This window comes from Rheinheimera sp., assembly GCF_037442345.1.
GTDB lineage: Bacteria > Pseudomonadota > Gammaproteobacteria > Enterobacterales > Alteromonadaceae > Pararheinheimera.
The window spans coordinates 1-56889 of the sequence record NZ_JBBIQL010000026.1 but is presented as its reverse complement, the minus strand read 5'-3'; the positions used below and the strand labels follow the sequence as shown (position 1 = coordinate 56889).

Here is a 56889-nt window from a genome sequence, read left to right as displayed (position 1 = left end):
AATCATGAATGTATTGTGGTCCGCCCGTTCGATGGAACGTATTGGCGATCGCTGCAAAAATATTGCTGAGTACATAGTGTTTCTGGTCAAAGGCAAAGACGTCCGTCATGCCGACGAGGACAAACTGGAACAGGATGCCCGCAGCTGACATTTTTCCGTTAAAAAAGCGCCTTGATTTCAAGGCGTTTTTTTTATGATTTCACGTCAATTTGTCATATAAAACCACTATAAAAGGCGCAAAAGCATTGACTTAGGCTAAATTGATCCAGGCATGCTTTTTAGCGTTTTTATTGCGGTTTGATTGCAGTACAATGCGCGCCGACATTGGTCCACCTAACAACATGAGGCACTTTTTTATGCCAAATCATTTTTTGGCGGTTTTTGCGAAGTCCCCAATAAAACCTATTGAGGAGCATATTCGTAAAGTCCATGAAGCCAGCAAATTATTGGTTCCGTTTTTTGATGCAGCTTATGCCAAAGACTGGGATCAGGCGGCTGAAGTACGTAAAGCTATTGTTGCTATGGAAAAAGACGCTGACAAATTAAAACGGGACATTCGTGTGCATTTGCCACGTGGCCTGTTTTTACCTGTCGACAGAACGGATATTCTGGAATTGGTGTCCCAGCAGGACAAAATTGCCAACAAAGCAAAAGATATCACCGGCCGGGTGCTGGGTCGCGAGCTGGAAATTCCTGCCCCTATTCAAACCGAATTTAAAACTTACCTGGAGCGCTGCCTGGATGCTGTGGCATTGGCGAGTGAAGCCATCAACGAGCTGGACGAGTTACTGGAAACCGGTTTCCGTGGCCGTGAAGTGGATTTGGTGATCAAGATGGTCGAGCGCATCGATGAAATTGAACACGACACGGACCAGATGCAAATCAGTCTGCGCAAATTTGTGCGCAAAGCCGAAGCAGAGCTGAACCCCATTGACGTGATGTTCCTGTACCGAACCCTGGAATGGGTGGGGGATCTGGCAGATACGGCTCTGAAAGTAGGGTCGCGCCTTGAAATCATGTTAGCGCGTTAACTCCGGGAACTTTTTAGCAATGGAAATTTTATCTCAGTGCGGTTTTATCCTGATCCTGGTGGCCGCCCTTTTTGGTTTTATTATGGCTTACGGTGTGGGCGCCAACGATGTGGCCAACGCCATGGGCACCTCTGTGGGGTCGAAAGCGCTGACGCTGAAACAAGCGCTGATCGTGGCAGCCATTTTTGAAGCCTCTGGTGCCTGGTTAGCGGGCGGTGAAGTCACCTCCACCATCCGCAGTGGCATTGTGGATGCTGAAGCCTTTAACGCTGTGCCTGAACTGCTGGTCTACGGTATGATTGGTTCGTTATTAGCAGCCGGTACCTGGTTGTTAGTTGCCTCCCATTTTGGCTGGCCTGTGTCGACGACGCACTCTATTGTTGGCGCCATTATTGGTTTCGCCTCTGTGGGTGTGGGCACTGAATATGTGCACTGGGAAGAAGTCAGCAGCATAGTGGGCAGTTGGGTGGTGACCCCAGTGTTGTCCGGTATTCTGGCGTACCTGATTTTTATGAGCGCACAGCGGCTGATTTTTGACACCGAGCATCCGCTGGAAGCGGCGAAAAAATACGTGCCGTTTTATATGGTGTTTGCCGCCTTTATTATGGCTTTTGTCACTGTCAGTAAAGGTCTGAAACACGTCGGTCTGAAACTCACTACGGGCGAAGGTCTGGCCCTGTGTGTCGCCATAGCGCTGGTCATTGGTCTGATTGGTAAAATTGCCATCAGTCGCCTGAAAATTGATCCGGAAGCCGATAAAGAAATGCACTTCACCAACGTGGAGCGGATCTTCGGTATTCTGATGATTTTCACCGCCTGCTGTATGGCTTTTGCTCACGGTTCAAACGATGTGGCCAATGCCATTGGTCCTTTGGCGGCTGTGGTCGGTATTATTCAGTCTGGTGGACAAATTCTGGATAAAGTGGCGCTGGACTGGTGGATTTTACCTTTGGGCGCTGTTGGCATCGTGCTGGGTCTGGCGACTTTAGGGGCCAGAGTGATTCGGACCATAGGTGAGAACATTACGCACCTGACGCCAAGCCGTGGTTTTGCCGCTGAAATTGCTGCCGCCAGTACAGTGGTGATCGCCTCTGGTTTAGGTTTGCCTATTTCCACCACTCAGACGCTGGTCGGTGCTGTGTTGGGCGTAGGCCTTGCCCGTGGTATTGCCGCGCTGAACCTGAGTGTGATCCGCAATATCTTTGTGTCCTGGGTGGTGACGCTGCCTGTGGGCGCAGCCCTGGCGATTCTGTTCTTCTACCTGATCCAGGCCATTGTGGGCGCTTAACCGCCTCCGCAATAAAAAACCCGGTTTCGACCGGGTTTTTTATTGCCCGCTTTTGGCTATCCCCCCGCTTCAGCGACGAAAGACAGAGGGCTGGCTATTTGGTTTGTATTCGATTAAATTGGAGAAAAGCCAGTTTCTGATTGGAATTAAAGATGAAACGAGTTCCCAGTATCAAGCAGCTGCAATACCTGTTGGCGTTGCACGAACATCAACACTTTGGCAAAGCCGCTGAAGCCTGTTACATAGGTCAGTCGACTTTAAGTGCCGCTATTGCCAATCTGGAAGAAACCCTGGATGCGCAGTTGCTGGAGCGGGATCACAAAACCTTTATTTTTACCCCTCTGGGTGAAGATGTGGTGCGTCAGGCACGTTACATCGTAGAACAATGCGAAGAACTGGCCGAGTTCGCCAAATGTCAGGGCAAGCCAATGGCCGGGCCACTCCGTCTGGGCTGTATTCCGACCATAGCACCTTTTGTTTTGAGTGAAGTGATGGCGTTGGCCAAGGAGCGTTTCCCGGAATTGCAATTGTTGCTGCGGGAAGACACCACGGAAAACTCCTTACGCTCTCTGATTGAAGGCCGGCTGGATTTGGTGTTGCTGGCGTTGCCTTACGACACCGGTACTTTACATACCCAGGTGCTGGCGCAGGACCCTTTTAAGCTGGTGTTGCATCAGGACTGGCTGGACCGTGGTTTTGAGCAGGATATCAGCCAGTGGCCCGATGAAAGCATCTTTTTGCTGGAGCGCGAGCACTGCATGACAGGCCATGCGGTCAAGGCCTGTGAGCTGGAAGACAACCGCAAAGTGAACCCCTTTTTCGCCACCAGTCTGCACACCTTAACCCAAATGGTGAACAACAAACTGGGGGTGACTTTTATGCCGCAAATGGCGATTAACAGTGGCTTGCTGGCTGGCACTGAGCTGGTGGCACAAAACCCGGGAGCCAGCCAGGCGCATCGCGATATTGGCATTGCCTGGCGTCCTACTTCCAGCAAACTGCGCAGCTACCGGCAAATGGCCCAATTGATTGCTGAAGTGCTGCAGCATAAATGCACGGGTTAACCGCCAAAAGCCTTGTTGTTCCAGTCTGAGCTTTGTACACTGCGCCGGCCTGTGCATCCGGTGCAGGCCTTAGTTTGTCGGTAAAGCGGACTGAACCTTATGCATATCAAAGAATTCTCTTTTGAGCTGCCCGAGCAGCTGATTGCCCGTTTCCCTAAAACAGAACGTTCCAGCAGTCGTTTGCTGAAAATGGACCGCCATAGCGGTGAATTGCAGCATCTGGTGTTTACCCAACTGCTTGATCAGGTCCGGCCCGGGGATTTGCTGGTATTTAATAATACCCGCGTGATCCCGGCCCGTTTATTTGGTCAGAAAGCCTCAGGCGGTAAAGTCGAGATTTTGCTGGAGCGTATGCTGGATGAGCGGCGTTTTCTGGCACATTGCCGCGCCAGTAAAGCGCCCAAACCTGGCACTGACATTCTGCTGGATGAAAACACCCGACTGACCATGCGTGAGCGGCATGACACCTTGTTTGAGCTGGAGCTGCAGGGGGACGAGCCGTTGCTCAGTATGCTGGAACGCATAGGCCATATGCCGTTACCTCCTTACATCGACAGGCCGGACAGCGAAGAAGACAAAGAGCGTTACCAGACTGTCTATAACGAAAAGCCCGGAGCTGTGGCGGCGCCAACCGCTGGTTTGCACTTCGATGAGCCCTTGCTGGCGGCGCTGAAAGCCAAAGGCGTAGAAACGGCCTTTGTTACTTTGCATGTTGGGGCAGGCACTTTTCAGCCAGTACGGGTCGACAATGTGCTTGAGCATAAAATGCATGCTGAATACATTGAGGTGGGGCAACAGGTGGTCGATGCCATTGCCGCCTGCAAAGCACGTGGCAATAAGGTGATTGCTGTGGGGACCACCTCTGTACGTTCGCTGGAATCGGCGGCGCAAATCGCCAAAGCGCAGGGCTTGCCACTGCAGCCTTACAGTGGCGACACCCAGATCTTTATTTACCCTGGTTACGAGTTTCAGCTGATTGATGGCCTGGTGACCAATTTCCATTTACCGGAGTCCACCCTGATTATGCTGGTCAGCGCTTTCAGTCAGAAAGACTATGTGATGCAGGCCTATCAGGTGGCGATTGAACAGCAGTACCGCTTTTATTCCTATGGCGACGCCATGCTGATTATTTAGCCCTTTGCAAGCAGGGTAGGGATCCGTCCTGCCTTCTGCTACAATCGGGCGCGACGAGCCGGACTGTTTTTCTGGCCTTATGAGGTAACAACGTGAAATTTGAATTATTGACCACAGACGGCAAAGCCCGTCGTGGCCGTCTGACCTTTGACCGCGGTGTGGTCGAAACGCCTGCCTTTATGCCAGTCGGTACCTACGGCACCGTCAAAGGCATGACTCCTGAAGAGCTGGACGCCACAGGCGCTCAGATTTGCCTGGGCAACACCTTCCACCTGATGCTGCGTCCTGGCACCGAGATCATTAAGAAACACGGTGACTTGCACGACTTTATGCACTGGCACAAGCCAATTCTGACCGACTCCGGTGGCTTTCAGGTGTTCAGCCTGGGTGAACTGCGCAAGATCAAAGAAGAAGGGGTGCATTTCCGCTCACCGCTGAACGGCGAAAAAATTCTGCTGACACCAGAAAAGTCCATTCAGGTGCAACGTGACCTGGGCTCTGACATTGTGATGATTTTTGACGAATGCACACCCTACCCGGCGACAGAAGTGCAGGCGAAGAAGTCGATGGAGCTGTCATTGCGCTGGGCCAAACGCAGCAAAGATGAACACGGTGACAGCAAATCTGCTTTATTTGGCATTATTCAGGGCGGTATGTACCCGCACCTGCGTGACATTTCGCTGGACGGTCTGGAACAGATTGGCTTTGACGGTTATGCCATTGGTGGCTTGTCGGTGGGGGAACCGAAAGAGGAGATGATTAAAATCCTCGACCATACCACGGATAAAATGCCGGCGAACAAACCCCGTTACCTGATGGGGGTTGGCAAACCTGAAGACATAGTCGAAGCGGTGCGCCGTGGTGTGGATATGTTCGACTGCGTGATGCCAACCCGTAATGCCCGTAACGGCCATCTGTTTGTCAGTACGGGGGTAATTAAGATCCGCAATGCCAAACACAAAGACGATACCTCGCCTTTGGATAAAGAATGCGATTGCTACACTTGTAAAAATTATTCCCGTGCATATTTACATCACTTAGACAGATGCAATGAGATACAAGGTGCCAGGCTGAATACCATTCATAACCTGCACCATTATCAAAAACTGATGCAAGGCTTACGTGCGGCCATTGCTGATGGCAAACTTGAGGCTTTCGTCGAAGAGTTTTATCAGAAACGCGGTATGCAGGTTCCTGCGCTGAACACTGCAGTCACAGAATAAATTTTTAAATTTAACTTTAGGGGACATGTAATGAGTTTGTTTATTTCCAATGCCTATGCCAATACACCAGCCACAGCACCACAAGGTGGCGGCTGGGACCTGCTGATTATGCTGGTGGCTTTTGGTCTGATCTTTTATTTCCTGATCTACCGTCCACAAGCCAAACGGGTGAAAGAACACAAAAACCTGATGTCTGCGTTGGGCAAAGGTGATGAAGTGCTGACCCAGGGGGGTCTGGTGGGCCGTATTGCCAAAATTGCCGATGATAAAGACTTTGTGGTGGTGGCGCTGAATGACACCACGGAAGTGACAGTACAAAAAGCCTCTATTGCCGCCGTGTTGCCGAAAGGCACCATGAAGTCACTGTAATAAGGACAAACCCGTGTTAAACCAGAATTCAATCTGGCGGTATCTGCTGGTCATAGGTGTGTTGGTGGTGAGTCTGTTGTACGCACTGCCAAACATCTACCCCAATGATCCGTCCTTACAAATTAACGCGACCCGGGGCGGCGAAGTCAGCCAGGAAAATGTTGAGCAGTTGACCAAAGCCTTGGCCGAACATGGCCTGACGGCCAAGTCGGCACAGCTGGAGAAAGGTCAGTTACTGGTGCGTTTCCTCAGCACAGAAGACCAGTTAAAGGCCCGTGAAGTAGCGACCGCTGCGTTGGGGGATAACTTCGTGACCGCGCTGAACCTGGCGCCGGCTACACCAGCCTGGTTGGATGCTATTGGTGCTCAGCCAATGAAACTGGGCCTGGACTTACGGGGTGGTGTGCACTTCCTGATGGAAGTGGATATGAAAACCGCGATGGAAAAAAACGTCAACGATCTGGTGGCCGTATACCGCACTGATCTGCGTGAAGCCAAAGTGCGTTACCGCGCTATTACCGCCGACCTGGCCAATCAACGGGTGCTGCTGAGTTTCCGCAATGCAGAGGATTTAGCGGCAGCCGAAAAAACCTTATCCGCCAAAGACCGCGATATGCTGTTTACCCAAGCGGACGAACTGACCCTCATTGCGGCCTTCAGCGAATTGAAACTGAAAGCCCTGCGTGAAGATGCGGTCGCACAAAACATCACTATTATCCGTAACAGGGTCAATGCGATTGGCGTGGCTGAACCACTGGTGCAGCGTCAGGGGGCGGAGCGTATTGTGGTGCAGTTGCCTGGTATTCAGGATACAGCCCGTGCCAAAGAAATTCTGGGGGCCACAGCCACGCTGGAATTCCGGATGGTCGATGAAAACGCTGATCTGGCCAGTGCTCTGGAAGGCCGTATTCCGCCCAATGCGGAGCTGTACCATGATCGTCAGGGCCGCCCTGTACTGCTGCAAAAACGTGTGATGCTGACGGGTAACCATATTATCGGTGCCAACAGCAGCTTCGACGAATACAGCCGTCCTCAGGTGAATATCGACCTGGATGCCAAAGGGGGGAACACCTTCTCTCAAGCCACCAAAGAAGCTATTGGGAAGTCCATGGCGACCGTATTCATTGAATACAAGCCAACCGATAAAAAGGACGAAAACGGCCGCACCATTCTGGAGAAAAAAGAAGAAGTCATTAACGTGGCCACTATTCAGGCCCGTTTAGGCCGTTCTTTCCGGATCACTGGTGTAGACAGCCCGGCGGAAGCTCAGAACCTGGCGCTGCTGCTGCGTGCTGGTGCCCTGATTGCGCCTATCCAGATTGTGGAAGAGCGTACTGTAGGCCCGAGCCTGGGTCAGGAAAATATTGAACTGGGCACCAATGCCATTCTGTGGGGCATGATTGTCACCGTGATCTTTATGGGGATTTACTACAAAGCTGTGGGTCTGGTCGCAAACCTGGCACTGGCCTGTAACGTGGTGGTGCTGATTGGGGTGCTGTCGATGGTGCCTGGTGCCACTCTGACGCTGCCTGGCATGGCTGGTATTCTGCTGACCATAGGGATGGCGATTGACGCCAACGTACTGATTAACGAGCGGATCCGCGAAGAACTGGCCTCAGGCCGTTCAGTGCAGCAGGCCATTCATGAAGGTTACAACAGAGCTTTTGCCACTATTACTGACTCCAACCTGACCACCTTCCTGGTGGCGCTGATCCTGTTTGGTCTGGGTTCAGGTCCGGTCAAAGGCTTTGCGGTGACTCTGGCTTTGGGGATTGTCACCTCTATTTTCACCGCTGTGACTGTATCGCGGTTGTTTGTGAATCTGATTTGGGGTGGTCGCAAGGTTGACCGCTTACCTATTTAAGGACTGCTCATGCAAATTTTAAATTTTAAAGAGCCGTTAAATTTTATGAAGCTGAAGTGGCCAGCCATGACGCTGTCCATTCTGCTGATCCTGGGCTCGCTGTTCAGTGTCTTTACCAAAGGCATTAACTTCGGCCTGGATTTTACCGGCGGTATAGTAGTGGAACTGGGGTTTGAGCAGCAGGCGGATCTGAATAAAATCCGCAGTGCTTTATCTCAGAATGGCTTCCCTGATGCAGTGGTGCAGTACTTTGGCACCAGTACGGATGTGATGATCCGTATTACGCCTCGTGAGGATCAGGCTCAGGTTGGCGCGCAAATTCTGCAGGCGGTGCAAACCGTCGAGCAGGGCACTGTCACTCAACGTCGGGTGGATGTGGTAGGGTCTGCGGTCGGTGACGAACTGAAAGAAGACGGTATGCTGGCGCTGCTCGCCGCTTTTATCGGCATTATGATGTATGTGGCTTTTCGTTTTGAATGGCGCTACTCAGTCGGTGCGGTCATGGCCTTGGTGCATGATGTGATCATCACTTTGGGGATGTTCTCCATCACAGGTATGGAATTCGACCTGACGGTGCTGGCTGCTTTGTTGGCGTTGGTGGGGTACTCCATTAACGACACCATAGTGGTATTTGACCGCATTCGCGAAATGTTCCGTAAGTTACGGGATTCCACAGTGGAAGAAACAGTCAATGAAGCTATCACTTCCACCTTAGGCCGCACCGTCATTACCTCAGGTACCACAGCCTTGTCGCTGGTCGCGTTGTTTTTCCTCGGTGGTCCGCTGTTGACCGGTTTCTCTGCGGCCTTGCTGTTTGGTATTGCCATTGGTACTTACTCATCCATTTTTGTCGCAAGCTCTATTGCGGTGATACTGGGAGCCAGCCGTGAAGACTTGCTGCCGGAAGTGATTGAGAAAGAGGGTGAAAATACACCGTCTCTGTAAATTTATCTGAGAAGAAACCGGGCTTATGCCCGGTTTCTTTTTTTTGGGGCCCCGCTGGCTTTCGGAATTTCCATTATTTTCTGGCTGTGCAGTTCGACTTCTTTCTGACTGCTCCGACCTGCTGCTTGGCGTTAGTTGCAAAACTTGTTATAACCAATAGTGGCTCTGTGATCGTTCTGTTTTGTCCGCGTCGGGTGGATCACTGGTACGATCTGAAAATTTCCGATACTAAAGTTGCATGGCGCTCTTTAGAATGAGGCACCTTTTCGGCCGGCACCACAAGCCGTAACTACCAATAAAAAAATCTATAGCCCACAGGGCAACCCTATAAAAAAGCAGGAACCTCTTACCATGTCAGACCTACGCGAACAGGCGCTGAAGTATCACGCCGAGCCCAGACCGGGCAAAATATCTATTGAGATCAGCAAACCGGCTGAAACCGTGAAAGACCTGGCGCTGGCGTACAGCCCTGGTGTGGCTGAGCCGGTGCGGGAAATTGCCGACAACATCGACAATGTGTACAAGTACACCGCCAAAGGCAATCTGGTGGCGGTTATTTCCAACGGCACCGCCATTCTGGGGCTGGGCAATCTGGGGCCTATGGCGTCTAAACCGGTGATGGAAGGCAAAGCCTTGTTGTTTAAACGTTTTGCCGGGTTGGACTCCATCGACATTGAAGTCAGCCATAAAACCACAGAAGACTTTATTACCACAGTGGCCAATATTGCCGACACCTTTGGTGGCATTAATCTGGAAGATATTAAGTCACCAGAATGCTTTGAAATTGAAAAAGAGCTGATTAAACGCTGCAACATTCCGGTGTTTCATGATGACCAGCACGGCACCGCTATTGTGACTGCCGCAGGTTTACTCAATGCACTGGAAATTCAGGGCAAAGACATCCGCAAAGTGGTGATTGTCTGTATGGGGGCTGGTGCTGCGGCTATTGCCTGCATGGAGCTGTTGGTTAAATGTGGGGCACGGCGTGAGCATATTTACATGCTTGACACCAAAGGGGTGATCCACAGCCGCCGCGATGATCTGAATCAGTACAAAAAGTTGTTTGCCAACAACACCGACAAACGCACTCTGGAAGAGGCGATGGAGGGGGCTGATGTCTTTGTTGGGGTGTCTGGACCAGACGCTTTACCGCCTGAAGCGGTGAAGCTGATGGCGGATAAGCCGGTGATTTTTGCCTGTTCCAACCCGGACCCGGAAATTAAACCTGAGCTGGCCCAGGCCCAGCGTTCAGACCTGATTATGGCGACAGGCCGCTCGGACTACCCGAACCAGGTGAATAACGTCTTGTGTTTCCCCTTTATTTTCCGCGGGGCTTTGGATGTGCGGGCCAGGGTGATTAACGATGAAATGAAAATAGCTGCTGTGCATGCCATCCGTGCTATTGCCAAAGAGCCAGTGCCTCAGGCGGTGCTGGAGGCAGCGCAGGTCAGTCATCTGGAATTTGGCCCCGGTTATATTATTCCGAAGCCAATGGACCCGCGTTTATTGCAGCGGGTGGCCAGAGCAGTGGCCGAAGCTGCAGTCGCTTCTGGAGTGGCGCGTTTGCCATTACCGGATAACTATCTGCAGGTTTAACCCTCTGTCAGAAACCAAAAACCCGCTGTAAGGCGGGTTTTTGCTGTGTAATCTGTAGTACGTGGTTCAGACTGAATCTTGTTGGATTATTCTTCGTCTGTTTCGGCTTCCTGAATTTCAGGAATAGGTTTGCCCATACTGACCAGGATATCACGGACTTCCTGTGGGATCTGATGGGGGTTGTCTTTGCGTAAATCTTCATCTGCCGGCAGTGGCTGTCCGGTAAAGGCGTGTAAAAACGCTTCACAGAGCAATTCACTGTTGGTGGCATGCCGCAGGTTATTCACCTGACGACGGGTGCGCTCGTCAGTGAGCACCTTCAGTACATTCAGCGGTATTGATACGGTAATCTTTTTCACCTGCTCAGATTTTTTACCGTGCTCCGCATAAGGGTGAATGTATTCACCATTCCACTTTGCCATAGGGTTACCTTGAAATTATCAATTGAGGAGTCGCCGGGCTGTTGCCTGGCGCAAGGCCGCAAATTTTACTTCTTATTGCTGCACACTACAAACCTTGTACAGTAATTCATCATACAGACGTCTAAATGTTTTGACATCTTATTTTTGGGATGTATACTTTTAGACGTCTAAACATCTAAAGGTCTTGTTATGAGCCAGCGTCATTCAGCCACTATTGCAGCACGAGCCGGTATAGCGCAGGACCCGGCTTTTGGCGCTGTGACCCCACCTTTGTACCTGACTTCCACTTATGAGTTAAAGGCCTTTAAGCAGCCTGGTCAGTACGATTATTCCCGCTCCAACAACCCAACCCGGGATTTACTGGGGGAAACCCTGGCGGAGCTGGAAGGCGGTGCCAAAGGCCTGGTCACCAATACAGGCATGTCGGCCTGTTTACTGGCGCTGCAACTGATAGGCCCGGACGATACGCTGGTGATCCCCCACGATTGTTACGGTGGCAGTTACCGCTTGTTTTTTAATCTGGCCAGCCGCAAGCGCGCATTCAAACTGAAAGTGGTGAACTTTCAGCTGGATAGCTGGCAGCAGGAGATCCGCGCTGTGAGGCCAGCCATGATTTGGCTGGAAACGCCAAGCAATCCGTTACTGCAAATCACGGATATTAAAGCTGTCGTAGCGCTTGCCAACGAATTCAAAGCCAAAGTGGTGGTAGACAACACCTTTTTGTCGCCTGTATTGCAAAAGCCGCTGGATTTGGGCGCCGATATTGTGGTGCACAGCACCACCAAATTTATCAATGGCCACAGTGACATAGTGGGCGGCGCACTGATTGCTAAAGAGCAAAGCATCGGCGATGAGTTGAAGTGGTGGGCTAATTGCCTGGGCGTGACCGCAGGTGCATTTGATTCTTACCAAACCTTACGTGGCCTGCGTACTCTATTACCGCGCATTAAACAGCATCAGCACAACGCAGCCTTAGTTGCAGAGTTTCTGCAGCAGCAGCCGCTGGTCAGCAAAGTGTATTACCCAGGTTTGCCAGAGCACCCGGGCCATGCCATTGCCAAAGCCCAGCAATTTGGTTTTGGCTCCATGCTGAGTTTTGACTTGGCGGCAGACGAGGCCTTATTGCCGGTATTTTTCAGTGCGCTGAAGTACTTTACGCTGGCGCAGTCACTGGGGGGAATTGAGAGCCTGATTTGCCACCCGGGCAGCATGACCCATGCGTCTTTGGATGCGGCCACCCAAAAAGCGGCGGGTATAGGGCCGACCTTAATCCGCTTGTCGGTCGGCATTGAAGATGCCGCTGAGCTGATTGCCGATTTGGCACAAGGTTTTGCCGCAGTGCAGCAGCAGTTAACTGCGCAGACGCCCTCGAATGTAGCTCAACAGTCTGTGCAGGCGCAGGGCCCTGACGCCCAGTTTCGATTAAACCCGGCTTTGACGGCATTATGGTGAGTTTATGAGTTTGGTAGTCCATAAATTTGGTGGCAGCAGTCTGGCAAGCGCAGAACGTTTTGCTGCTGTGGCCGATATTTTACAGAAGGAACTTGAGGCCTGGGTGGTGGTGTCGGCCCCCGGTGATACCACGGACGAATTGCTGGCGCTGATTGACAGCCGCGAGCAGCCGGAAGTGTTTTTGCAGTTGCAAACCGGGTTGCAGCACAAACTGCAGTTGCTGGCTCGCCGTACTCTGGCTGAACCTGAAGAGATAATGGCCCTGGTGAGCAGCTGGGTTGCTGAAATCCCCGGTTTTCTGGCGGCGCAGCAACTGAATGATGTGCTTGCCATTGGTGAGCGCTTTTCCAGCCAGCTGTTGGCTGCATTACTGAACGAACGTGGGCTTCGCAGTCAGGCGCTGGATGCCCGTGATTTTCTGCGGCTGGATGGTTCGGCAGTGGACTGGCATTTGTCTGCGCAGTTGCTGGAACCCTTGAAGCAAACCGGCCTGAATGTGGTGACGGGTTACATTGCCCGTACTATCGAGGGGCAAAGCGTTACGTTGGGGCGCAATGGCAGCGATTATTCCGCCACTATTCTGGGGCGTCTGCTGCACGCCAGTGCTATCCATATCTGGACAGATGTCGATGCGATTTACAGCGCAGACCCGCGTAAAGTGCCGTCAGCCCGCGCCTATAAACAAGTGCCCTGGCAGCAGGCGTTAACGCTGGCGGCTTTAGGCAACCCGGTGTTGCATGCGAAAACCTTAAGCCCGCTGCTGGATGCGCCAGCAGATTTAGTGGTGCGCAGCAGCTTTAACCCAGAGCATCCGGGTTGTAAGGTCAGCCAGCAAAGCGCCATTGAAGTGCAGTTTTTAACCGACATTCAGCAGGCGGCTGTGGTCAGCTTGCCCGCCCATTGTGCGCTGAATGCCGCAGATTTAGCCGCACAGTTGCAACAACCTGTGATTGCCGCACCAGGCAAGGCTCAGCAATGGCTGGTGCCTGCAGCTGTGGTCGACCCCTTGTTAAGCATTCTGGCCAGCCAGAATGTATTCGCCCGGGTCAGTCCACAGCTCTATCATCTGGTCGCCTGGGTAAAACCAGCCGCCCGCCGGCAAAAGCAGGTCAGTACCCAGGCGCAGCAGTGGTTGCAACGTCAGGCGCCTGCCGCGGTATTTAATGATGAACAACTGGCGGTCTGGTTATTTGAGCAACCGCTGACGTCGCTGGAACTGACCGAGCTGCATCAGGCCCTGTTGCCGTCAGTGGTGCAACTGAACCTGGTGGTGGCCGGTACCGGCAATGTCGGCTCCGAGTTTTTGCAGCTGCTGCAGCGTCAGCAGCAGGCGCTTGCGGGACAGATTGAACTGAACCTGGCGGGTTTACTGAATTCGCGGCAGGCCTTGTTTGCAGAGAGTCTGAGTCTGGATGACTGGGCCGCTCAGCTGCAGCAGGCTCCGCTTTATACGGAGCACAGCCTGCAGTTGGCCCTGCAGGAACTGGCCGAACCAAAAGTTCTGATAGACCTGACGCCGAGCCGCGCTTTTGCCGAGCGTTATCCGCAATTTATTCAGGCGGGTTTTGACCTGATCAGTGCCAACAAACAAGGTGTGACTCTGCCGCTTGCGCAGTTCCAGTACATTAAGCAACTGGCGGCGCAGCAGCAGGTGCAGTGGCTGAGTAACACCACTGTGGGTGCGGGGTTGCCGGTGCAGCGTTTGTTGCAGGAACTGCGCAGCAGTGGGGACACAGTGCATGCCGTCAGTGGTATTTTTTCCGGCACTTTGTCCTGGTTGTTGGCCAAATTTGATGGTTCAGTGCCGTTCTCAGCCTTGCTGAAACAAGCACAGCAACTGGGGTTTACCGAGCCGGACCCGCGGGATGATTTGTCCGGCAAAGACGTCCAGCGCAAATTACTGGTACTGGCACGGGAGCTGGATTTACCGCTGGAGCTGGAACAGATTGCACTGGAACCTTTATTACCTGCTGTGCTGGCTGAAGGTTCTGTGGAACAGTTCTGGCAGCAGGCTGAAGTGCTGGACCATGCCTTTGCGCCTGTACTGACCGAAGCACAACAACAAGGCAAAGTGCTGCGTTATGTCGCGGAGCTGAAAATAGAGCAGGGCAAGGCAAAGGCGCAGGTACGGCTGGTGTCTGTGGCGCCTGATCATCCTCTGGCCGCTATTATTCCTTGTGATAATGTGTTTGTAATTGAAAGCCACTGGTACCAGCAGAATCCCTTGGTGCTCAAAGGCCCGGGCGCGGGGCGTCAGGTGACGGCCGGCGGTGTGCATGCCGATTTAGCCTTGTTGGCCAAACAAAAAATAGCCGCGGCCAAAGCCGCTCAACACAGTCAGGCGCAGGCTGCAGCCTGGGTAAAGTGAGAATTTTATGTCTTTTGTCAGCGCACAGTATTTAGAGTCCATCAACCGTAACCTGCAGGATGTGCAGGGTAAGGTGAATGTCAGTTTTGAGTTTTTTCCGCCGAAGACCGAACAGCTGGAACAAACGCTGTGGAAGTCGATTGAGCGGCTGGCGCCGCTGGCTCCCTCTTTTGTTTCCGTGACTTATGGGGCGAATTCCGGCGAACGTGACCGCACCCATGAAATTATTAAGTCCATTAAACAGCGTACCGGGCTGATTGCGGCGCCGCACTTAACCTGTGTCGACGCCAGCCGCGCTGAGCTTGAAGCCATTGCGCGTGACTACTGGAACAATGGTATTCGGCATCTGGTTGCACTGCGAGGCGATTTGCCGCCTGGCACCACGGAAAAGCCAGCCTTGTACGCGGCTGATCTGGTGGAAATTCTGCGCTCAGTGGCGGACTTTGACATCTCGGTTGCGGCTTATCCGGAAGTGCATCCGGAATCCCCCAATGCCCAATTTGATTTGTTAAATTTAAAACGCAAAGTGGACGCCGGGGCGTCGCGCGCTATTACTCAGTTTTTCTTTGAACCGGAAAAATACCTGCGTTACCGTGATCGCTGTGCCGCCGTCGGCATTGATGTGGAAATTGTGCCGGGTATTCTGCCAGTCACCAACTTCAAGCAATTGCAGAAGTTTGCCGCCATGACCAATGTGGCTATTCCATCCTGGATGCATAAAGCTTATGAAGGGCTGGACAAAGACGAAACCACCCGCAATCTGGTGGCTGCTAACATTGCGATGGACATGGTGAAGGTATTAAGCCGTGAAGGTGTGAACTGCTTCCATTTCTACACCTTAAACCGCAGCGAACTGACCTACGCCATTTGCCATTTGCTGGGGGTGCGGCCTGAGGTTGCTGTAGAGTAAACTGCGCTCTGCGTGCATACTAAGCCCACTGAACAGGAGCAAAATCCGAATCTTGGTGTTTTGGTATGCAGCGTTGTTTTTTCAGTCTGAGTTTTAGTCCGGCCCAGCAACAGCAACTGGCGGCCTGCCAGCCGGTGGCACAATACCCGGATGCCTTGTGGCACCCGCCTGCCAATTTGCACCTGACTCTGGTGTTTCTGGGGCAACAGAGTGAAGAAACCCAACAGCAGCTATGGCAGGACGCCTTGCCGCTGCTACAGCGCACACCGGCTTTTGAGCTCTGCTTTGATCATCTGGCGCAATTTCATCAGGCCAGAGTGTTGTTTTTAGGATTGCAGTCCGGGGTTCCTGCCTTAATGGACCTGCAGGCGGGGCTGTCTGCGCTTTGCCAGCCGGTGCTGACCGGTCCTCAACCGGAACAGTTTTTGCCTCACGTCACCCTGGCCCGCAAAATCCGGCCAGAATTCAGTTATCGCCAGAGCGCCGGCCCTGTGACAGTGCAGTGCACTGACGTGGGCTTTTACCATTCGGTCAGCACTTTGTCTGGGGTGCGTTACCTGTGTAAACAACGTCAGACTTTGGTCTAACACCTTGCTCTGAAACAAAAAATTTATTGGCCCTCTCTGTTACACTCAAGCTATTGATTCAGGGAGGGCACATGTCACATCGTTCTTATCTGTTTTCGCTGCGTATGGGGCATGCCTTAAGAGAAAGCCTGTCCGATGGCTATCGGCTGTGGCACCTGAAGCAAGACCTGCTGGCAGGGGTCACGGTCGGTATTATTGCAATCCCGCTGGCGATGGCATTGGCGATCGCATCCGGAGTGCCTCCGCAATACGGCCTCTACACTGCGGTCGTGGCAGGTTTTTTCATTGCCCTCTGTGGCGGTTCACGTTACAGCATCAGCGGCCCTACAGCGGCTTTTGTGGTTGTGCTGTATCCTGTGGCTCAACACTATGGGCTGGCCGGGTTATTGTTGGCCACCCTATTGTCCGGGTTTATTCTCATACTGATGGCTGTGGTGCGTTTAGGCCGTTTTATCGAATATATTCCGGAGGCGGTGACGCTGGGCTTTACCTGCGGCATTGCGATTGTGATTGCCACTTTGCAGCTTAATGATGTGTTGGGCCTGGGGCTGGCCTCGATGCCAGAACACTACCTGGAAAAAATTCAGCTGCTGTCCACGGCCTTACCTGAATTGCAGTGGCCGTCGTTACTGGTCGCGCTGACCACACTGGCGGTGATGCTGTGGTGGCCAAAGTTGGGTTGGCCTGTTCCGCCGCATTTGCCTGCATTGGCTGTGGCGACCTTTCTCGGCATTGCGTTGCAGCAGTTTGGTTTTAGTCTGGACAGCATTGGCTCGCGTTTCAGTTATGTGCTGCCAGATGGTTCGAGCGGTTTTGGTATCCCCTCACAATTACCTCAATTGCAGTGGCCCTGGCTGCAGTCCGGGCCGGACGGGCAGCCGTTAAAGTGGAGCACACAAATGGCCAAAGACTTGCTGGCAGCCGCCTTTGCGATGGCGATGCTTGGGGCCATTGAATCTCTGCTGTGCGCTGTGGTTTTGGATGGTATGACGGGCAAACGTCACAGTGCCAACAGCGAATTGTTAGGGCAGGGCATTGGGAATCTGGTCACGCCTTTTTTTGGTGGTTTTACGGCGACTGCAGCCATTGCCCGCTCGGCAGCCAATGTGCGCTCTGGTGCTCAGTCGCCGGTAGCGGCCATGGTTCATGCGATGACAGTATTGCTGGCCTTGGTGCTGCTGGCCCCCGTACTGGCATACTTGCCGATGGCCGCTATGGCGGCCTTGCTGCTGGTGGTCGCCTGGAATATGAGTGAAGCGCCTAAAGCTGTCCATCTGTTAAAAACGGCGCCAACGGAGGACATCTGGATCTTCAGCATTTGCTGTGGCTGCACCGTGCTCTTTGATATGGTGGTGGCCATTAGTCTGGGTATGGTGATAGCCGCTTTTTTATTCATCAAACAAGTGGCCGATATGACCCGGGTTGCCGATATCAGTCATCACCGCAAACTCATCAGTCACACAGTGCCTGCAGGCTGGAAAGTGTTCCGCATCAGTGGCCCGTTATTTTTTGCCGCCGCTGACCGGGTCTTTGGTGAGTTGTCACAAAAACTGAAAGGTCAGCAGGGCGCCATTCTGATGATGGATGCAGTCACGCTGATGGATGCAGGTGGGTTGTCTGCCTTTGAAAAATTAATCAGTCTGGCGGAAAAACAAAAGGTGCATTTGCTGGTGACGGACTTGCAGTTTCAGCCGCTCAAAACGCTGGCAAAAGCAGGCATTCAGCCGGTACCTGGTATTTTGAGTTTTTATTCAGCACTTGCAGACGCGTTACTGCAGTTGCCTGGGACTGGGCCACTGGCAGACCAACAAAACGAGGGACGGTAAAACAGGGCTTTTCACTTTAGTCTGCCACGGATCTGGTCTAAGCTGTGCCCAACCTTGGGTTGTTGCGGGCAAGAAAGCGAAAATGAATTTTTTAAAAATAAAAATTCATAAATTCAGCATAAAAATTCTTGAATATGCATGTCGAACCCTCTACACTGGCCTCACTTTTTCGGGCGTGGCCTTATTTTTTTGTTTTAAGTCGCGGAGATTTCGCTGTTTATGACGACTTTATCTGTTTCAGGCAAACTCAAAGCTGCAGTACTGGGTGCGGCAGGTTACAGTGGTGCAGAGCTCGCGGTGATGCTGTCACGCCACCCACATTTTGAACTGAGTTATGCTTTTGCGTCCGCAGGCCGCGCGGCAGAACCGTTTTCTAAACTCTACCCACGGTACCAGTCGGTACTGGATATTCAGGTGGAACCCTGGACAGATGACAGGGCCGAAACCCTGGATGCAGACGTTGTTTTTCTGGCGTTACCCCATGAAGTCAGCGAAGCCGTCACGCCGTTACTGCTGGCTAAAGGCATGGCGGTATTCGATTTATCCGGTGCTTTCCGGCTGAAAGATCCGGCTTTGTATCCGAAGTATTATGGCTATGAGCACCTGCATACCGACTTACTGCAACAGGCCGTGTATTCATTGGTGGAATGGCTGGATCAGCCACTGCCACAGCTGGTATCCGTGCCTGGCTGTTACCCAACCGCCTGTTCATTGGCACTGCTGCCGGTACTCAGGGCCGGTTTAGTGGCTGATGACTGTATTCCGGTGATTAATGCCACCAGTGGTGTGTCCGGTGCAGGCCGTAAAGCGGCGCTGACGACCTCCTTTTGTGAAGTGGGTCTGAATGCCTATGGTTTCTTTAAGCACCGCCACCGTCCTGAGATTGAGCAGAACCTGGGCCGCAAAGTGGTGTTTACCCCGCATCTGGGTAACTTCAAACGCGGCATTCTGGCCACTTCTGTAGTGACTTTAAAGCCAGGCGTCCATGCTGAGCAGGTCAAAGCTGCCTTTGAAAACGCTTATGGCACTAAGCCGTTGGTGCGTCTGGTCAGTCATTCTCCCAATGTGGCCGATGTGGCGGGTACCCCTTATTGTGATATTCACTGGCAACAAGACGGTGAGCAGCTGGTGGTCGTGTCGGCCATTGATAATCTGCTTAAAGGGGCGGCCGCTCAGGCACTGCAGGCGGCCAACCTGAAGTTTGGCTTTGCTGAAACTGCAGGTTTATTCGCCGGAGTGCCTCATGAGTAAGGTTTATGTCTTAAAAATGGGTGGCCGCTTATTGCAGGATCAGGCGGCGTTGGATGCGTTATTGGCTGTTTGTGCGCAATTAAAGCAAAAACACCCGCTGGTGCTGGTGCACGGTGGTGGCGATCAGGTGGACCAATGGCTGGCCAAATTTGGTTTTACCACCGAAAAAATTGATGGTCAGCGGGTATCGCCTGCTGAACAAATGCCGGTGATTACCGGCGCCCTGGATGGTGCTGTCAATGCGGAAATGGTCAGTCGTGCCACAGTGGCGGGTTTAAAGCCAGTCGGTTTGAATCTGGCTGCCGGTGGCAGCTTAAGCTTTGACGTGAATACCAAACTGGGGGCCGTAGGCATTGCAAAGCCCAATGACGGCACCTTGGTGAACAGCTTGTTGGCCCAGGGCTTTACGCCTGTGTTCAGCTCCATTGGGATTGGCCAGCAAGGCCAGTTACTGAATGTGAACGCTGATATCGCGGCGGCGGCTATTTGCCAGCTGGTGCAGGGGCAGCTCATTCTGCTGACGGACGTCCCCGGTATTCTGGATGCGCAGATGCAATTGATCCCAACCTTAACCGCTCAGGCAGCGCAAGCGCTGGTGCAAAGCGGTGTGATTAAAGGTGGCATGAAAGTCAAGCTGGATGCGGCTTTGGAAACTGCGGCCGCACTGAAAAGCACCATTATTGTGGCAGGCTGGCAGGACCCGGATAATTTATTAAAACTGATGCGGAACGAGCCGGTCGGCACCTGCATTCAGTATTAATGGTTGTATAAACAGACGCCGGAGCATTGGGCTCTGGCCTTTAAAAAGGAAAGCGCCTAGCGCATAAAGTGTGATTTATGAGTAAATTAACCCAGCTGCTGTGCATAGCTGATTTAAGTCAGAACCAGGTGACCCACCTGCTGGATTTAGCCCTCGAAATTAAACGTGACCCAGACCGATTCTCTAGCGCCTTAAAAGGCCGCAGTATTGCACTGCTGTTTGAGAAACCTTCACTGCGTACCCGTGTCAGCTTCGACGTCGGCATCCACAAACTCGGTGGTCATTCGGTCTATCTGGATCAGCAAAATGGCGCTTTGGGTGTACGGGAGTCGGTGGAAGATTTTGGCAGCAACCTGGCTTGCTGGACTGACGCCATAGTGGCCCGGGTTTATTCACAAAAAACATTAGTGCAACTGGCGCAAAGCAGTAAAAAGCCGGTGATTAATGCGCTGAGCGATTTGTATCACCCCTGCCAGGCGTTGGCCGATTTATTGACCTTAAAAGAGCATTATGGCGACTTGTCCAAAGTGCATCTGGCTTTTGTTGGCGATGGCAATAATGTCTGCCATTCGCTGATGCTGGGGGCGGCCATTTTAGGTATGACACTGACGGTGGTCACGCCGCAGGGCTTTGGTCCGGATGCCCATGTGCTGCTCAAAGCCCAGGCGCTGGCGGAACAAAGTGGCGCTAAACTGACGCTGAGTCAGCATGTGTCGGCCGCCGCAGGGGCCGATGCCATCTACACGGACACCTGGCTGTCGATGGGGGGCCGGGCCGACCCGGCGTTCATTGAACAGCTGTTTGCGCCTTACCAGATCAATACGGCTGTGATGCAACGCCTGGCCGTGAAACATTTTATGCACTGCCTGCCAGCTCACCGCGGCCAGGAAGTGACCAGCGAAGTGCTGGACAGCGACTGTTCGCTGGTACTGCAGCAGGCGGAAAACCGTATGCATGCACAAAACGCGGTGTTAGTCAGTTTATTCAGTTGAGGTTGAAGATGAGTATCAAAAAAGTTGTGCTGGCCTATTCAGGTGGTTTGGATACCTCGGCCATTGTGCCTTGGTTAAAAGAAAACTATGACTGTGAGGTGATTGCTTTTGTCGCCAACGTGGGTCAGGGCGATGAAGAACTGGCCGGTGTGGAAGAAAAAGCCATTAAATCCGGTGCCAGCAGCTGCTACGTGGTGGATTTACGCGAAGAGCTGATCAAAGAAGTGATCTACCCCACACTGAAAACCGGCGCCGTGTACGAAGGCCAGTACCTGTTAGGGACTTCCATGGCCCGCCCGGTGATCGCCCGTGCCCAGGTAAAACTGGCGCTGGAACTGGGCGCGGATGCGCTTTGTCACGGCTGTACCGGCAAAGGCAATGACCAGGTGCGTTTTGAAGGTGCTTTTGCTGCGTTGGCTCCGCATTTAAAAGTCATAGCGCCCTGGCGTGAGTGGAGCTTTAACTCCCGTCAGTCATTGCTGAACTATCTGGCTGAGAAGAATATTCCGACTACAGCGTCTGCCACCAAAATTTACAGCCGCGACGCCAACTTATGGCACATCTCGCACGAAGGCGGTGAGATTGAAAACCCGTGGAATGAACCTTCTGACCAAATCTGGATGTGGACCAAGTCGCCAGAGCAGGCGCCGGACAAAGCAGAATACATTCAGCTGAGTTTCGAAAAAGGTGAGCTGACTAAGCTCAACGGCGACGTGGTGGAGCCGGTAAAAGCCATTGAACTGTTGAACGCCATTGGTTCAGAGCATGGCGTCGGCCGTATCGATATTGTGGAAAACCGTTTAGTGGGCATGAAATCCCGTGGCTGTTACGAAACCCCGGGCGGCACCATTTTAGTGGCGGCATTGCGTGCTTTGGAGTCCCTGGTGTATGACCGCACCTCACTGAAATACCGGGAAGAAGTGGGTCTGGAATTTGCCCAACTGGTGTATGACGGCCGTTGGTTCACGCCACTGAAAGACGCTCTGTTAGCGGCGGCGACGTCGCTGGCGGATCAACTGACAGGTGACATTGTGGTAAAACTGTACAAAGGCAACGTGACTGTGACACAGCGCCGTTCCAGCAACAGCCTGTACTCGGAAGCTTTTGCCACGTTCGAAGGGGACGAAGTGTACAACCAGAAAGACGCCGCCGGTTTTATCCGCCTGTACAGTCTGGCCAGCCGGATCCGTGCCTTAAAAGGCAGCATTGATTAACAGACGGCATTCTGTATAGCGACAGTGTCGCGTAGTCTGACTGCAGGGCCGGTTTTAGTCCGGCCCTTTTTTATGAATTCTCAGAGGGTAACAACCATGGCAATGTGGGGTGGACGTTTTACCGAAGCCAGTCTGGCTGAGTTCCGTGATTTTAACGACTCCTTAAGTTTCGATTATCAGCTGGCGCAGCAGGATATTGCTGCCTCGCGGGCCTGGGCTACCGGTTTGCTGGAAGCCGGCATTATCACGGCCGATGAAGCCGACCAACTGGACCATGCCCTGGCCGATTTAACGCTGGCGCTGGAGTCGAATCCTAAGTTGCCACTGGAAACGCAGGAAGAAGATATTCACAGTTGGGTGGAAAGCCAACTGCAGGCCAAAATTGGGGTGGTGGCGAAAAAGCTGCACACGGGCCGTAGCCGTAATGATTTGGTGGCCACTGATTTACGCCTCTGGACCAAGCTGAGCAGCCAGCAGGTGCGGACTTTGCTGGTCGGTGCCATTGGCTCACTGATTCAGTTTGCCGACCGTTTCCAGAACGCTGTCATGCCAGGTTTTACTCACCTGCAACGCGCCCAACCCGTGCTGGTCAGCCACTGGGCTTTGGCCTATGTGGAAATGTTTAAACGGGATTTAAGCCGTCTGGATGATGCGCTGGAGCGGCTGGATGTTTGTCCATTGGGCTGTGGCGCCCTGGCAGGAACCGGCATTGCAATTGACCGTCATGCGCTTGCCCAACGGCTGGGGTTTCAAAGCGCTGCACTGAACAGCCTGGACGCTGTGTCCGACCGGGATTATGTGGTGGAGGTTTCGGCCGCCGCATCGATTTGCATGACCCATTTATCGCGTTTATCGGAAGATGTGATTTTCTTCTGCTCCGGTGAAGCGGGCTTCTTCAAACTGGGGGATGCGATAAGCTCCGGTTCGTCCTTGATGCCGCAGAAGAAAAACCCCGATGTGTTTGAATTACTGCGTGGTAAAACCGGCCGTGTGCTGGGTCATCTGGTGGCTATTCTGCATACCTTAAAAGGCCTGCCGCTGGCCTACAACAAAGATATGCAGGAAGACAAACAGGGCTTTTTCGACCTGATAGCCACCTGGCAACAATGTTTGCTGGTGTTGTCCACAGTGTTGCCACATTTGTCGGTCAACCTGGAGCGTTGCCGTGAAGCCGCTGAGCTGGGGTACAGCAATGCGACTGATCTGGCGGATTACCTTGTCGGTAAAGGCATTGCCTTCCGTGATGCCCATGAAATCTCAGGGGAGCTGGTGTTGCTGGCGTCCCGTGAGAAAAAAGCACTGGAAGCGTTGAGTCTGACGCAAATGCAGCAGCTGTGCCCACTGATCAGCGACGATGTGTATCCGGCGCTGACCATTGAAGCTGGTCTGGCGAAACGGGGGGCTTTAGGCGGAACCTGTCCTCAACGGGTCGCCGAGGCGTTGGCGGCTGCCAAAGTCTGGTTTGAAAAGTTGTCAGCCTAAGCTTTGACCAGTAGACGAAAGCCGCCGTACGCCATACGGCGGCAATCAAATACCGGATCGTCCTTGTCCATCATCTGGTGCACCCTGGGGTCTGCCATCACCTTTTCGTTAACCTCGTCTCTGTGCGCTTTGTCGCGGTAACTGATCCAGCTGAAGACCACTGTTTCTTCTGAGCTGCAGCCTGCTTTATTCAGAAAACTGTCCACGCCGTCAATAGTCATGTCGTCCCCGACCGTTTCGACATACTCCAAAGCACCGTATTCTTTCCAGATCAACGCCGCTTCTGCAGCAATTGTTTTGTATTCATCCAGCCTGTGGCTGGCAATTGGAATTAAAAAACCGTCGACATACATTAGTTTTCTCCTGGATTAAACTGAGGTAAACAACCTTGGATCGCCTGATTCAGCGCAGGCAAAAAAGCCGTGTTGGCTCTTTTGCTGAGGTAAAAGCCACCTGCGACTTTATTGAACTCAAGGCGGGAGTAACGCTGCTTGCGCTGAGCCTGCAGACTAAGAAAGGTTTCTTCCGGAATTAACGCCAGATCAGCCCGTCCGGCATCCAACATATCCAGCTGAGTGCGAAAGTCCTCCACCAGCACGAGCTTCACGAAGCCACGCTCTTTGAGCTGCTCGGCCTGCAACGAACCCCGTTTGACGACAATGCTCTTTTCTGGGGTCGGTGTGGGGCTGGATGCCTTACTCAGCCACAGATTGCGCACGTAAAACAGCCTTTCACTGGCAATAGCGTAGGTTTCTCGTTCGGCTGAAAAAATAGCAGGGTAGACCAGATCCAAATCGCCGGACGCAAGGGAATGAAAGAGTCGGGTTGTTGGGTAAGATTGCCAGGACCAGTGCAGATTGGAGCGCTGTTCAATGCAATAAAGTAATTGAGAGCGAAGGCTGTTGCCTGCTTTGCCTGGCAGCTCATCACTAAAGCCGGTCGGGTAGCCTGCTTTGAGTGTGGGGTGAGCGACCAGGTTGAAACTGAAACAGGCAAGAATAATCAGACGCATAACACCTCCGGTTTTGCTGAATTATAGCCAGCAAAACCGGAGCTTATGCGCCAGGTGTTAAAACAACTCGATTTCTTCCTGCGATTCTTTTGTTTCTGTCGGAACTGGAGACACGGCAGAGTTGGCGTAGGTTTTGGGTTCAGTACCCTGAATAAAATACTCGAAGGTGCTGCTGTTGTCGGTAGCCTGGGTGAGCAAGCCGGTGCTCAGGTCAATCCGCACCGAGCTGATCCCGACAGGTGGCGGGGTCAAGACTTGTGGTTTGCCTTCCAGTGCAAAACCAACAAACTCCTGCCAGGCAGGCAAGGCTGTTTTGGCACCAGATTCACTGCCCGCTGTCTGGTCTTTGCCCAGATTGCTGTTCCAGGCGGTTTTGCCTAACCGGCTCTCAGCATCGTCAAAACCTACCCAGGTGGTGACTACCAGCTCAGGTGAGAACCCGGAGAACCAAGCGTCTTTGACATCATTGGTGGTACCGGTTTTTCCCGATAAATCCTGACGTTTCAGCTCACGTAACCTGTGTGCAGTCCCTACCCAGCCGCGGCCACCCCAAATGGAGCTTTTCAGCGCGTCGGCCACCAGAAAGGCATTTTGCGCTGAGATCACCCTTGGTGCATAAGGGGCTTCCTGAGAGACGAAGTCAGGGATCTCGGTTGGACTCTGTGGTGCAGGGGCGGCAAACTGAGCTTCCAGCTGCGCCTCTGGATCGGCCGCAAGAGCGTCGGCTGCGGCCTGCTGCTGTGCTTCAGCTTGTTGCCGGGCCTGGATCACCGCCAGCTGGCCTGCTTTATCACGGGCTTCACACTCAGCACAGACAGCGACCGGCTGATGCTGATAAATCAGGTTGTTTTCATCATCCAGAATTTTGGTGATGAAATAAGGTTTCACCAGAAAGCCGCCGTTGGCAAAAGTGGCATAACCAGTGGCAAGTTCCAGCGGCGTCAGTGAGGCTGAACCTAAGGCCAGGGTTTCACTGTGTGGCAGGTCTTTTTCCCTGAAGCCAAATTTGGTCAGATGCTGGCGGGTTTTTTCTATACCCACAGTACGTAATAAGCGGATCGCGACCACGTTTTTCGATTTGGCCAGGGCTTCACGAATGCGGATAGGACCGTCGTACACTTCCGGTGAGTTTTTTGGTCGCCAGGCCTGATTGGCGCCTTCATCCCATTCGTGAATAGGGGCGTCATTCATTACCGTGGCCAGAGTCAGTTTATTGTCCAGCGCGGCAGAATAAATAAAAGGTTTGATGTTGGAACCGACCTGACGGTTGGCCTGAGTCGCGCGGTTAAACTGGGTCATCGCAAAGCTGTAACCACCGACCAAAGCCTGCAGCGCACCATCTTTCGGACTGATAGCGACCAGAGCGCTGCTGACATTGGGGATTTGGCCCAGACGCCAGCCAGATCCTGCGGGCCTCACCAGCACGTGCATCCCTGGCGCCAGCACTTCAGCCGCCGTTTTCGGCGCGTGGCTCTGACGGTCATGGCTGATAAACTTGCGTGCCCAGCTTAAACCATCCCAGTCAATCTGAATGGCGCGGCCGCCGGACAAAATAGCGCTGGCTTCACGGCCTGATACGGCGGTAATCACTGCAGGTGTCAAATCTTCCAGACCATCCTGTTCATCCAGATAAGCCAGGATTTCGGCGTCAGATAAACGCCCTTGCTCTGCAAACTGCACTGAACCATCGGCTTGAGGCTGAGCAGTGGCTTGCCACAGGGTGGCAACAGGGCCTCGGTAACCATGGCGCTCATCGTAACCAATAACGTTCTTTTGCACGGCTTCAACAGCTTTTGCCTGCAGTCGGGTGTCGACGGTTGTAAAAACCTGAAAGCCTTTGGAATAGGCTTCGTCTTCCCCGTATTTAGCGACCACTTCCTGACGCACCATTTCGGCGACATAAGGGGCCGACGCGGTGATTTGTGCGCCATGCAGCTTGGACACTATAGGTTCCGCAATGGCGGCTTCGTATTGTTCCTTGGTGATGTATTTTTCTGCCAGCATGCGGCCAAGCACTATATTACGGCGGGTGCGGGCCCGGCTGGGTGAGCGCACCGGGTTCAACACGGACGGAGCCTGGGGCAAACCAGCGATAATGGCCATTTCGGACAAGGTCAAATCCTGAATGTTTTTGCCAAAATACACTTGTGCGGCGGCACCCACACCAAAAGAGCGCTGACCCAACTCAATTTTATTCAGGTACAGTTCCAGAATTTCATCTTTGCTCAGTTGCTGTTCAATCCGGATGGCGAGGAAAATCTCTTTGATTTTACGCAGGATCTTTTTTTCCCTGCTAAGGAAAAACTCGCGGGCTACCTGTTGGGTAATGGTGCTGGCGCCCTGGCGGGCTTCCCCGCTTAATGCAACGACAGTGGCGGCGCGTAACATGCCTATCACATCAATGCCTGGGTGTTCATAAAAGCGGTTGTCTTCAGTGGCCAGTACCGCTTTGAGCAGCAAGTCCGGCATTTCTTCCAGTTTTAGCGGAATACGGCGTTTTTCACCAAACTGTGAAATCAGTTGCCCGTCCTGACTGAATACCCGCATCGGGGTCTGCAGCTTGACTTCTTTTAGCGTGGCAACACTGGGCAAATCGTCTTTGACATAAAGATAAGCGCCGGCGATCGTCAGAACGCCACACATCAGACCCGCCAGAATCAGCAGTGTTATTTTTTTAAACCAGGACATCAGAACCCTCTGTCAGGCCACTTCAGGGCACAACACTGAAATGGAATGTTTTTCAGCCAACTTGGCCGCTACTTTGGCAGAAACCTACTAAGCTCAGTTCACAAGTCCAGTTAAATCATTCACCTGTATCACCTGAACTTATGCTGAACCGGCTCTTTCCACCTAAAAAAAACCTGATGCTGGGCGTCGATATCGGTTCCCACAGCATCAAAGCCGTGCTGCTTAGTCAGCAAGCCGGGCATTATAAAGTAGAAGCCATTGCAATTGAACCTATGCCTGCAGATGTGATGATGGACAGAGATATCCGTGATATTGAAGCCGTCAGTCAGGTGCTCAGCCGGGTCCGTCGGCAGATTGATAAAACCGTGCGTTTTGTGGCGACAGCTGTATCCGGGGCTCAGGTGATCAGCAAAGTGATTTTGCTAAATGCGCAGCTGGATGATGCAGCCCTGGCGCGCCAGATTGAGCTGGATGCTGAAAGCCTGATCCCTTACCCCTTACATGAAGTCAGCCTGGATTTTGAAGTGCTGGGGCAGGACAGCAGAACAGGGCAAGCTCAGGTGTTGCTGACGGCAGCCCGCACTGTCACGGTGCAAAGCCGGGTCAGTGCTTTGGAGCAGGCCGGGTTTTTGACCAAAGTGGTGGATGTGGAAAGTGCCGCCTTAAGCAGGGCTGTTCCGCTTTGTTATGCCCAGTTGCCTGCCGACGCTATGGGGAAAAGGGTCGCGGTGCTGGATATAGGGGCCAGCCTGACGCTGCTGTGCATAGTGCAGGGGGAACAGCTGCTGTACAGCCGGGATCTGGCCTTCGGCGGCCAGCACTACACCAATGCGATCGCCAGCTTTTATGGCAAAACATCAGTTGAGGCCGAGCGGGCCAAACAGCTGGGGGATTTACCCCCCAGCGCCAGCTTTGAAGTCACAGCCCCTTTTCAAACCCAGTTGTTGCAACAGCTGCGCCGCGCTTTGCAAATGTACCTGACCACCAGCGGCAACGAACAGGTGGATTATATTTTGCTGTCCGGTGGTTCAGCCTGCTTGCCCGGACTGGCGCAATTGCTGGCTGATGAACTGGCCATTCATACGGTGCTGGCGGATCCGCTGGGTCAGATGCACTGGGGGCCTGCTGCAGACAAAGGGCGTTATGCACAGCACAGCTGTGCCTTGTTGATCGCCTGTGGCCTGGCTTTACGGGGGTTCTCATCATGTCATTTGTAAACCTGCTGCCCTGGCGGGAAGCGGCCCGTAAACAGCGTCAATTGAAGTATTTGCAGCAACTGGGCCAGGTGGCGTTGCTGACCTTTGGAGTAATGTTTCTGCTGATGTGGCTGGTGCAGGCGATGACGGCAGGTCAGCAAGTCAGAAACGGCCTGCTGGAGGCCGAAATTCAGCAGTTGGATAAAAAACTGTATGAAATCCGCTTACTGAACCAGAAGAAAAAAGATTTGGAACAGCGACTGGCACTGATTGAACAACTGCAGCAAAGACGCAACCTGGGGACCCAGATCTTTGATCAGATTGCTCAAACTGTGCCTGATGGGGTGTTTCTGACCGGCATGGACAAAAAAGCCAATCAGCTGTTACTGACCGGCCGCAGTGAATCCAATAACAGGCTGTCCACCTTGCTGCGGCAGGTGGAGCAGTCCAGTTTATTTCGCCAGCCACTGCTGGAGTTTATTCAGGCCGATGTGGAAGACCAACGTGGTTTGAGCGATTTCAAAATGCATATGCTGATCCTGGGAGCCGAACCAGTGGCCCCACCGCCTGAAGCGCAGGGTAAGGGAAAAAAGGCGAAAAAAACCGGGGCTAAATCATGAATCTGAACCTGAATTTATCGGAACTGGATTTATCGGAGCTGGATTTCAGCAATATGGGTTCCTGGCCGAAAGCCGGTCGTATGGCGCTGGCTGCACTGTTGGCTCTGTTGGTGGTGATTGGCAGTTATTTATTTCTGGTTGACCCGGCGCTGAGCCTGTTACAGGCAGAGCAACAAAAAGAGCAGGAGCTCAGGCAAAGTTACCGCAGTAAATACAATCTGGCGGTGAATCTGCCTTTGTATCAGCAGCAGATGGAGCAGATGGAACAGATGCTGGCGGGGTTGCTGCAGCAGTTACCTGGCAGCCGGGAAACACCGGGCATGTTAGATGACATCACCTTTGCCGGCACTTCGGTGGGGTTAAGTTTTGTCCGTATTCACTGGATGCCGGAAATCGAAAAAGAATTTTACACCGAACTGCCGATCCAGATAGAGGTGCAGGGTGACTATCATCAGGTCGGGCGTTTTGTCAGTGCAGTGGCGGCTTTGCCCCGTATTGTCACTTTGCATGATTTTCAGTTGAAAACCACAGAAACTGCCGGGCTGAATTTTGCTGTGGTGGCCAGGACATACCGGTACAAAGAGCCTCAGGCGGCGCCTGCAACACCTGCTAAAAGCGGGGCAACTTTATGAAAACTCATATTTTGTGGCTGGGGTCTCTGCTGCTTGGCGGCTGTTTTGACAACAGCGACGATATCCGGCTTTTTATGCAGGAAGTGCAACAAAATGCAGTGGCCACAGTGCCTGCGCTGAAACCTGTAAATGCGTTTGAACACCAGCCTTACCAAAGTCATCTGGGTCGCAGCCCTTTTGTGATGCCAGAGCCTGCGCAGGGAGCTGTTGCGGCTACTGGCAGAGCGGGTTGTTTGCAGCCCGAGGCCGGACAGCCAAAGCAGCCGTTGGAGCTGGTAGCGCTGGATACCCTTTCCATGAAAGGTACCTTAGGTGCCAATGGTCTGCTGTGGGCCTTATTGCAGGATGCTGAGCAGAAATTGCACCGGGTGACAGTGGGGGACCGGCTGGGGCTGTTTTACGGCGAAATCCGTCAGGTGCGCCCGGATAAAGTGTTGATCGATGAATTGGTGCCTGATGGCTCCGGCTGCTTTATCCGGCGAAAAACAGAATTACAACTGGAGTTGCCGGCCACACCAACTGGCCAGCAACAGGGGGGGAGAGGAGCATGAACAGATGGATGGCCGCTATTGGGGTGTGCTGGACTATGGCTGCCGCCGCCCAGCCACAGAATCAGATCGAAGCCATAGATTTCCGCCGCACGGCTGAAGGGGAAGGCAAAGTGCTGGTTTCTCTGTCCAGTCCGGCTATTGCTGTTGATGTCAGTTCAGATGGTCAGCGGATCCAGCTGGATTTTCTGCAGACCCGGCTGCCGGATGAATTATTGTATCAACTGGATGTGCTGGATTTTGCCACTGTGGTGCAGGGCATCGAAACCTTCAGGCAGGACCAGAATGCCCGGCTGGTGATCAGCAATTTGTCGGAGGTAGACTACAGATACTATCAGCTGGACAGTAGCTTTGAGCTGATTGTGCAGAAAAAAGCAGAGCAGCAGGCTGTCGCTCCGGGCCCTTATGTTGGCAAGCCCATTTCGCTGAATTTTCAGGATGTGCCCGTGCGCACAGTGCTGCAGATCATTGCCGATTATACCGGCTTTAACCTGGTGACCAGTGACTCAGTGAGTGGCAATATTACGTTGCGACTCGATGGTACGCCTTGGGATCAGGCGCTGGATATGGTGCTCAAGGTGCGCGGGCTGGATAAACGTCTGGAAGGCAATATTCTGCTGATAGCCCCTTCGGAAGAGCTGGCGGCCAGGGAGGCCCGTGAGTTGCAGGCACAGCAACAGGTTGAACAGCTCGAACCTCTGACGTCAGAATTTCTGACTGTCAATTATGCCAAAGCGGCCGATTTGGCCGCGTTGCTGAACAACAAAGAGGCCACCTTGTTGTCGGAGCGGGGCAATGTCTCTGTCGACGAGCGTACCAACACCTTGTTGGTCAAAGACAACAGGCGCAGCATTGACAATATCCGGCGTCTGTTGCGCCGCCTCGACGTGCCGGTGAAACAGGTACTGATCGAATCCCGGATGGTGACTGTACGCGACAATGTGCGGGACGAAATTGGTATTCGCTGGGGCTTCAGTGATCAGCAAAACAATAAAGCCTGGTCCGGCAATGCCAGCGGCGCCAATGATTTAGCCGGAGGCACTGTGCCCTCATTGGGAGACAGATGGAATGTGAATTTACCTGTGGCCAATCCGGCGGGCAGCCTGGCCTTTCATGTCACCAAGTTTGCCGACGGCACTTTACTTGATCTGGAGTTATCTGCACTTGAGCAGGAAAACAAAGGCGAAATTATTGCCAGCCCCCGTATTACCACCGCCAATCAGAAAAAAGCCCGCATCGAGCAGGGCACTGAAATTCCATACCTGGAAGCTTCCAGCAGTGGTGCGACTACTGTGACCTTTAAAAAAGCGGTGTTAAGTCTGGAAGTGACACCACAAGTGACGCCGGACAATAAAATTATCCTGGATCTGGAGATCACCCAGGACACCAGGGGCGAGACGGTATCGACAGGCAATGGACCGGCCCAGGCTATTGATACTCAACGTATTCAAACCCAGGTGCTGGTCGATAATGGCGCCACTGTGGTGCTGGGGGGGATCTATCAGCAGCAGTACACCAACACGACCTCCAAGGTACCTGTGCTTGGTGATATTCCTGTGATGGGGCGTTTATTCCGGCGCAACAACGACTTTAATGAAAAAACCGAACTGTTGATTTTTGTCACCCCCAGAATACTGACTGAGCAACGCTGAGCTGGCCCCCATCACAGCCGGGGGCCGGCCAAAATTCGCTTGCCAAGCCAAAGCCATTGCTGACATAATTCACCGCTTCAAATTTTCGTGGGAGCTTTCGCGTCCTGATAATTAACCTTCAAAGTTAGCGCAGCAGCATTACGTATGGCAGAAAAACGCAATATCTTCCTTGTAGGCCCAATGGGTGCAGGTAAAAGTACAATTGGCCGTCATTTAGCAGAAATGCTTCATTTAGAATTCTACGACTCTGATCAGGAAATAGAACGCCGCACAGGTGCAGACATTGCCTGGGTATTCGATCTGGAAGGTGAAGAAGGATTCCGTGTCCGCGAAGAGAACGTGATTTCGGATCTGACCGAATTACAAGGCATTGTGCTGGCCACTGGTGGTGGTTCAGTGTTAAGCAAAGAAACACGTAACCGTTTGTCGGCACGTGGCATCGTGGTGTATCTGGAAACCCCGATCGAAAAACAAGTGGCCCGTACCCAAAGGGATAAACGCCGTCCATTATTGCAGACCAAAGAAGAACCACGCGAAGTGCTGGTGCGTCTGGCCGATGAACGTAATCCGCTGTACGAAGAAATCGCCGATTTCACGATCCGGACCGACGAGCAGAGTGCCCGTGCCGTGGCCAACCAGATTGTTGAACAACTGGGTTTTTAACGACGACTACTGACAGGAAAGGAGAGCTGTGAATGCAAAAAGTTGAAGTCCAACTTGGAGAGCGCAGCTACCCTATCCTGATCCAATCCGGGTTATTTCAGCAAGACCTGCAGCCGATGCTGCCAGCTGCCCGGCAGGTGGTGATTATCTCCAATCCGCTGGTGGCTGATTTATACCTTGAGCCTGTGCAGGCGCTGTTCAGCCAGGCGGAAGTACGCCATTTTCTTATTCCCGACGGTGAAGCCTACAAAACCCTGAGCTCTTTTGAGCAGGCGCTCTGCTTTTTGCTGGAGCATAAAATCAACCGTGACGTTCTGCTTGTAGCATTGGGCGGCGGCGTCATTGGTGATTTAACGGGTTTTGTCGCAGCCTGCTACCAGCGTGGTGTGCGTTTTGTGCAAGTTCCCACCACTTTATTGTCTCAGGTGGATTCCTCTGTCGGCGGCAAAACTGCGGTGAACCACCCACTGGGCAAAAATATGATCGGCGCTTTTAAGCAACCAGAGCTGGTGCTGATCAATACCTCAGTGCTGGATACCCTACCCAAACGTGAGTTTGCGGCCGGTATGGCAGAAGTGGTGAAGTATGCCTTAATTGCCGACCTGGCGTTTTTCCACTGGCTGGAACAGCAGCAACAGGCGATTCAGGCCAAAGATAAAAAGGTCTTGGCAGAAATGATCCGGCATTGCTGCCAGATGAAAGCCGATATCGTCAGCCGGGATGAAACAGAGCAGGGCGAACGGGCGCTGCTGAATTTAGGTCACACCTTTGGTCATGCCATTGAAGCGCACCTGGGGTATGGCGACTGGTTGCACGGTGAAGCTGTGGCAGCCGGAATGGTGATGGCTGCCAGGGTTGCACACAGCCGCGGTGGTTTAAGCTCAGAGGAGCTGGCGCGGATCATTTTATTGTTGCAGGCCTTTGATTTGCCTGTGGTACCACCTGAAGGCATGCGCATTCAGGACTTTATGCCTTATATGAAAACCGACAAAAAAGTACAGGCAGGTAAAATGCGCTTTATTTTACCTGTGGCTTTAGGGCAAAGTGCTATTGTCGACAATGTCACTGAATCTGAACTACTGACTATCTTCAGTTTATGAACAAACCTGCACTTCAACAGCGTCTGACTCAGCACTCCGGTTTGCTGGACTCTCAGCGTCAGTTACTGCAACGCTTATTGCTGCAACTGGAATTTAACCGGCCGGAACGGTTGCAACTGATCGGTAGCAGCGGCAGTGGCAAAAGCACCCTGATGCTGGCGCTGGCCGAAATTTGCTCTGAACATTTTAATCTGGCACTGCTGCAGGCCGAACCTGGCCTGAAGCCGGTGGATATGCTCAAAGTGATGCAGCAGCACTGGTTTGGTGTGCAGCCTTTGCCACGGGCTTTACCGGAATTTTTTGCCCAGCTGCAGCCGAAAGAGCCATTTTTACTGCTGATTGACGATGCAGATCAACTGTCTGATGAATGCTGGCAATTGGTGCAGCAATTACCGGTCAGTGTGTTTATTTCGGTGTTGCAGCCGAAAACTGAAATCCGTCTGGCGATGCATCTGTTGCCTGTCACGGAGCAGGAACTGCGCGATCTCTTGTTGCCTTATGGGTTACCTGAGCGTGAAGTGCTGGAGCGAATCGATGATTGTGCCGGCGACTTGCATCTGTTGTTTGTTGGGCTTTCCCGTAACCCGGTCCAGCGCCAGTTTAAAGCCGAACACAAAGTCAAAGCGCCGCAACAGGCTGTCCAAACGGGCTTTAGCTCAGTGGATGACGACGAGGAAACCCCGGTCTTTATCAGCACTCAGGACAACTCTGATCCTGTAGGTTTAAGGGCGATTCGGACTGAGCAGGAACAGAACCTGTCGTTTGAAACTGAAGTCCGGCCGCCAAGAACAGCGCATGCGCCTGTGAAAGCCTCCACCGCTTCCGGTCAGTTTTTTTCACCTTTTCTGGTGATGAGCATAGGTTTCAGTCTTATTGCGGCTGTGGTGATGTTCTGGCTTTGGTCGGAACAGCAATTCCGCCAGCCGGTCGCCCCAGATCTGGTGCCACATTACCCGAATGCCAGTGCCAGCGCGACTTCTGAGCAGCGTTTGGCCGTCTCCGAGCCTGTGGTGAAAGGCCCGGATGTGCAGGACCAGCTGGAGCAGGCAAAAACAGCCAAAGGCACCGAAGTGGGGACCATCAGCAGACCAGCCTTCAGTGATCACACAATGCCGCAGATGGCGCTGCCGAAAACGACAGCTCCAGCGACCCAAGTGACTCCGCCTGACACTGCCGCGGCTGAACAGGCAGACACGGAGCTGCCGCCAGAGCAAGGGAGCACCAGCTTGGACACCGGCACTGTTGTGACTGCATCTGAGGCAGGTAGCCAGGTTGCAGCACAGGAGGAGCCAGAAACTCCAGAGCCTGCAGCATCAGAGCCGGCACCAGTGCCTGTAGCCAATAAGGTTCAGGACGCAGAAACGAAAACACCTGAAGCTCAACCTGCTGCTGTGTCTCAGAATGATGAACTGCTGGCTGAAATGGCCGAAGAAAACGCAGCCAAACCCGCGACCAGCGACAAGGCATCAGGTCTGGATGAACAGGTACTGCTGGCGATGTTGCCAGACACTGTGGCCATTCAGTTGGGAGTGTATTCACAGCTCAGTGCCGCACGAGGGTTTATCAACAAATACAAAAACCTGAACCTGCAACTGTACCAGCGTCAGCAGCAGGGCAAAAACCAGTTTGTGGTGGTGTCTGCTTCCTATGTCAATGGCACTGCGGCCCGGCAGCAGGTGAAGACCCTGCCGGAAGAGTTACGACAGCAAACCCCTTTTGTGAAGAGCCTGACCGACATCCAGCGGGAGATCCGAAATTTTGCCGGCCAATAAAAGTGCTTCTGACAAAGCAGGCAAAAGCCGGGCTTTTCTGAAATGGGCAGGTGGCAAATTTAATCTGGTGGATGCCATCCGTCAGCAACTGCCGGCTGGCCCATTGTTAGTTGAACCTTTTGTTGGCGCAGGTTCGGTGTTTCTGAACACCGATTATCCTGCTTATCTGCTCAATGATATCAATGCTGATCTGATCCATTTGTACCAGCTGTTGCAGCAACGGCCACAGGCTTATATTCAGGATGCTGCGGGGCTGTTTAATGACAGCGCCAATCAGAAGAGCAGTTATCTGGCGTTTCGGGAGCAGTTTAATCAGAGCCAGGACAGCTACGAGCGATCGTTATTGTTTTTGTACCTGAACCGGCATGGTTATAACGGTTTATGCCGTTACAACAGCAGCGGTAAATTTAATGTGCCTTTTGGCAGCTACAAAAAACCCTACTTTCCGGAGCAAGAATTGTGGTTTTTTGCAGAAAAAGCGCAACGGGCCCGTTTTGTCTGTATGTCCTATGAGCAGCTGTTTGCCAGCCTGAAAGCTCCGGCCGTGGTTTATTGCGACCCGCCTTACGTACCACTGAGCCGCACTGCCAGTTTTACGTCTTATGCCAAAAACAGTTTTAATCTGGATGATCAGGCGCAGTTGGCTAATCTGGCTGAACAGGCACAGCGGGATGGCATGACAGTCTTGATCAGCAACCATGACACCACGCTGACTCGCAAGTTGTATGAAAACTCCGGCTTAAGTTCATTGCAGGTGGGGCGTTCCATCAGCCAGAAAGGCAGCAGCAGGGGCAAGGTGGCCGAATTATTTGCCTTGTACCAGGCCCGTCAGGACAGCACAGTGGTGACAATCAACAGTAACACTGTGACAAACAGAGCTGTGACTAAAATACCGGCGATCAAATAAGGCCAGATGGATTTTTGTTCGAAATCGGCCTGACGCTGTTGTTCAGACTGCACACCAATCAGAGCACCTAAAACGGCTTTACCCAGCTGCTTCAGCGAAGGGCCAGCCACTTCAGTTCCTGCTGTGACTGAATCTGTTTAACAACTCCAACAGGTCGACAAAGTGAAACTGAGTGGAGCGGCTGTTGCCCTGCAACCAGTTGAACCAGCTTTGCTGTGGCTGGCATTCGGCGCTCAGGCTGCTGTCGGCGGAAAACTGCGCAACACAAGGCGCCAAATGAGGATTTTTAATCTGGACAACCAGCAGAGCAGCTGCAGCGATGGCTACCAAGGCACCGAAACGGAGCTTTGAACGGGTTTTCATCTGCGATCCTCGCTGGTCAATAAGTGTGCCGAATCATACTCAACTTTAGCGATGTATACAACTGGTTAACTTATGTTCAGCGCAGAAAGACCTGAGGGAGGCACTGGTCCGCCAGGCGGACCAGCCCAGGATGCCGGATCAGAAGCTTTTGCTGACCGTCAGCACAATACGGCTGTCACATAAATAACATTCGGCTGAATCGTCAACGCTGGTATCGGCGTACTTGACTGCAACGCCGGCACCGAGGATTTCGCCACTTAAGCCAACACTCCAGTCAATGTACGAATCATCAGTGGTTGGGCCGGCAGCCAGAAAGGTTTCAAACTCTGCGGCGTCTTCAAAGGCGTTGTAGCCGAAGTGCAGATCCAGCGCCATGCTTTCCACCAGCGGGTATTTGTAGTCGGCTGACAGATAATAGTAGTCATCCACACCGGCACCAAAATAATCCGGCGAGTAAGCCAGGCCCAGCGTCCATTTGTCATAGAAGAACTTGGCGTAACCTTCATAGAAGTTAAACTCAGTCTCGCCATTGTCTCCTTCCGGGTACATGTATTCCATGGCGCCAACATCAATGCTCCATTCTTCATTCAGCGCACCAGTCCAGCCAACCAGCACATCCAGTTCCATGCTGCCTTCACCAAACTTAATGTTGGAACCCCAGGTGGACAGGTAGAAACCGGATTCGCCAGCTAAAGTAAAACCACCCTGAATAGCCGGGCCTTCGTCGGTTTGTGAAATACCACGGAATAAATAATCGGATGTCAAAGCCACATTACCGCTCAGAGTGGCTGCATTGGCAGACAGGCTGGCGGTCAATGCAGTAGCCAGCAAACTCAGTTTTAACCAACGACTTGTTGCGTGTTTTCCCATACTGGATGTTTTTGTCATGTTATATGCCCTTATCTGATAGTTCCCGTTCAGGTTATTCCATTTCTGTGCCATAGCTAAAAATCTTTATAAATCATCTAGATGACATATATGCTTTAGTTGCATGCAGAATTAATGTCCAGTTTTGGTGCGTTGTCGCCTGCTTTTTGTGCAGAAATGGGACCGAGCGGACAGGTGATTTTTTCCAGTAAATTCAGTAAAGTCTGGACTTCTGTAGTCTTTGCTCATGGAAATCAGATGCGTCAGCCTTTCTGGATAGCTCCTTCAATTTTATCCGCCGATTTTGCCCGTTTGGGCCAGGATGTGTCTGCTGTACTGGCAGCAGGAGCGGATCTGGTGCATTTTGATGTGATGGACAACCACTATGTGCCGAACCTGACCTTTGGCCCAATGCTGTGTCAGGCTTTGCGCAACTACGGTATCACGGCACCGATAGATGTGCATTTGATGGTTGAGAATGTCGACAGTCTGGTACCGGCATTTGCCCAGGCTGGCGCGTCCATCATCAGTTTTCATCCTGAAGCTTCACGTCATATCGACCGGACTTTACAGCTGATCCGACAGCAGGGCTGCCAGGCGGGTCTGGTGTTTAATCCGGCGACCCCCTTGAGTTATCTGGATTATGTACTGGATAAAGTGGACCTGGTGCTGCTGATGTCGGTGAATCCGGGTTTTGGGGGGCAGTCTTTCATTCCGTCCACCTTAAAAAAGCTGGAACAGGCCCGTGCCCTAATTGATCAATCGGGTCTGTCGATCCGGCTGGAGGTGGATGGCGGGGTCAAACAGGACAATATTGCGGAAATTGCTGCGGCAGGCGCAGATACCTTTGTGGCGGGCTCCGCCATATTTGCCCAGCCGGACTACCAGGCAGTGATTGCGCAGATGCGCTCGGAGTTGGCGAAGGTGCAGGCAAAGTGATGTCTCTCCGCTGTATTGCTTTTGATTTGGACGGCACTCTGGTTGACAGTGCACCTGATATTCTGCCTGCGTTAAATCAGACTTTGTCTGGACTCGGATTGCCTCAGGTGGTTCTGGAACAGGTGAAGCACTGGCTGGGGAATGGGATGCAGATGCTGCTTAAACGCGCTCTGACCGGGACCATGCAGCCATCCTGGGTGGCCCCCGAGCTGCTGGAGCGTGCGAAAGCACTTTTTATTGAGTCTTACCATCAGACCAATGGTCAATACACAGTGTTGTTTCCAGGGGTGAAAGCCGTGCTGTCAGAGTTGAGTCAAAGTTACCGTTTGGCGGTCACGACAAACAAACCCCGTCAGTTCAGCCAGCCTTTATTACACAGCCTTGGCATAGCCCCTTACTTTTCTCAGCTGGTCTGTGCCGATGATGTGCCACACGCCAAACCTGCGCCGGATATGCTGTACAAGTTGGCGGAACTGGAACAGCTGTTGCCCGCCCAGCTGTTGCTGGTGGGGGATTCTGAAAACGATATATTTGCCGCCAGAGCGGCCGCTTTGCCTGTATTTGCCCTGAGCTACGGGTATAATCACGGCCAATCCATCGAACTTAGTCAGCCGGACCTGGTACTGCACGATTTTCGTCAGTTGCCGCAGGCGATCCGGCAATACGTACAGGAAAGTTAAATGTCTGCAGTTTCTTCAGCGTCGAAACCTACAGTATTGAGTGGCGCTCAGCCCTCTGGTCAGCTCACTATTGGCAATTATCTGGGCGCGTTGCGGCAGTGGGACAACATGCAGGATGACTACGATTGCCTGTACTGCATTGTGGACCTGCACGCTATCACGGTTCGTCAGGAGCCACAGGCGCTGCGGAATGCCTCGTTAGACAGTCTGGCGCTGTATTTGGCTTGTGGTATTGATCCAAAACGTTCAACTGTTTTTATGCAAAGCCATGTGCCAGAGCACAGCCAGCTGAATTGGGTGCTGAACTGTTACACCCAGTTTGGTGAACTGAGCCGGATGACCCAGTTTAAGGATAAGTCAGAGCGCCACAGCAATAACGTCAATGCAGGCTTGTTTACTTACCCTGTGTTAATGGCCGCTGACATTCTGGTGTACAACGCCCATCAGGTACCGGTAGGTCATGATCAGAAACAGCATCTGGAACTGGCCCGTGATGTGGCAATGCGGTTTAATGCCTTGCACGGTGATACCTTTGTGGTGCCAGAACCTTATATCCCGCCTGTGGCAGCCCGGGTGATGAGCCTGCAGGACCCAACGAAAAAAATGTCCAAGTCGGATGAGAACCCCTGGAACTTCGTGGGGCTGTTGGAAGATCCGAAAATGATCAGCAAAAAATTCAAAAAGGCGATGACGGATTCTGACGATCCGCCACGGGTGTATTTTGATCTGGAAAACAAAGCCGGTGTGGCCAACCTGCTGAGTATTTTAAGTGGGGTGACCGGTAAATCCATTGAGGTCCTGGTGTCAGAGTACGAAGGCAAAATGTATGGTCACCTGAAAACGGATGTGGCGGATGCGGTGATTGCACTGCTGGAACCTGTGCAGCAGAAATTCAAAGAAATACGTGCGGACCAAAGCCTGATGAACCAGGTGCTGCGCCAGGGCGCCGAACAGGCCAGAGCCCGTGCTGCCTCTACGCTGAAACAGGTGTATGACGCCGTAGGTTTTGTGTTACCTGCCTGATGTTACTGCTGCTGGATAACTACGATTCTTTTACCTATAACCTGGTTCAGTACTTTGCTGAACTGGGTCAGCAGGTGGTGGTACGCCGCAATGATGAAGTCAGCCTGACCCAGATTGCCGCGATGAAACCTGATTATCTGGTGATTTCGCCGGGCCCGTGTAGCCCGGATCAAGCTGGTATTTCGCTGGATGCGATCCGGCATTTCGCCGGTCAGTTGCCTATTTTAGGGGTCTGTCTGGGTCATCAGGCGATTGCTCAGGTGTTTGGTGCCACAGTGGTGCGGGCGTCACAGGTGATGCATGGTAAAAACAGCCCGATAGGCCATCTCGGGACCGGGCTTTTTGCGGGCCTGAATAGCCCCTTGAGCGTCACCCGCTACCATTCTTTACTGGTGGAGCGGGAAAGCCTGCCTGACTGTTTCGAGATCACGGCCTGGACAGAGTCCGGTGAGATTATGGGCTTACAACACAAGCATCTGCCGCTGGCGGGGGTGCAATTTCATCCCGAAGCCATATTAACGGAACAAGGGCATCAGTTATTGCAGAATTTTCTGACACAAGCAGATAGACTGACGCATAATGATAAAAACTGCAGTCACAGTCCCTAAAATTTCTGAGGCCTCATGTCGTTTAGTCCGTTAGAACAATTGTTTGTCGATAATTTGATTGGTGTGGATCCAAATCAGAAGAAGCTGCGTTACAGCAAAAAACTGGCTGCTCAGCAGGAACACAGACCTATGCTGGATGTGGAACGCAAAGCCATGGAAGCCCGTCAGTCCGACGCCAACGCCAAAAGCATGTTTTTGGATTTCACCCAGGCGCACCTGCATGACGAGGTGGCGCAGGAAATGTTGCAGCGTTTAAGCAGCATTGAAGTGATCAGCAGTTCATTGTTTGATCTGGGACCAGGATTTGCGCCGTTGCTGGACGCGCTGAGTGCCAAAGCCGTCACGTTAAATCAGCTGGATCCACTTATTTCTGCCATCGACTGGCTGACGGAAGATATTCTGCGTCTGATCAATTCGCCACGATACCGTAGCAAAATTGGCAGTGCCAATCTGGTGAAAGATGTGAAGACGGCCTTGCGTTTTTTAGGCATTGAAGCCTTGCAGTCGCTGGTCCCCGTTTATGCATTCCGGCGTTGTATTCCGCATTCCACTGAACCTTTTGTCCAGTTTAAAACCAAGATATGGGATTATTCGCTGGCCACCGCCATCGCCGCCAGAAAAATTGCGGAGGAGCAGGGGCAGAATGCCTTCGTCGCGTTTTGTGCTGCACTATTCCAGACGTTGGGCCATATGGTGGTGATCCGCAATTACCTGCGCAGCTACAAGCAGGTGAAACTGAACGAACAGAAGCGGGCGCAGGATGCCCGGGATGTTGAATTAATTGACGCCCTGGAAATTCTGGATGCCGACGCCGGTTTCCTCTCCAGCGGTATTGAAGAGTTTGCCGCAATTATCAGTGCGGACCTGGTGTCCCGCTGGCAATTAAAACGTCTGCCACTGGCGGCCTTGTTGGATCAATTGGCCGACAATACGCCTTATCAGAGCTGCATGGATTTAACCCGGGTACTGCTGCAGGCCAATTGTTTTGTGCAGGTAAAGTTTTTACTGAATGATCACAAGCTGGTGATGGACGAGGCGGTTCGCTATCTGGACCAGTATGAGATCCATACTGCGCTGCGCAAAGCGCTGGCACAAACGGATTTACGAAAATTACAGTTTGAATAAAAATTCAGCTTGATGCGGGCAGCACCGTTTCAGCTACCGGCTGAATGGCCTTGCCTGTGCTGATGGTCTGAGCAGAAGCAAACAGAAAACCCATTGTTTCCCTAAATTGCCTAGTTATTCAAAAGCCCTGCAAATCTAGCGCTAAGCCTTAATTTTCAAGGCTTGGCGTCGATTTTCGCTGCAAGACTTTTCATTTTTTATCTGCAATAATACCTGCAACAGCATCCATGCGGACGCAAAGAGTTGCGCCTGAGACGTCCGCCAAAAAAACCAGAGGAATATGAATATGGCTGAATATATGCAGGTCGGGCGGGCACTGTTTGACGAGGTGATGGTTCCCAATTATGCGCCGGCACCGATGATCCCGGTGCGTGGCCAGGGCTCCAGAGTCTGGGACCAGCAAGGCCGTGAGTATGTCGATTTTGCCGGGGGGATAGCGGTAAACGCTTTGGGGCATTGCCATCCTGCTCTGGTGTCAGCACTGAAACATCAGGCCGATCAGCTGTGGCATCTGTCGAATGTGATGACCAACGAGCCGGCCTTACGGCTGGCGAAAAAGCTGGTGGATGCCACTTTTGCCGAAAAAGTTTATTTTGCCAATTCTGGTGCTGAAGCAAATGAAGCGGCGCTGAAACTGGCGCGGCGCTGGGCGCTGGAAAACTTCGGTGAGCAAAAACAACAGATTATCTCTTTTGGCAAAAGCTTTCACGGCCGCACTTTTTTTACGGTGACGGTCGGTGGCCAGGCCTCTTATTCCGACGGTTTTGGCCCCAAGCCTGCCGCCATTGATCACGCTCAATACAATGATCTGGACAGCTTAAAAGCGCTGATGTCAGACCATACCTGCGCCGTGATCCTGGAGCCTGTGCAAGGGGAAGGCGGCATTATTCCCGCCGATGCTGCCTTTTTGCGTGGGGTACGTCAGTTGTGCGATCAGCACAAAGCCTTGCTGATTTATGACGAAGTGCAGACTGGCGTGGGCCGGACCGGCAAGCTGTATGCGTATATGCACAGCGATGTGACTCCCGATATTCTGACCACGGCCAAGTCGTTAGGCGGCGGTTTCCCTGTGGGCGCCATGCTGACCACGACAGCTATTGCCAGCCATTTAAAAGTGGGCACGCACGGCAGCACTTATGGCGGGAACCCGCTGGCCTGTGCCGTGGCTGAAGCTGCGTTGGACACCATTAATACACCTGAGGTGCTGCAAGGTGTACTTCAGCGTGAGCAGTGGTTCCGCCGCGAGCTGGCGGCTATTAATGAGCAGTATCAGCTGTTCAGTGAAATACGGGGCCAAGGCATGTTGCTGGGGGCTGTTCTGACCGAACAGTATAAAGGCCGCTCCCGCGAGTTTTTCCTGGCGGCGGCGGATCAGGGCTTATTGGCGTTGGTGGCAGGGCCTGATGTGATCCGTTTTGCTCCTTCATTGGTGATCCCGGAGCAGGACATCATTGAGGGCATGCAGCGTTTTGCCAAAGCTGTGGCACAGGTACTGAACCAGCACTAAGACTGGGCTGTCCAAGCTTTAGCCCGTTGCCGATGAAGCGTTCGCTTTAATGGCTTGGGTATAAAAAATTTAAAGCAAAAATAACGGCGTCACAGAACGCCACTGAAGCAAAAAAACTGGAGCAAGCGACCATGTTGCTGATTCGCCCAATCCGAGCCGAAGATTACCCTGAACTCTACGAAATTGCCGTGGAGTCAGGGCATGGTTTTACCTCCTTGCCAGTCAATGAAGAATTGCTGCAACGGAAGATCAACCGATCTGAGGCTTCGTTTGCCAAAACTGTTCAATGCCCCGGCGACGAGGGGTATTTATTTGTGCTGCAGGATTCTGACACTGGCCGGGTGCTGGGGACCAGTGCCATTGAAGCCGCGGTCGGCCTGGAGGATGCTTTTTACCATTATCATCTTGGTAAAGTGGTGCACAGCTCACGGGCTTTAGGGGTGTACAAAGCGGTCGATATCCTGACGCTTTGTAATGATTACACGGGAGTTTCTGAACTTTGTACTTTGTTTGTCCGCGAAGACAGCCGCAAAAACAATGCCGGTAAGCTGTTGTCCAAAATCCGCTTTTTATTTATGGCCGAATTCCGTCAGCGTTTTGCCGAACGGGTGATCGCTGAAATGCGTGGTGTATCGGATGAAGCCGGTAACTCACCATTCTGGCAGTGGCTGCAGGACAGCTTTTTTTCGGTCGACTTCCCGACCGCCGATTACCTGACGGGTATAGGTCAGAAGGTGTTTATTGCCGAGCTGATGCCGAAGTATCCGATTTACGTCAGCCTGCTCTCCAAAGAAGCGCAGGCGGTGATTGGCAAAGTGCATGACAAAACCCGGCCCGCGCTGGCCATGCTGCAATCGGAAGGCTTCTCCAACACAGGTTATGTCGACATTTTTGACGCAGGTCCGACGGTGGAAGCCAAAGTGGAGCATATCCGCAGTGTGCGGAACAGCCGTCGTCTGCAAGTACGTATTGGCGAGGTGCAGGGCGGGCAACCCTGGATGATCTGCAATACCAGCTTGCAGAACTTCCGGGCCAGCTGGCTTTATCTGCCACTGCGGGAGGATGACACTGTGGTAACGGTGCCGGCTGCAACAGCTCAGCTGCTGCAGGTTCAAAACGGAGATTGGGTGCGGGTCGCCCGGATTTAAGCAGGATTCAAAGATGCAACAGGTACAGTTTATTGAGGGGCAGTGGCAAGCCGGCACTGGTCAGGTATTTTCGTCATTCGACCCGGCTAAACAAAAGCAAATCTGGCAAGGGCACAGTGCCGGGCCAGAGCAGGTGGCTTTGGCCGTGCATGCCGCCCGGGCCGCCTTTGAGGTGTGGGCAGACTGGAGTTTTGAGCAGCGGCTGGAGCTGGTGCGCCAGTACGGCCGTCAGTTGGAAGCACACAAAGAACAGCTGGCACTCTGTATTGCCAGTGAAACCGGCAAACCTTTATGGGAAAGCCGCACTGAAGTTGCCGCCATGATCGGCAAAATTGAAATTTCCGCCAAAGCGTATCTCGAGCGTACCGGCGTCCGGGAAAACCCAATGCCACAAGGCAAAGCCTGGGTTCGGCATAAACCTCATGGGGTGGTGGCGGTGTTTGGCCCTTACAATTTCCCGGGCCACTTACCAAACGGCCATATAGTTCCTGCCTTGCTGGCGGGCAATACAGTGGTGTTTAAGCCCAGTGAGCTGACCCCCAAAGTGGCGGAGCTGACCGTGCAGTTGTGGCAACAGGCTGGCTTACCTGCCGGTGTGCTGAACTTGCTGCAAGGGGAAATCGATACCGGCAAAGCGCTGGCCAGCCATCCCGATATCGACGGTTTGTTTTTCACCGGCAGTTCTGGCACAGGCCATTATCTGCATCAGCAATTTGCTGGTCAGCCACAGAAGATCCTGGCGCTGGAAATGGGCGGCAATAACCCCCTGCTGGTGGAGCAGGTGGCCGATATTGATGCGGCCGTGCATGACATTATTCTGTCGGCGTTTTTGTCTGCTGGCCAGCGCTGTACCTGCGCCCGTCGCTTGTATTTACCACAAAGCGCCGAAGGCGACGCAATTTTGGCCCGTTTACTTGACGTCACAGCCAGGTTAAAGGTTGGGTTGTATGATGACGACCATCAGCCTTTTATGGGGACCCTGATCTCGGTGAAAGCGGCTGAGCAGTTGCTGCAGGCGCAGCAGCAGTTAGTGGCGCTGGGGGCTGAAGTGCTGCTGGAAATGCAGCCACTGCCTGCGAGTCCGGCCATGTTAAGCCCTGGTATTCTGGAGTGCACCAGCATCCGCAATATGCCGGATCAGGAGCATTTTGGTCCTTTACTGAAAGTGTTCCGTTACGCAGATTTTGACCAGGCATTACACCTGGCCAATCAAACCAGTTATGGGCTGTCAGCCGGTTTGCTGTCGGACAATGCAGAGCTGTATCAGCAGTTTTTCCGCAAAATCCGCGCCGGTATTGTCAACTGGAACCGGCCCATCACCGGCGCCAGTTCAGCAGCCCCCTTTGGGGGGATAGGCGGCAGTGGCAATCACAGAGCCAGTGCTTATTATGCGGCAGATTATTGTGCTTACCCTGTGGCTTCAGTGGAACTTGATTCGGTACAGCTTCCGGCAACCTTGTCGCCAGGTTTGGAATTCTGAGGCAAACTTAAAATTTAAGTGTCGGGGTAGAGTACCGAATAATTTAAAAAATCGACAGCAGCGAAAGTCAGAATGGTCGCAGGCAAGGCAGATTGTTGAAGGTTTAGTGGGCCTAAATCGAGAAAATCTAACGCCGCATACGACCATTCTGATTCCGCGCTTACGGGAGCGCCTGAAAAAAACTCACTCCACGTTGTAACAGCTCGAAAGAGCCCCACTATTCCTTCGCTGTTACGCCTTGATTGAGCCTTTTTCAGGCTGCTCTGCTGCTCGCTTCTTAAACTAATCGGTACTCTGTGGCCCCGATTTGTTTTCTGAAAAAAAATTTGCTTAAATGACACTCACTTATCCGTGTTTTCAGCCTATTGTCTGCACGACAAACCGGATTTGCTCAGACAAATCAGCTCAGGGGTAGCAGCGTTTTATGGTGACTGATAAGCCAGGGTACGAACATCTGATCCAGTTTTTGACGGAAAATTTGGCTTTATTCGAGCGTGGAGACAACAGCACTTCTGGTAAAACCTTGGGCGAAGTACTGGAAGAAGCCATTGCAGAGCAGATTATCCAGCTCTGTACCCAACACACTGAACTTGAAATGAACCACCGCAGCCTGATTGTGCGTGAGGTGGACGGTATTATGTATGATTTTCAGGAAGTGTTAGCTTCGGTACTGAGCCGTCCGGCGACAGCCCAGCAGACCGAGTTGATTCAGGAAGTTGCATTGCTGATTAAGAACCTGTTTGACAACGCCATTGCCGACTTGATGGATTAACCGCCTGTTTCCTTCGCTGTCAGGCGGAGATTTTTCTTTTCCACCCCCCTTGTTTTCCGTAGAATACGGCCCTCTTTCTGCAGCAGATAGCGGGATTTTTATGCAAGCCAAAGTGAAATGGGTCGGTGACGAAACTTTCGTGGGTCGTTCCGCCAGTGGCCATAATGTGGTGTTTGATGCCAATAAAGACGACAGCGCCGCACCAAGCCCGATGGAAATGGTGCTGATGGCTGCGGGGACCTGTTCCTCAGTAGACGTGGTCAGTATTCTGAAAAAGGCCCGCCAGCAGGTGACCGGCTGCGAAGTGATTCTGACCGGTGAGCGGGTGGACACTGTGCCTCGTGTGTTCAGCAAAATTCACCTGCATTTTGAAGTCACGGGCTTTGACGTCAGCGAAAAACACGTGGAACGTGCGGTGAACCTGTCGGCGGAAAAATACTGTTCAGTGTCTATTATGTTATCCAAAGCAGTGGAAGTGACACATTCGTTCAGCGTGAAGCAGGCCAGTTTCCAACCTGACGCTGATTAACACAGGCCAGCCGCGGCTGGTTTGATTTGCAATGTACCGGAGCCTTACCGGCCAACTTAGGGTAAAGAATAAGTGGTTAAACCTTTTGAAAAATTAAAACTGCATGGCTTTAACAATCTGACTAAAAGCCTGAGTTTTAGCATTTACGATATTTGTTATGCCAAAACCGAGCAGCATCGCCAGGAATATATTTCCTATATTGATGAGCAATACAACGCGGACCGGCTGACTGATATTTTAAGTGAAGTGGTCGATATTATTGGTGCCAACATTTTGAATGTGGCACGTCAGGATTACGACCCACAAGGCGCCAGTGTCACTATTCTGGTGTGTGAAGAACCTATTGAAGGGGCGCCGGACAACTCAGAAAATCCTGGACCATTGCCAGACTCTGTGGTGGCGCATCTGGATAAAAGCCATATCTGTGTGCACACCTATCCGGAAGTGCATCCACACGATGGCATCTGTACTTTCCGTGCCGATATTGAAGTGTCCACCTGTGGTTTGATTTCACCACTCAAAGCATTGAACTTCCTGATCCACAGTTTTGAATCTGACATTGTCACCATTGACTACCGGGTGCGTGGTTTTACCCGAGACGTGAATGGGGTGAAGCATTACATCGATCACCCGATCCACTCGATCCAGAATTTTATGGACGAGCAGACCAAGCAGGCCTTCCAGATGGTGGATGTGAATGTGTACCAGGAAAACCTGTTCCACACCAAAATGATGCTCAAAGAGTATGATTTGAACAACTACCTCTTTGGCACGGGCGTTGAGTCATTAAACGAAGATGAGCGTCGGGTGATTAATAAAAAAGTGAAACGCGAAATGCGTGAAATTTTTTATGGCCGTAATCTGCCGGAAATGAATTAAGTTATTTTACCCGCTCGCGCAAGCCAGGCACTCGCCTGGCTTTTTTGTGTGCTGCGCACGCCCTGTTACTCCAGCCAGTTAATCTGTCCCCGGGCCTGCCGTCTTTTGGTCAGCAGCTGTTCAATCAGCGGTGTTAAAATCAGCTCCATCGCCAGCCCCATTTTGCCGCCGGGCACCACCAGCGTATTGACCCGCGACATAAAAGCGCCATTGATCATCTGCAGGTAATAGGGGAAATCGACATGCTTGATACCGCGAAAGCGAATGACGACAAAACTCTCATCCAAGGACGGAATGTCTTTGGCGCTGAATGGGTTGGAGGTGTCGACAGTGGGCACCCGCTGAAAGTTAATGTGAGTGCGGGAAAACTGTGGCGTAATGTGGGTGACGTAATCGTCCATACTACGCACTATGCTGGCCATCACCGCCTCGCGGCTGTGACCCCGTTCGCTGGTGTCGCGGATAATTTTCTGGATCCACTCCAGGTTAACAATAGGCACCATGCCTATCAGTAAATCCACATGCTGCGCCACATTGTGCTGTTCAGTCACCACACCGCCGTGCAGGCCTTCATAAAACAATAAGTCAGTATTGGGCCGTAAATCCTGCCAGGGTGTAAAAGTGCCGGGGAGTTGGTTGTAGGGCACAGCTTCGTCAAAGGTATGCAGGTATTGCCGTACTTTGCCGGTGCCGGTTTCGCCATAACTGGCAAACAGCTGCTCCAAAGCACCGAAATCATTGGCTTCAACGCCAAAATAGCTGATGTGTTTGCCTTGCTCTTTGGCTTTACGCACCGCCAGGTCCATTTCAGGCCGGCTGTAACGGTGGAAACAGTCACCTGAGACAAAAGCGGCGTCCATCCCCAAGGAGCGGAAGATATGGGAAAAGGCACCTGTGGTGGTGGTGGTGCCAGCGCCGGACGAGCCTGTCACGGCAATAATGGGATTCTTATGAGACATAGCCGTCACTTCTATCGTTGTCAGGGCTTTACCTTAAAGGATAAAGTGGACCGAACACAAGAAAGGAAACAGGGAACCTTATGCGCTTATCATTACTTTGGGTTGGGCTGCTGGCAACAACTGCGCAGGCCGCGATGCCTCAATTTGATCTCTACCTGGCCGACATCCAGCAGGGGAAAGTTGCCTCTGCACAGCTGATCAGCCCTAAAGCGGGGTATATCAACCAGCCGGCCTTCAGCAAAGACGGCGGCACGCTGTATTACACGCTGGAACAACCGCAAGATAAAACCGATATTGGTTTTTATCAGCTGCGCGAAAAGCAGCATGGCGTGTTGGCCGAAACCAGTTTAAGTGAGTATTCACCCACTTTGCTGCAGGATGGCTCGGGGTTGTCCACTGTGGTGGTCGAAGCCGACGGTACCCAGCGCTTATGGAAAATGGACTGGCAAGGCAAAACCTCGGTGCTGAATGCCGATGTGAAAGGTGTGGGCTACCATGCCTGGGGCGCTCAGAACAGCGCGTTGCTGTTTATCCTCGGCGAGAAAGACGATAAGCATACGGTGCGTTACCTGGCGTCTGATGGCAGTCTGACGCTGCTGGCGACCAACGTCGGCCGTGGTATCGGCTGGTTGGCACCCGGTAAATTAGGGGCTTTTGTCACAGTGCAGCAGGGCTCGGCCAGGCTGACTTTTTTTGCGGCAGACCAAGCTCAGGTGTATCCGACCGACCTGGCGTTGCCGACCGGGGGGCAGGACTTGGTCTGGTTCGCGCCAGATCAACTGCTAGTCTCAGCTGGACAGAGTATCTACCGCCTGCAAACCTCGGGTGACTCGGTGCCGCAGTGGGCAGAAAACGCCAAAGGCTGGCAACCCTACCTGGATTTATCCGCCTGGTGTAAAACCGAAGTCAGCCGTTTTGCCTTTAATGACAGCGCCACACAGCTGGCCTTTGTCTGTAAGAAATAAAAGATTGGGGTCAGAGTAGTACTCTGACCCCTCCCGGCGGGTTTAGATTTTTTTGTATTTAATACGGTGCGGCTGCATCGCGTCCGTGCCATACGTGGCTTTCATCCAGGTCTCGTAGTCTGAGTAGTTGCCTTCGAAGAAATTCACTTTGCCTTCATCCCGGTAATCCAGGATGTGGGTGGCGATCCGGTCAAGGAACCAACGGTCGTGCGAGATCACCATGGCGCAGCCTGGGAAATCCAGCAGCGCGTTTTCCAGCGCCCGCAGGGTTTCAACGTCCAGGTCGTTGGTCGGTTCGTCAAGCAGCAGCATGTTGCCACCGGCTTTGAGCAGCGCGGCCAAATGCACCCGGTTACGCTCACCACCTGAGAGCTCGCCGATAAACTTCTGCTGATCGTTGCCTTTGAAGTTAAAGCGGCCAACATAAGCCCGGCTTGGAATGGTAAAGGTGCCGATTTGCAGCATGTCCTGACCGTTGGAGATTTCCTGCCAGACGGTATTTTTCGGGTTCATTTTGTCGCGGAACTGATCCACGCTGGCAATCTGCACTGTGTCACCGACAGAAATACTGCCGCTGTCGGCTTGTTCTGTGCCGCTGATCATCTTAAACAAGGTTGATTTACCGGCACCGTTCGGGCCGATAATGCCGACAATGGCGCCCTTCGGAATGCTGAAGCTTAAGTCGTCAATCAGTACGCGGTCGCCAAAGGACTTACGCAGGTTGCTGACTTCCAGCACTTTGTCACCCAAACGTGGCCCAGGCGGAATAAACAGCTCGTTGGTTTCGTTGCGTTTCTGGAATTCCTGGCTTTGCAGTTCTTCAAAACGGGCCATCCGGGCTTTGGATTTGGCATGGCGGCCTTTCGGGTTGGTGCGAACCCACTCCAGTTCTTGCTTAATGGAACGTTGGCGGGCGTTTTCAGCCCGTTCTTCCTGCTCCAGACGGGCGTCTTTTTGCTCCAGCCAGCTGGAGTAGTTGCCTTGCCATGGAATCCCTTCACCGCGGTCCAGCTCTAAAATCCAGCCCGCCACGTTATCGAGGAAATAACGGTCGTGGGTAATGGCCACCACAGTGCCTGGGTAGTCGTGCAGGAAGCGCTCCAGCCATGCCACAGACTCCGCATCCAGGTGGTTGGTCGGTTCGTCCAGCAGCAGCATGTCTGGTTTTTCCAGCAGCAGGCGGCAGATGGCGACACGGCGGCGCTCACCACCGGATAAATGTTTGATTACCGCATCCCAGGGCGGCAGACGCAACGCATCGGCCGCGCGGTCCAGGATGTTGTCCAGGTTGTGGCCATCTTTGGCCTGAATAATGGCTTCCAGTTCGCCCTGCTCACGGGCCAAAGCGTCAAAGTCGGCGTTTTCGTCGGCATAAGCGGCATACACCTGGTCCAGACGGGTCAGGGCGTTTTTCACGTCGGCCACGGCTTCTTCCACCACTTCCCGCACAGTTTTCTGTTCGTCCAGTTGGGGCTCCTGCGGCAGGTAACCAATTTTGGTGCCTGCCAGAGGTTTGGCTTCGCCTTCAAACTCGGTGTCGACACCGGCCATAATACGCAATAAGGTCGACTTACCAGCGCCGTTTAAACCCAAGACGCCGATTTTCGCTCCAGGGAAAAAAGATAAAGAGATGTCTTTTAAAATGGTGCGTTTGGGCGGCACCACTTTGGACACCCGATACATACTGTAAATGTACTGAGCCATATCAGTTCCTGCTGTCTGCAAGTGGATGAGAATGCGGGGATTGTACGTGATTTTCTCGGATGCGGCAGCCCGCGCCAGATTAAATTCGTGTTTGCCAGGCAAATCTGCTGTAATAGCCCGCAGGCATCAACAGCTTTTTGAGGGAGTCAGTTATGGGTGAATTCAGTCACGATCCGGTATTTCAGGGCTTTATTGCCGATGCAAAAACTCATGCGGTGGTCTTTGTACTGGCCAATGGTGAAGATTTACTGGTGGTGGAGTCGGTCGATTTTGAAGACACCGACGTGATGCCGGTCTGGTCGACGAAAGAAGCCGCTCAGGCGCATTGCAGCGAAGAATGGTCCGAATACCATCCGGAAGCGGTGCCGCTGGATGTGTTTGTGGAAGGCTGGCTGCAGGAAATGTATGACGATGGCGTGCTGATCGGCACTAACTGGGACGAACAGTTAAACGGCCCGGAAGTGGAACCGCGTGAAATTCTGGAAGCACTGGCGCTGGTGCAATAAGTGCTGGCACAGATCCAATTCAGTCAGAGCTGCGTATGCTGATAGAAGACGAACCAAGGAGAATGCATCATGAAACTAGTTCTATTGATAGCCGGCCTGAGTGTCAGCGGTATGGCGCTGGCCAACAGCTGCGGTGAAATCCTCAGCCATTCCATGCCTCAGCTGCGCAGCAAAGAAACCGTTGATTTGTGTGAGGCGTATCAGGGCAAAACCCTGCTCATCGTCAACACCGCCAGCAAGTGTGGTTTTACCCCTCAGTTTAAAGCTTTACAGGCGTTGCAGGAGAAATATCAGGACAAAGGGCTGGTTGTGTTAGGTTTTCCGTCCGATGACTTTATGCAGGAGCATGACGATGCAGAAAAGACTGCCGAAGTCTGTTACATCAATTACGGTGTGAAGTTTCCGATGTTCTCCACCAGCGCCGTGCGTGGTGATGACGCCAATCCGGTCTTTAAGGCGCTGATTGCCAAAACCGGCGAAAAGCCGTCCTGGAACTTTAACAAGTATCTGGTCAGTGCTGACGAAAAAACCGTGAAGCACTTTGGCAGCCGCACCGCGCCGGACGATACGGCCTTTATCAAAGAAGTGGAAGCCATGCTTCAGCCTTGATCAGGTTCTGCTGAGACCAAGCCGGCCGACGCCGGCTTTTTTCTGCCCGCCATTCCAGGGATGATTGCTTATTCCTATATGGACGCATATTATTTCCTTTGGTTATTAAGAGCGGCAGGAGCTTTATGACGGTCTGGGTCTTATTGGCAGCTTTAATTATTGGCGCCGCTGTCGGATTGCTGGGTTCCGGTGGCTCTATTCTGACAGTGCCCGTGTTGCTTCATCTGCTGAACTTGCCTGAAAAAGTGGCGATAGCCGCCTCTCTCGGCGTGGTTGCACAAATCAGTCTGATCGCCTTGTTGCCTTATTTGTGGCGCAAACGAGTGCCACTCAAGCTGCTGAAACGTTTTGTGGCGCCGGCGTTGGCTGGCACGGCCTGCGGCACCTGGTTGTCCGTTTATCTGGCCGCTGACTGGCAGTTATTCATTCTGGCTGCTCTGATGCTGTTGAGCGCGCTGAATATGTGGCGGCAGAAGTTATGGCAGTGGCCTCTTCATTCCGGCTGGGCTTTGGCGGTGGTGGCTTTTATGCTCGGAGGCTTAACAGGGTTGGTAGGGGTTGGCGGCGGCTTTCTGATCGTGCCTTTATTGCTGACCGTCACCAGTCTGCCATTGGTCTCGGCGGTCGCCTGCAGTTTGGCGCTGATCTGCCTGCAAAGCTGGCTGGCCTTTGCCGGTCACAGCTACTGGATGCTGCAGCAGGGCATCCATCTGCCCTGGAGCAGTATTTTCTGGTTGGGGGCGCTGGGGGCCCTGGGAAGTCTGGCCGGTGTGTTGCTGTCTGAATACTTGCCACAGCAACTGCTCAAACGGGCTTTTGCGGTGGTGCTGGTGTTGCTTGCCGCGTCCTTATTCTTTGTCTGAACAGGGTTAAGCTGGTTGGTTGACAAAGCCTTCATCCGGTAGGGTAGCCTGTTCTGTCGCCGCCAGTCGGGCCAGCTCATCACAACGTTCGTTCTCCGGATGGCCGGCATGGCCTTTCACCCAGTGCCAACTCACCTGATGACGCTGGCAAGCCGCATCAAGCCGTTGCCATAAGTCTTTGTTTTTCACCGGTTCTTTCTGGCTGGTTTTCCAGTTATTGCGTTTCCAGTTTTGCAGCCATTGAGTAATACCGAGCCGCACATACTGACTGTCGGTCGTTAAGTCGATGGTGCAGGGTCTGGTCAGGCATTCCAGTCCGGCAATGGCGGCCATCAGTTCCATCCTGTTGTTGGTGGTTTGCTGATAACCGGCCGATAGTTCTTTACGATGTTGCTGATAAATAAGGACTACACCATAACCTCCAGGCCCAGGGTTACCAAGACAAGAGCCATCGGTATAGATAGCTACAGTTTTCTGCATCATCGCTTCCCACAAACTAAAACGGCGTATAATCTAACGTAAAACAGCCGTCGATACGAAGAAGAATGTTAAAACGCCAAATTGTTCTGGATACAGAAACCACAGGTTTAAGCCCGCAGGAAGGCCACCGTATTATCGAAATTGGTTGTGTTGAGCTCATTAACCGACGGCTGACCGGCAATAACTTTCATGTTTACCTGCAACCGGATCGGTTGATTGATGCCGAAGCCATAGCGGTGCATGGTATTACCAATGAATACCTGCTGGATAAACCCAGGTTTCGTGATATTGCCCAGCAGTTCTATCAGTACATTGAAGGGGCTGAACTGGTGATCCATAACGCTGCGTTCGATGTGGGTTTTATTAACCATGAATTTAATTTACTGAGTCCCTCTTTAGGTAAAGTCGAAACCATTTGTGGGGTGTTGGATACCCTGATGCTGGCGCGGCAGCGGCATCCGGGCCAAAAAAATAATCTGGACGCCTTGTGTCGTCGCTACGACATTAATAACAGTCACCGGACGCTGCACGGCGCTTTGCTTGACGCCGAAATTCTGGCCGATGTTTATCTGGCGATGACAGGTGGCCAGGTCAGCCTGAACCTGGCGACAGAAGAGCGCAGTACAGGTCAGCAGAGCAGCAACAGTGGCCAGTTAAAACGAACCAAGGCCTTGCCTGTGATTTTTGCTGCCGATGATGAGCTGACGGCTCATGAAAAACGGCTGGATCTGGTGCAAAAGAAAGGAGGAGTCTGCCTGTGGCGAAGCTGATCCTGCTGATGTTGCTGATTTTTTTTCCGGCGTTGGCACAACAGACCGAACAGCAGCCAGACCCGACAGGTCTGAGTTTGTTGCCGCCGTTGAATGACAAGAACCAAATTCCTTTATTGGATAACCGCTTTCGGATTGATTACGAAGTGGCAGAAATCACCCTGGTATTTTTCCGCAAACGCGGTTCAGCTTCGGTGATCCTGGTGAAACCGGACGGCAGCAAAATTAATGTAATCAATGCGTCCCGGCAAGGGGTGGATTGGTACGATGATCAGAGTTATGACCTGATCAAAATTAAAAATCCGACGCCGGGCCCCTGGCAGGCGCTGGGGCAGATTTTGCCGGAAAGCCGCATTATGGTGCTGACCGATATCGAGCTGCAGGTCGACCCTTTGCCAGCCCATCTGATGGTGGGAGAGACGATCAAAGTGACAGCACGACTGACCAATGGCGGTGAGCCGATAGCGGCCAAGGATTTTCGCGATTTACTGAGGCTGGATGTGCTCTTTATCAGCAGTAACAATGCCGATTTTGAAAACTTCGGTGCGGGTGTGGTGGAAGTCACCAGTTTTGCCGACGATGGCCGTAATTTTGACGAGCGCCCCAGAGACGGCATTTTTACCGGCGAGTTCCGCTTGCAGATGGTGCCAGGTCAGTGGCAGCCCAAGTACATTGTGAAAACGCCGCTTTATACCAGAGAGCTGGTGCAGGAGCCGGTGATTCTGCATAAATCACCGATAGAATTTATCGCAACACCAGCCACAGCGGAAGGGGAGATGCATCTGCTGACGTTTAAGCTGGCAGATCCGGAGATTAACCCTAAATCCCTGGCATTACAGGGGAAAATTCGTTTTCCCAATAATGAGATCCAAAGCTTTACCTTAGGTGAAGCCGCAGGGGATGAGCGGGTGCTGAAAATTGTGAACTTCGCGCCAGGCTATTACAAAGTGGAAAGTACCTTATTTGCCCAGACCAATGCAGGGCGGGATTTAGTCATTAATTTGCCCGAGGCTACTTTTTTCGCTGAAGCTATGGCCAAAGAGCCTGAACCTGCTTCCGCAGAGGCTTCTGACCAACAAGCAACCCAGACAGCTGCAGCAGAAAAAACGCCAGAGGTCAGCCAGGGGGAGCCAGAGCCGAATGAAGGCAGCGGCCCGCCATGGACTCTGATTATTGTGCTGAATCTTCTGTTGCTTGGCGGTGGTGGTTTGGCGGTCTGGATGGTGATGACCGACCGGACATTCAAGGATTTATGGCCTGGAAAAAGAGACCAGATCGATCTGTCTGCTCTGCAACAAACCGAAATGCCAGCTGCGAAAACCAGCAAGCCGGCACAAAAAAACAGCAAGTCGGATGACATTCTGGAACTTTCATTACCGGATGATTAAGGAATAAACAAAAGCGGCAAAAAAAGATTTGACGCACTTAGACCTTATCCGTATCATTCCCGCCGCACTACAGCATACCCTTCTGAAATCTGTAGTGTATTGGCGCGGAGCGGTAGTTCAGTCGGTTAGAATACCGGCCTGTCACGCCGGGGGTCGC

General features: G+C 52.6%; 55 protein-coding genes (1 of these 55 only partly in view). 46 read left to right on the top strand and 9 right to left on the bottom strand.

From position 1 onward, the window contains the following. The 10 genes from phoU to WKJ04_RS15450 all read left to right on the top strand — a co-directional run. Positions 1-148, top strand: the final stretch of a protein-coding gene (phoU, locus tag WKJ04_RS15495) for a phosphate signaling complex protein PhoU (RefSeq protein WP_337881237.1). Its footprint begins 563 nt before the window's first position; the window shows 148 of its 711 coding nt (coding positions 564-711); its start codon lies off the left edge, out of view; its stop codon occupies positions 146-148. A gap of 208 nt (positions 149-356) precedes the next feature. Continuing rightward, positions 357-1031, top strand: coding sequence for a TIGR00153 family protein (locus WKJ04_RS15490; protein WP_337881236.1), 675 nt, complete (start codon positions 357-359; stop codon positions 1029-1031). A 19-nt stretch (positions 1032-1050) separates the two neighbouring features. Beyond that, positions 1051-2319, top strand: coding sequence for an inorganic phosphate transporter (locus WKJ04_RS15485; protein ID WP_337881235.1), 1269 nt, complete (start codon positions 1051-1053; stop codon positions 2317-2319). A 152-nt stretch (positions 2320-2471) separates the two neighbouring features. After that, positions 2472-3383: a LysR substrate-binding domain-containing protein gene (locus WKJ04_RS15480; protein WP_337881234.1), complete on the top strand. Its 912-nt coding sequence runs from the start codon at positions 2472-2474 to the stop codon at positions 3381-3383. 99 nt (positions 3384-3482) lie between these two features. After that, positions 3483-4517 (top strand): tRNA preQ1(34) S-adenosylmethionine ribosyltransferase-isomerase QueA, encoded by a 1035-nt coding sequence (gene queA / locus WKJ04_RS15475; RefSeq protein WP_337881233.1) that lies wholly within the window; start codon positions 3483-3485, stop codon positions 4515-4517. Positions 4518-4609: 92 nt separating this feature from the next. After that, on the top strand, positions 4610-5740 hold the full coding sequence (gene tgt, locus WKJ04_RS15470) for a tRNA guanosine(34) transglycosylase Tgt (RefSeq protein WP_337881232.1): 1131 nt from the start codon (positions 4610-4612) through the stop codon (positions 5738-5740). A 30-nt stretch (positions 5741-5770) separates the two neighbouring features. After that, positions 5771-6109, top strand: coding sequence for a preprotein translocase subunit YajC (gene yajC, locus WKJ04_RS15465; RefSeq protein ID WP_337881231.1), 339 nt, complete (start codon positions 5771-5773; stop codon positions 6107-6109). A gap of 13 nt (positions 6110-6122) precedes the next feature. After that, positions 6123-7973 carry a protein translocase subunit SecD gene (secD, locus tag WKJ04_RS15460; RefSeq protein ID WP_337881230.1) on the top strand — a complete coding sequence of 617 codons (1851 nt, stop codon included), beginning with the start codon at positions 6123-6125 and terminating at the stop codon, positions 7971-7973. Between the two features lie 9 nt (positions 7974-7982). Further along, a complete protein-coding gene (gene secF / locus WKJ04_RS15455; protein ID WP_337881229.1) occupies positions 7983-8918 on the top strand; it encodes a protein translocase subunit SecF in 936 nt (311 codons plus the stop codon). Positions 8919-9269: 351 nt separating this feature from the next. Further along, the gene (locus WKJ04_RS15450; RefSeq protein WP_337881228.1) at positions 9270-10514 is read left to right on the top strand and encodes a malic enzyme-like NAD(P)-binding protein; all 1245 of its coding nucleotides are present in this window, start codon (positions 9270-9272) and stop codon (positions 10512-10514) included. A gap of 86 nt (positions 10515-10600) precedes the next feature. On the opposite strand, the gene metJ is transcribed toward WKJ04_RS15450, so the two are convergent. Next, the gene (metJ, locus tag WKJ04_RS15445; protein ID WP_337842186.1) at positions 10601-10936 is read right to left on the bottom strand and encodes a met regulon transcriptional regulator MetJ; all 336 of its coding nucleotides are present in this window, start codon (positions 10934-10936) and stop codon (positions 10601-10603) included. Between the two features lie 189 nt (positions 10937-11125). Here metJ and metB point away from each other — a divergent pair, with 189 nt between their 5' ends. The 10 genes from metB (at position 11126) to argH (ending at position 23778) form a co-directional block, all read left to right on the top strand. Further along, complete coding sequence (metB, locus tag WKJ04_RS15440; protein WP_337881227.1) at positions 11126-12388, top strand: cystathionine gamma-synthase; 1263 nt, start codon at positions 11126-11128, stop codon at positions 12386-12388. A 4-nt stretch (positions 12389-12392) separates the two neighbouring features. After that, complete coding sequence (gene metL / locus WKJ04_RS15435; protein WP_337881226.1) at positions 12393-14756, top strand: bifunctional aspartate kinase/homoserine dehydrogenase II; 2364 nt, start codon at positions 12393-12395, stop codon at positions 14754-14756. A 7-nt stretch (positions 14757-14763) separates the two neighbouring features. After that, the gene (gene metF / locus WKJ04_RS15430; RefSeq protein WP_337881225.1) at positions 14764-15666 is read left to right on the top strand and encodes a methylenetetrahydrofolate reductase; all 903 of its coding nucleotides are present in this window, start codon (positions 14764-14766) and stop codon (positions 15664-15666) included. A gap of 65 nt (positions 15667-15731) precedes the next feature. Then, entirely contained in the window at positions 15732-16253 is a 522-nt protein-coding gene (gene thpR, locus WKJ04_RS15425; protein WP_337881224.1) for an RNA 2',3'-cyclic phosphodiesterase, read from the top strand. 71 nt (positions 16254-16324) lie between these two features. Continuing rightward, positions 16325-18079: a C4-dicarboxylic acid transporter DauA gene (dauA, locus tag WKJ04_RS15420; protein WP_337881223.1), complete on the top strand. Its 1755-nt coding sequence runs from the start codon at positions 16325-16327 to the stop codon at positions 18077-18079. Positions 18080-18298: 219 nt separating this feature from the next. Continuing rightward, positions 18299-19330 carry an N-acetyl-gamma-glutamyl-phosphate reductase gene (argC, locus tag WKJ04_RS15415; protein WP_337881222.1) on the top strand — a complete coding sequence of 344 codons (1032 nt, stop codon included), beginning with the start codon at positions 18299-18301 and terminating at the stop codon, positions 19328-19330. Continuing rightward, positions 19323-20090 carry an acetylglutamate kinase gene (gene argB, locus WKJ04_RS15410; protein WP_337881221.1) on the top strand — a complete coding sequence of 256 codons (768 nt, stop codon included), beginning with the start codon at positions 19323-19325 and terminating at the stop codon, positions 20088-20090. The genes argC and argB overlap by 8 nt, the downstream gene beginning before the upstream one ends. 77 nt (positions 20091-20167) lie before the next feature. Then, positions 20168-21082 carry an ornithine carbamoyltransferase gene (locus WKJ04_RS15405; protein WP_337881220.1) on the top strand — a complete coding sequence of 305 codons (915 nt, stop codon included), beginning with the start codon at positions 20168-20170 and terminating at the stop codon, positions 21080-21082. An 8-nt stretch (positions 21083-21090) separates the two neighbouring features. Beyond that, on the top strand, positions 21091-22296 hold the full coding sequence (locus WKJ04_RS15400) for an argininosuccinate synthase (protein WP_337881219.1): 1206 nt from the start codon (positions 21091-21093) through the stop codon (positions 22294-22296). Positions 22297-22392: 96 nt separating this feature from the next. Then, complete coding sequence (gene argH, locus WKJ04_RS15395) at positions 22393-23778, top strand: argininosuccinate lyase (protein ID WP_337881218.1); 1386 nt, start codon at positions 22393-22395, stop codon at positions 23776-23778. Here the strand turns inward: argH and WKJ04_RS15390 are convergent. From WKJ04_RS15390 to WKJ04_RS15380, 3 genes are read right to left on the bottom strand one after another with little or no spacing between them, the layout of a single operon-like run. Beyond that, positions 23775-24131, bottom strand: coding sequence for a DUF1428 domain-containing protein (locus WKJ04_RS15390; protein ID WP_337881217.1), 357 nt, complete (start codon positions 24129-24131; stop codon positions 23775-23777). The two genes, argH and WKJ04_RS15390, sit on opposite strands and share 4 nt — an antisense overlap. After that, complete coding sequence (locus tag WKJ04_RS15385; protein ID WP_337881216.1) at positions 24131-24790, bottom strand: transporter substrate-binding domain-containing protein; 660 nt, start codon at positions 24788-24790, stop codon at positions 24131-24133. Before WKJ04_RS15385 ends, WKJ04_RS15390 begins: the two co-directional genes overlap by 1 nt. Before the next feature lie 57 nt (positions 24791-24847). Further along, complete coding sequence (locus WKJ04_RS15380; protein WP_337881215.1) at positions 24848-27478, bottom strand: PBP1A family penicillin-binding protein; 2631 nt, start codon at positions 27476-27478, stop codon at positions 24848-24850. Positions 27479-27618: 140 nt separating this feature from the next. Between WKJ04_RS15380 and pilM the strand changes: the two genes are divergently transcribed. The 9 genes from pilM (at position 27619) to WKJ04_RS15335 (ending at position 36568) form a co-directional block, all read left to right on the top strand. After that, positions 27619-28695 (top strand): type IV pilus assembly protein PilM, encoded by a 1077-nt coding sequence (gene pilM / locus WKJ04_RS15375; RefSeq protein WP_337881214.1) that lies wholly within the window; start codon positions 27619-27621, stop codon positions 28693-28695. Further along, positions 28683-29294 (top strand): PilN domain-containing protein, encoded by a 612-nt coding sequence (locus tag WKJ04_RS15370; protein WP_337881213.1) that lies wholly within the window; start codon positions 28683-28685, stop codon positions 29292-29294. The genes pilM and WKJ04_RS15370 overlap by 13 nt, the downstream gene beginning before the upstream one ends. Further along, the gene (locus tag WKJ04_RS15365; protein WP_337842170.1) at positions 29291-29926 is read left to right on the top strand and encodes a type 4a pilus biogenesis protein PilO; all 636 of its coding nucleotides are present in this window, start codon (positions 29291-29293) and stop codon (positions 29924-29926) included. Before WKJ04_RS15370 ends, WKJ04_RS15365 begins: the two co-directional genes overlap by 4 nt. Further along, a complete protein-coding gene (locus WKJ04_RS15360; protein ID WP_337881212.1) occupies positions 29923-30477 on the top strand; it encodes a pilus assembly protein PilP in 555 nt (184 codons plus the stop codon). The genes WKJ04_RS15365 and WKJ04_RS15360 overlap by 4 nt, the downstream gene beginning before the upstream one ends. After that, positions 30474-32126: a type IV pilus secretin PilQ family protein gene (locus WKJ04_RS15355; RefSeq protein WP_337881211.1), complete on the top strand. Its 1653-nt coding sequence runs from the start codon at positions 30474-30476 to the stop codon at positions 32124-32126. Before WKJ04_RS15360 ends, WKJ04_RS15355 begins: the two co-directional genes overlap by 4 nt. A gap of 144 nt (positions 32127-32270) precedes the next feature. Further along, positions 32271-32789, top strand: a complete 519-nt coding sequence (gene aroK / locus WKJ04_RS15350) for a shikimate kinase AroK (RefSeq protein ID WP_337842167.1) — start codon at positions 32271-32273, stop codon at positions 32787-32789. 32 nt (positions 32790-32821) lie between these two features. Then, positions 32822-33889: a 3-dehydroquinate synthase gene (gene aroB / locus WKJ04_RS15345; RefSeq protein WP_337881210.1), complete on the top strand. Its 1068-nt coding sequence runs from the start codon at positions 32822-32824 to the stop codon at positions 33887-33889. Beyond that, a complete protein-coding gene (locus tag WKJ04_RS15340) occupies positions 33886-35661 on the top strand; it encodes an SPOR domain-containing protein (protein ID WP_337881209.1) in 1776 nt (591 codons plus the stop codon). Before aroB ends, WKJ04_RS15340 begins: the two co-directional genes overlap by 4 nt. Then, entirely contained in the window at positions 35648-36568 is a 921-nt protein-coding gene (locus WKJ04_RS15335) for a Dam family site-specific DNA-(adenine-N6)-methyltransferase (protein WP_337881208.1), read from the top strand. The genes WKJ04_RS15340 and WKJ04_RS15335 overlap by 14 nt, the downstream gene beginning before the upstream one ends. A 111-nt stretch (positions 36569-36679) precedes the next feature. Here WKJ04_RS15335 and WKJ04_RS15330 read toward each other — a convergent pair whose 3' ends face one another. After that, positions 36680-36931 carry a hypothetical protein gene (locus WKJ04_RS15330; RefSeq protein WP_337881207.1) on the bottom strand — a complete coding sequence of 84 codons (252 nt, stop codon included), beginning with the start codon at positions 36929-36931 and terminating at the stop codon, positions 36680-36682. Between the two features lie 138 nt (positions 36932-37069). Beyond that, on the bottom strand, positions 37070-37819 hold the full coding sequence (locus tag WKJ04_RS15325) for a TorF family putative porin (RefSeq protein WP_337842162.1): 750 nt from the start codon (positions 37817-37819) through the stop codon (positions 37070-37072). A 237-nt stretch (positions 37820-38056) separates the two neighbouring features. On the opposite strand from WKJ04_RS15325, the gene rpe reads away from it, so the two are divergent. The 11 genes from rpe (at position 38057) to speD (ending at position 48488) form a co-directional block, all read left to right on the top strand. Further along, entirely contained in the window at positions 38057-38737 is a 681-nt protein-coding gene (gene rpe, locus WKJ04_RS15320) for a ribulose-phosphate 3-epimerase (protein ID WP_337881206.1), read from the top strand. Continuing rightward, the gene (locus tag WKJ04_RS15315) at positions 38737-39417 is read left to right on the top strand and encodes a phosphoglycolate phosphatase (RefSeq protein ID WP_337881205.1); all 681 of its coding nucleotides are present in this window, start codon (positions 38737-38739) and stop codon (positions 39415-39417) included. Before rpe ends, WKJ04_RS15315 begins: the two co-directional genes overlap by 1 nt. Continuing rightward, positions 39418-40440, top strand: coding sequence for a tryptophan--tRNA ligase (gene trpS, locus WKJ04_RS15310; protein WP_337881204.1), 1023 nt, complete (start codon positions 39418-39420; stop codon positions 40438-40440). Further along, positions 40440-41048, top strand: coding sequence for an aminodeoxychorismate/anthranilate synthase component II (locus WKJ04_RS15305; RefSeq protein WP_337881203.1), 609 nt, complete (start codon positions 40440-40442; stop codon positions 41046-41048). Before trpS ends, WKJ04_RS15305 begins: the two co-directional genes overlap by 1 nt. Before the next feature lie 15 nt (positions 41049-41063). Next, complete coding sequence (locus WKJ04_RS15300; protein ID WP_337881202.1) at positions 41064-42173, top strand: HDOD domain-containing protein; 1110 nt, start codon at positions 41064-41066, stop codon at positions 42171-42173. A 286-nt stretch (positions 42174-42459) separates the two neighbouring features. Beyond that, positions 42460-43680, top strand: a complete 1221-nt coding sequence (locus WKJ04_RS15295) for an aspartate aminotransferase family protein (protein ID WP_337881201.1) — start codon at positions 42460-42462, stop codon at positions 43678-43680. A gap of 131 nt (positions 43681-43811) precedes the next feature. Continuing rightward, positions 43812-44828: an arginine N-succinyltransferase gene (gene astA, locus WKJ04_RS15290; RefSeq protein ID WP_337881200.1), complete on the top strand. Its 1017-nt coding sequence runs from the start codon at positions 43812-43814 to the stop codon at positions 44826-44828. A 13-nt stretch (positions 44829-44841) separates the two neighbouring features. Continuing rightward, positions 44842-46308 (top strand): succinylglutamate-semialdehyde dehydrogenase, encoded by a 1467-nt coding sequence (gene astD, locus WKJ04_RS15285; protein ID WP_337881199.1) that lies wholly within the window; start codon positions 44842-44844, stop codon positions 46306-46308. A gap of 424 nt (positions 46309-46732) precedes the next feature. After that, complete coding sequence (locus WKJ04_RS15280) at positions 46733-47080, top strand: DUF3802 family protein (protein WP_337881198.1); 348 nt, start codon at positions 46733-46735, stop codon at positions 47078-47080. Positions 47081-47180: 100 nt separating this feature from the next. Continuing rightward, positions 47181-47609 (top strand): OsmC family protein, encoded by a 429-nt coding sequence (locus tag WKJ04_RS15275; protein WP_337842152.1) that lies wholly within the window; start codon positions 47181-47183, stop codon positions 47607-47609. Between the two features lie 72 nt (positions 47610-47681). Next, the gene (speD, locus tag WKJ04_RS15270; protein ID WP_337881197.1) at positions 47682-48488 is read left to right on the top strand and encodes an adenosylmethionine decarboxylase; all 807 of its coding nucleotides are present in this window, start codon (positions 47682-47684) and stop codon (positions 48486-48488) included. A 65-nt stretch (positions 48489-48553) separates the two neighbouring features. On the opposite strand, the gene WKJ04_RS15265 is transcribed toward speD, so the two are convergent. Further along, positions 48554-49447, bottom strand: coding sequence for a phosphoribulokinase (locus WKJ04_RS15265; RefSeq protein ID WP_337842150.1), 894 nt, complete (start codon positions 49445-49447; stop codon positions 48554-48556). Positions 49448-49527: 80 nt separating this feature from the next. Here WKJ04_RS15265 and WKJ04_RS15260 point away from each other — a divergent pair, with 80 nt between their 5' ends. Next, entirely contained in the window at positions 49528-50412 is an 885-nt protein-coding gene (locus WKJ04_RS15260) for a hypothetical protein (RefSeq protein WP_337881196.1), read from the top strand. Positions 50413-50454: 42 nt separating this feature from the next. On the opposite strand, the gene ettA is transcribed toward WKJ04_RS15260, so the two are convergent. Further along, the gene (gene ettA, locus WKJ04_RS15255) at positions 50455-52116 is read right to left on the bottom strand and encodes an energy-dependent translational throttle protein EttA (protein ID WP_337881195.1); all 1662 of its coding nucleotides are present in this window, start codon (positions 52114-52116) and stop codon (positions 50455-50457) included. 152 nt (positions 52117-52268) lie between these two features. Between ettA and WKJ04_RS15250 the strand changes: the two genes are divergently transcribed. The 3 genes from WKJ04_RS15250 (at position 52269) to WKJ04_RS15240 (ending at position 54094) form a co-directional block, all read left to right on the top strand. Then, positions 52269-52622: a DUF2750 domain-containing protein gene (locus tag WKJ04_RS15250; protein ID WP_337881194.1), complete on the top strand. Its 354-nt coding sequence runs from the start codon at positions 52269-52271 to the stop codon at positions 52620-52622. A 69-nt stretch (positions 52623-52691) separates the two neighbouring features. After that, a complete protein-coding gene (locus tag WKJ04_RS15245; RefSeq protein WP_337881193.1) occupies positions 52692-53231 on the top strand; it encodes a glutathione peroxidase in 540 nt (179 codons plus the stop codon). Positions 53232-53356: 125 nt separating this feature from the next. Then, positions 53357-54094, top strand: coding sequence for a sulfite exporter TauE/SafE family protein (locus tag WKJ04_RS15240; RefSeq protein WP_337881192.1), 738 nt, complete (start codon positions 53357-53359; stop codon positions 54092-54094). Between the two features lie 6 nt (positions 54095-54100). On the opposite strand, the gene rnhA is transcribed toward WKJ04_RS15240, so the two are convergent. Next, positions 54101-54574 (bottom strand): ribonuclease HI, encoded by a 474-nt coding sequence (rnhA, locus tag WKJ04_RS15235; protein WP_337842144.1) that lies wholly within the window; start codon positions 54572-54574, stop codon positions 54101-54103. 65 nt (positions 54575-54639) lie between these two features. Between rnhA and dnaQ the strand changes: the two genes are divergently transcribed. Together dnaQ and WKJ04_RS15225 are read left to right on the top strand one after the other, a co-directional pair. Continuing rightward, the gene (gene dnaQ / locus WKJ04_RS15230) at positions 54640-55344 is read left to right on the top strand and encodes a DNA polymerase III subunit epsilon (protein ID WP_337881191.1); all 705 of its coding nucleotides are present in this window, start codon (positions 54640-54642) and stop codon (positions 55342-55344) included. Next, positions 55332-56732, top strand: coding sequence for a TIGR03503 family protein (locus tag WKJ04_RS15225; protein WP_337881190.1), 1401 nt, complete (start codon positions 55332-55334; stop codon positions 56730-56732). Before dnaQ ends, WKJ04_RS15225 begins: the two co-directional genes overlap by 13 nt. Positions 56733-56889: the final 157 nt, after the last annotated feature.

Coding starts and splice junctions, on each gene's coding strand:
- WKJ04_RS15490 (WP_337881236.1), top strand. CDS start 357: ATGCCAAATCATTTTTTGGCGGTTTTTGCGAAGTCCCCAATAAAACCT.
- WKJ04_RS15485 (WP_337881235.1), top strand. CDS start 1,051: ATGGAAATTTTATCTCAGTGCGGTTTTATCCTGATCCTGGTGGCCGCC.
- WKJ04_RS15480 (WP_337881234.1), top strand. CDS start 2,472: ATGAAACGAGTTCCCAGTATCAAGCAGCTGCAATACCTGTTGGCGTTG.
- queA (WP_337881233.1), top strand. CDS start 3,483: ATGCATATCAAAGAATTCTCTTTTGAGCTGCCCGAGCAGCTGATTGCC.
- yajC (WP_337881231.1), top strand. CDS start 5,771: ATGAGTTTGTTTATTTCCAATGCCTATGCCAATACACCAGCCACAGCA.
- secF (WP_337881229.1), top strand. CDS start 7,983: ATGCAAATTTTAAATTTTAAAGAGCCGTTAAATTTTATGAAGCTGAAG.
- WKJ04_RS15450 (WP_337881228.1), top strand. CDS start 9,270: ATGTCAGACCTACGCGAACAGGCGCTGAAGTATCACGCCGAGCCCAGA.
- metJ (WP_337842186.1), bottom strand. CDS start 10,936: ATGGCAAAGTGGAATGGTGAATACATTCACCCTTATGCGGAGCACGGT.
- metB (WP_337881227.1), top strand. CDS start 11,126: ATGAGCCAGCGTCATTCAGCCACTATTGCAGCACGAGCCGGTATAGCG.
- metL (WP_337881226.1), top strand. CDS start 12,393: ATGAGTTTGGTAGTCCATAAATTTGGTGGCAGCAGTCTGGCAAGCGCA.
- metF (WP_337881225.1), top strand. CDS start 14,764: ATGTCTTTTGTCAGCGCACAGTATTTAGAGTCCATCAACCGTAACCTG.
- thpR (WP_337881224.1), top strand. CDS start 15,732: ATGCAGCGTTGTTTTTTCAGTCTGAGTTTTAGTCCGGCCCAGCAACAG.
- dauA (WP_337881223.1), top strand. CDS start 16,325: ATGTCACATCGTTCTTATCTGTTTTCGCTGCGTATGGGGCATGCCTTA.
- argC (WP_337881222.1), top strand. CDS start 18,299: ATGACGACTTTATCTGTTTCAGGCAAACTCAAAGCTGCAGTACTGGGT.
- argB (WP_337881221.1), top strand. CDS start 19,323: ATGAGTAAGGTTTATGTCTTAAAAATGGGTGGCCGCTTATTGCAGGAT.
- WKJ04_RS15405 (WP_337881220.1), top strand. CDS start 20,168: ATGAGTAAATTAACCCAGCTGCTGTGCATAGCTGATTTAAGTCAGAAC.
- WKJ04_RS15400 (WP_337881219.1), top strand. CDS start 21,091: ATGAGTATCAAAAAAGTTGTGCTGGCCTATTCAGGTGGTTTGGATACC.
- argH (WP_337881218.1), top strand. CDS start 22,393: ATGGCAATGTGGGGTGGACGTTTTACCGAAGCCAGTCTGGCTGAGTTC.
- WKJ04_RS15390 (WP_337881217.1), bottom strand. CDS start 24,131: ATGTATGTCGACGGTTTTTTAATTCCAATTGCCAGCCACAGGCTGGAT.
- WKJ04_RS15385 (WP_337881216.1), bottom strand. CDS start 24,790: ATGCGTCTGATTATTCTTGCCTGTTTCAGTTTCAACCTGGTCGCTCAC.
- WKJ04_RS15380 (WP_337881215.1), bottom strand. CDS start 27,478: ATGTCCTGGTTTAAAAAAATAACACTGCTGATTCTGGCGGGTCTGATG.
- pilM (WP_337881214.1), top strand. CDS start 27,619: ATGCTGAACCGGCTCTTTCCACCTAAAAAAAACCTGATGCTGGGCGTC.
- WKJ04_RS15370 (WP_337881213.1), top strand. CDS start 28,683: ATGTCATTTGTAAACCTGCTGCCCTGGCGGGAAGCGGCCCGTAAACAG.
- WKJ04_RS15365 (WP_337842170.1), top strand. CDS start 29,291: ATGAATCTGAACCTGAATTTATCGGAACTGGATTTATCGGAGCTGGAT.
- WKJ04_RS15360 (WP_337881212.1), top strand. CDS start 29,923: ATGAAAACTCATATTTTGTGGCTGGGGTCTCTGCTGCTTGGCGGCTGT.
- WKJ04_RS15355 (WP_337881211.1), top strand. CDS start 30,474: ATGAACAGATGGATGGCCGCTATTGGGGTGTGCTGGACTATGGCTGCC.
- aroK (WP_337842167.1), top strand. CDS start 32,271: ATGGCAGAAAAACGCAATATCTTCCTTGTAGGCCCAATGGGTGCAGGT.
- aroB (WP_337881210.1), top strand. CDS start 32,822: ATGCAAAAAGTTGAAGTCCAACTTGGAGAGCGCAGCTACCCTATCCTG.
- WKJ04_RS15340 (WP_337881209.1), top strand. CDS start 33,886: ATGAACAAACCTGCACTTCAACAGCGTCTGACTCAGCACTCCGGTTTG.
- WKJ04_RS15330 (WP_337881207.1), bottom strand. CDS start 36,931: ATGAAAACCCGTTCAAAGCTCCGTTTCGGTGCCTTGGTAGCCATCGCT.
- WKJ04_RS15325 (WP_337842162.1), bottom strand. CDS start 37,819: ATGACAAAAACATCCAGTATGGGAAAACACGCAACAAGTCGTTGGTTA.
- rpe (WP_337881206.1), top strand. CDS start 38,057: ATGCGTCAGCCTTTCTGGATAGCTCCTTCAATTTTATCCGCCGATTTT.
- WKJ04_RS15315 (WP_337881205.1), top strand. CDS start 38,737: ATGTCTCTCCGCTGTATTGCTTTTGATTTGGACGGCACTCTGGTTGAC.
- trpS (WP_337881204.1), top strand. CDS start 39,418: ATGTCTGCAGTTTCTTCAGCGTCGAAACCTACAGTATTGAGTGGCGCT.
- WKJ04_RS15305 (WP_337881203.1), top strand. CDS start 40,440: ATGTTACTGCTGCTGGATAACTACGATTCTTTTACCTATAACCTGGTT.
- WKJ04_RS15300 (WP_337881202.1), top strand. CDS start 41,064: ATGTCGTTTAGTCCGTTAGAACAATTGTTTGTCGATAATTTGATTGGT.
- WKJ04_RS15295 (WP_337881201.1), top strand. CDS start 42,460: ATGGCTGAATATATGCAGGTCGGGCGGGCACTGTTTGACGAGGTGATG.
- astA (WP_337881200.1), top strand. CDS start 43,812: ATGTTGCTGATTCGCCCAATCCGAGCCGAAGATTACCCTGAACTCTAC.
- astD (WP_337881199.1), top strand. CDS start 44,842: ATGCAACAGGTACAGTTTATTGAGGGGCAGTGGCAAGCCGGCACTGGT.
- WKJ04_RS15280 (WP_337881198.1), top strand. CDS start 46,733: ATGGTGACTGATAAGCCAGGGTACGAACATCTGATCCAGTTTTTGACG.
- WKJ04_RS15275 (WP_337842152.1), top strand. CDS start 47,181: ATGCAAGCCAAAGTGAAATGGGTCGGTGACGAAACTTTCGTGGGTCGT.
- WKJ04_RS15265 (WP_337842150.1), bottom strand. CDS start 49,447: ATGTCTCATAAGAATCCCATTATTGCCGTGACAGGCTCGTCCGGCGCT.
- WKJ04_RS15260 (WP_337881196.1), top strand. CDS start 49,528: ATGCGCTTATCATTACTTTGGGTTGGGCTGCTGGCAACAACTGCGCAG.
- ettA (WP_337881195.1), bottom strand. CDS start 52,116: ATGGCTCAGTACATTTACAGTATGTATCGGGTGTCCAAAGTGGTGCCG.
- WKJ04_RS15250 (WP_337881194.1), top strand. CDS start 52,269: ATGGGTGAATTCAGTCACGATCCGGTATTTCAGGGCTTTATTGCCGAT.
- WKJ04_RS15245 (WP_337881193.1), top strand. CDS start 52,692: ATGAAACTAGTTCTATTGATAGCCGGCCTGAGTGTCAGCGGTATGGCG.
- WKJ04_RS15240 (WP_337881192.1), top strand. CDS start 53,357: ATGACGGTCTGGGTCTTATTGGCAGCTTTAATTATTGGCGCCGCTGTC.
- rnhA (WP_337842144.1), bottom strand. CDS start 54,574: ATGCAGAAAACTGTAGCTATCTATACCGATGGCTCTTGTCTTGGTAAC.
- dnaQ (WP_337881191.1), top strand. CDS start 54,640: ATGTTAAAACGCCAAATTGTTCTGGATACAGAAACCACAGGTTTAAGC.